Annotated in this window: 52 protein-coding genes (2 of these 52 only partly in view); 26 read left to right on the top strand and 26 right to left on the bottom strand. The window is 69.5% G+C overall.

Going from position 1 to position 56,086, the window contains the following annotated elements; translation table 11 throughout:
- The 7 genes from ACFWY5_RS04955 to ACFWY5_RS04985 all read right to left on the bottom strand — a co-directional run.
- Window positions 1-675 carry the start of a CDP-glycerol glycerophosphotransferase family protein gene (locus tag ACFWY5_RS04955; RefSeq protein WP_379630562.1) on the bottom strand. The gene continues 1,995 nt to the left of window position 1, outside the view, so 675 of the gene's 2,670 nt are visible here — the first part of the coding sequence; its start codon is at window positions 673-675; the stop codon falls past the left edge of the window.
- 102 nt (window positions 676-777) lie between these two features.
- The gene (locus ACFWY5_RS04960; protein WP_379625124.1) at window positions 778-1,485 is read right to left on the bottom strand and encodes an SRPBCC family protein; all 708 of its coding nucleotides are present in this window, start codon (window positions 1,483-1,485) and stop codon (window positions 778-780) included.
- A 66-nt stretch (window positions 1,486-1,551) separates the two neighbouring features.
- Entirely contained in the window at window positions 1,552-2,406 is an 855-nt protein-coding gene (locus ACFWY5_RS04965; RefSeq protein WP_379625122.1) for an FAD binding domain-containing protein, read from the bottom strand.
- Window positions 2,403-4,718 carry a xanthine dehydrogenase family protein molybdopterin-binding subunit gene (locus ACFWY5_RS04970; protein WP_379625120.1) on the bottom strand — a complete coding sequence of 772 codons (2,316 nt, stop codon included), beginning with the start codon at window positions 4,716-4,718 and terminating at the stop codon, window positions 2,403-2,405. The genes ACFWY5_RS04965 and ACFWY5_RS04970 overlap by 4 nt, the downstream gene beginning before the upstream one ends.
- Window positions 4,715-5,191 (bottom strand): (2Fe-2S)-binding protein, encoded by a 477-nt coding sequence (locus tag ACFWY5_RS04975; protein ID WP_379625118.1) that lies wholly within the window; start codon window positions 5,189-5,191, stop codon window positions 4,715-4,717. The genes ACFWY5_RS04970 and ACFWY5_RS04975 overlap by 4 nt, the downstream gene beginning before the upstream one ends.
- A 69-nt stretch (window positions 5,192-5,260) precedes the next feature.
- A complete protein-coding gene (locus ACFWY5_RS04980; protein ID WP_379625116.1) occupies window positions 5,261-5,464 on the bottom strand; it encodes a hypothetical protein in 204 nt (67 codons plus the stop codon).
- Window positions 5,454-7,166, bottom strand: coding sequence for a PspC domain-containing protein (locus tag ACFWY5_RS04985; protein ID WP_379630563.1), 1,713 nt, complete (start codon window positions 7,164-7,166; stop codon window positions 5,454-5,456). Before ACFWY5_RS04985 ends, ACFWY5_RS04980 begins: the two co-directional genes overlap by 11 nt.
- Before the next feature lie 114 nt (window positions 7,167-7,280).
- Here ACFWY5_RS04985 and ACFWY5_RS04990 point away from each other — a divergent pair, with 114 nt between their 5' ends.
- The 3 genes from ACFWY5_RS04990 (at window position 7,281) to ACFWY5_RS05000 (ending at window position 10,807) form a co-directional block, all read left to right on the top strand.
- The gene (locus ACFWY5_RS04990; RefSeq protein WP_379625112.1) at window positions 7,281-8,495 is read left to right on the top strand and encodes a PspC domain-containing protein; all 1,215 of its coding nucleotides are present in this window, start codon (window positions 7,281-7,283) and stop codon (window positions 8,493-8,495) included.
- On the top strand, window positions 8,488-9,120 hold the full coding sequence (locus ACFWY5_RS04995; protein ID WP_379625110.1) for a response regulator: 633 nt from the start codon (window positions 8,488-8,490) through the stop codon (window positions 9,118-9,120). Before ACFWY5_RS04990 ends, ACFWY5_RS04995 begins: the two co-directional genes overlap by 8 nt.
- 316 nt (window positions 9,121-9,436) lie before the next feature.
- On the top strand, window positions 9,437-10,807 hold the full coding sequence (locus ACFWY5_RS05000; protein WP_379630564.1) for a glutamate--cysteine ligase: 1,371 nt from the start codon (window positions 9,437-9,439) through the stop codon (window positions 10,805-10,807).
- On the opposite strand, the gene ACFWY5_RS05005 is transcribed toward ACFWY5_RS05000, so the two are convergent.
- Window positions 10,804-11,754: a helix-turn-helix domain-containing protein gene (locus tag ACFWY5_RS05005; protein ID WP_379630565.1), complete on the bottom strand. Its 951-nt coding sequence runs from the start codon at window positions 11,752-11,754 to the stop codon at window positions 10,804-10,806. The genes ACFWY5_RS05000 and ACFWY5_RS05005 overlap by 4 nt on opposite strands.
- Window positions 11,755-11,888: 134 nt before the next feature.
- Here ACFWY5_RS05005 and ACFWY5_RS05010 point away from each other — a divergent pair, with 134 nt between their 5' ends.
- The 4 genes from ACFWY5_RS05010 to ACFWY5_RS05025 are packed head-to-tail and all read left to right on the top strand — an operon-like array spanning window position 11,889 to window position 15,950.
- Window positions 11,889-14,276, top strand: a complete 2,388-nt coding sequence (locus ACFWY5_RS05010) for a BTAD domain-containing putative transcriptional regulator (RefSeq protein WP_379625103.1) — start codon at window positions 11,889-11,891, stop codon at window positions 14,274-14,276.
- Window positions 14,277-14,281: 5 nt separating this feature from the next.
- On the top strand, window positions 14,282-14,920 hold the full coding sequence (locus tag ACFWY5_RS05015) for a neutral zinc metallopeptidase (RefSeq protein ID WP_379625101.1): 639 nt from the start codon (window positions 14,282-14,284) through the stop codon (window positions 14,918-14,920).
- A gap of 55 nt (window positions 14,921-14,975) precedes the next feature.
- Window positions 14,976-15,233, top strand: a complete 258-nt coding sequence (locus ACFWY5_RS05020) for a WhiB family transcriptional regulator (RefSeq protein WP_379625099.1) — start codon at window positions 14,976-14,978, stop codon at window positions 15,231-15,233.
- A gap of 9 nt (window positions 15,234-15,242) precedes the next feature.
- The gene (locus ACFWY5_RS05025) at window positions 15,243-15,950 is read left to right on the top strand and encodes a type II CAAX prenyl endopeptidase Rce1 family protein (protein WP_379625096.1); all 708 of its coding nucleotides are present in this window, start codon (window positions 15,243-15,245) and stop codon (window positions 15,948-15,950) included.
- A 375-nt stretch (window positions 15,951-16,325) separates the two neighbouring features.
- Here ACFWY5_RS05025 and ACFWY5_RS05030 read toward each other — a convergent pair whose 3' ends face one another.
- Window positions 16,326-17,045, bottom strand: coding sequence for a PIG-L deacetylase family protein (locus ACFWY5_RS05030; protein WP_379625093.1), 720 nt, complete (start codon window positions 17,043-17,045; stop codon window positions 16,326-16,328).
- A gap of 124 nt (window positions 17,046-17,169) precedes the next feature.
- Here ACFWY5_RS05030 and pcrA point away from each other — a divergent pair, with 124 nt between their 5' ends.
- Complete coding sequence (gene pcrA, locus ACFWY5_RS05035) at window positions 17,170-19,386, top strand: DNA helicase PcrA (protein WP_379630598.1); 2,217 nt, start codon at window positions 17,170-17,172, stop codon at window positions 19,384-19,386.
- A gap of 384 nt (window positions 19,387-19,770) precedes the next feature.
- Here the strand turns inward: pcrA and ACFWY5_RS05040 are convergent, their stop codons facing one another.
- Both ACFWY5_RS05040 and ACFWY5_RS05045 read right to left on the bottom strand, forming a co-directional pair.
- A complete protein-coding gene (locus ACFWY5_RS05040) occupies window positions 19,771-20,382 on the bottom strand; it encodes a hypothetical protein (protein WP_379610108.1) in 612 nt (203 codons plus the stop codon).
- Window positions 20,379-20,645 (bottom strand): hypothetical protein, encoded by a 267-nt coding sequence (locus ACFWY5_RS05045; RefSeq protein WP_379630566.1) that lies wholly within the window; start codon window positions 20,643-20,645, stop codon window positions 20,379-20,381. The genes ACFWY5_RS05040 and ACFWY5_RS05045 overlap by 4 nt, the downstream gene beginning before the upstream one ends.
- 101 nt (window positions 20,646-20,746) lie before the next feature.
- Between ACFWY5_RS05045 and ACFWY5_RS05050 the strand changes: the two genes are divergently transcribed.
- Window positions 20,747-21,979, top strand: coding sequence for a multiprotein-bridging factor 1 family protein (locus ACFWY5_RS05050; RefSeq protein ID WP_379610106.1), 1,233 nt, complete (start codon window positions 20,747-20,749; stop codon window positions 21,977-21,979).
- A 290-nt stretch (window positions 21,980-22,269) separates the two neighbouring features.
- Window positions 22,270-22,854 (top strand): HD family hydrolase, encoded by a 585-nt coding sequence (locus ACFWY5_RS05055; RefSeq protein ID WP_379610120.1) that lies wholly within the window; start codon window positions 22,270-22,272, stop codon window positions 22,852-22,854.
- Between the two features lie 264 nt (window positions 22,855-23,118).
- Here ACFWY5_RS05055 and ACFWY5_RS05060 read toward each other — a convergent pair whose 3' ends face one another.
- Entirely contained in the window at window positions 23,119-23,733 is a 615-nt protein-coding gene (locus ACFWY5_RS05060) for a dihydrofolate reductase family protein (protein WP_379630567.1), read from the bottom strand.
- Window positions 23,734-24,031: 298 nt separating this feature from the next.
- On the opposite strand from ACFWY5_RS05060, the gene ACFWY5_RS05065 reads away from it, so the two are divergent.
- Complete coding sequence (locus ACFWY5_RS05065) at window positions 24,032-24,472, top strand: VOC family protein (RefSeq protein WP_379630568.1); 441 nt, start codon at window positions 24,032-24,034, stop codon at window positions 24,470-24,472.
- A 28-nt stretch (window positions 24,473-24,500) separates the two neighbouring features.
- Here the strand turns inward: ACFWY5_RS05065 and ACFWY5_RS05070 are convergent, their stop codons facing one another.
- Complete coding sequence (locus ACFWY5_RS05070; protein WP_379630569.1) at window positions 24,501-25,049, bottom strand: MarR family winged helix-turn-helix transcriptional regulator; 549 nt, start codon at window positions 25,047-25,049, stop codon at window positions 24,501-24,503.
- A 49-nt stretch (window positions 25,050-25,098) separates the two neighbouring features.
- On the opposite strand from ACFWY5_RS05070, the gene ACFWY5_RS05075 reads away from it, so the two are divergent.
- The gene (locus ACFWY5_RS05075) at window positions 25,099-25,824 is read left to right on the top strand and encodes an SDR family oxidoreductase (protein WP_379630570.1); all 726 of its coding nucleotides are present in this window, start codon (window positions 25,099-25,101) and stop codon (window positions 25,822-25,824) included.
- A gap of 94 nt (window positions 25,825-25,918) precedes the next feature.
- On the opposite strand, the gene ACFWY5_RS05080 is transcribed toward ACFWY5_RS05075, so the two are convergent.
- The gene (locus ACFWY5_RS05080; RefSeq protein WP_379630571.1) at window positions 25,919-26,827 is read right to left on the bottom strand and encodes an oxidoreductase; all 909 of its coding nucleotides are present in this window, start codon (window positions 26,825-26,827) and stop codon (window positions 25,919-25,921) included.
- 57 nt (window positions 26,828-26,884) lie between these two features.
- On the opposite strand from ACFWY5_RS05080, the gene ACFWY5_RS05085 reads away from it, so the two are divergent.
- The 4 genes from ACFWY5_RS05085 to ACFWY5_RS05100 all read left to right on the top strand — a co-directional run bounded on the left by ACFWY5_RS05085 (window position 26,885) and on the right by ACFWY5_RS05100 (window position 32,991).
- Window positions 26,885-27,298: a MerR family transcriptional regulator gene (locus tag ACFWY5_RS05085; protein ID WP_379630572.1), complete on the top strand. Its 414-nt coding sequence runs from the start codon at window positions 26,885-26,887 to the stop codon at window positions 27,296-27,298.
- Between the two features lie 198 nt (window positions 27,299-27,496).
- Complete coding sequence (locus ACFWY5_RS05090) at window positions 27,497-30,526, top strand: SUMF1/EgtB/PvdO family nonheme iron enzyme (RefSeq protein ID WP_379630573.1); 3,030 nt, start codon at window positions 27,497-27,499, stop codon at window positions 30,524-30,526.
- Between the two features lie 10 nt (window positions 30,527-30,536).
- Entirely contained in the window at window positions 30,537-31,550 is a 1,014-nt protein-coding gene (locus ACFWY5_RS05095; RefSeq protein WP_379630574.1) for a hypothetical protein, read from the top strand.
- An 88-nt stretch (window positions 31,551-31,638) separates the two neighbouring features.
- On the top strand, window positions 31,639-32,991 hold the full coding sequence (locus ACFWY5_RS05100; RefSeq protein WP_379630575.1) for a radical SAM protein: 1,353 nt from the start codon (window positions 31,639-31,641) through the stop codon (window positions 32,989-32,991).
- A 6-nt stretch (window positions 32,992-32,997) separates the two neighbouring features.
- Here ACFWY5_RS05100 and ACFWY5_RS05105 read toward each other — a convergent pair whose 3' ends face one another.
- The 3 genes from ACFWY5_RS05105 to ACFWY5_RS05115 all read right to left on the bottom strand — a co-directional run bounded on the left by ACFWY5_RS05105 (window position 32,998) and on the right by ACFWY5_RS05115 (window position 35,281).
- A complete protein-coding gene (locus tag ACFWY5_RS05105; protein WP_379630576.1) occupies window positions 32,998-33,756 on the bottom strand; it encodes an SIR2 family protein in 759 nt (252 codons plus the stop codon).
- A gap of 16 nt (window positions 33,757-33,772) precedes the next feature.
- Complete coding sequence (locus ACFWY5_RS05110) at window positions 33,773-34,288, bottom strand: NUDIX domain-containing protein (RefSeq protein ID WP_379630577.1); 516 nt, start codon at window positions 34,286-34,288, stop codon at window positions 33,773-33,775.
- 87 nt (window positions 34,289-34,375) lie between these two features.
- Window positions 34,376-35,281 carry a L,D-transpeptidase gene (locus tag ACFWY5_RS05115; RefSeq protein WP_379610094.1) on the bottom strand — a complete coding sequence of 302 codons (906 nt, stop codon included), beginning with the start codon at window positions 35,279-35,281 and terminating at the stop codon, window positions 34,376-34,378.
- A gap of 141 nt (window positions 35,282-35,422) precedes the next feature.
- On the opposite strand from ACFWY5_RS05115, the gene galE reads away from it, so the two are divergent.
- Window positions 35,423-36,406: a UDP-glucose 4-epimerase GalE gene (gene galE / locus ACFWY5_RS05120; protein ID WP_379630578.1), complete on the top strand. Its 984-nt coding sequence runs from the start codon at window positions 35,423-35,425 to the stop codon at window positions 36,404-36,406.
- Between the two features lie 348 nt (window positions 36,407-36,754).
- On the opposite strand, the gene ACFWY5_RS05125 is transcribed toward galE, so the two are convergent.
- The gene (locus tag ACFWY5_RS05125) at window positions 36,755-37,621 is read right to left on the bottom strand and encodes a hypothetical protein (RefSeq protein ID WP_379610092.1); all 867 of its coding nucleotides are present in this window, start codon (window positions 37,619-37,621) and stop codon (window positions 36,755-36,757) included.
- A gap of 105 nt (window positions 37,622-37,726) precedes the next feature.
- Window positions 37,727-38,617: a hypothetical protein gene (locus tag ACFWY5_RS05130; RefSeq protein ID WP_379610091.1), complete on the bottom strand. Its 891-nt coding sequence runs from the start codon at window positions 38,615-38,617 to the stop codon at window positions 37,727-37,729.
- A 192-nt stretch (window positions 38,618-38,809) separates the two neighbouring features.
- Between ACFWY5_RS05130 and sucC the strand changes: the two genes are divergently transcribed.
- From sucC to ACFWY5_RS05145, 3 genes are all read left to right on the top strand, one after another.
- The gene (gene sucC, locus ACFWY5_RS05135; protein WP_379630579.1) at window positions 38,810-39,991 is read left to right on the top strand and encodes an ADP-forming succinate--CoA ligase subunit beta; all 1,182 of its coding nucleotides are present in this window, start codon (window positions 38,810-38,812) and stop codon (window positions 39,989-39,991) included.
- A complete protein-coding gene (sucD, locus tag ACFWY5_RS05140) occupies window positions 39,991-40,866 on the top strand; it encodes a succinate--CoA ligase subunit alpha (protein WP_379610089.1) in 876 nt (291 codons plus the stop codon). The genes sucC and sucD overlap by 1 nt, the downstream gene beginning before the upstream one ends.
- 216 nt (window positions 40,867-41,082) lie before the next feature.
- A complete protein-coding gene (locus tag ACFWY5_RS05145; RefSeq protein ID WP_379610088.1) occupies window positions 41,083-42,702 on the top strand; it encodes a DUF6350 family protein in 1,620 nt (539 codons plus the stop codon).
- 244 nt (window positions 42,703-42,946) lie between these two features.
- On the opposite strand, the gene ACFWY5_RS05150 is transcribed toward ACFWY5_RS05145, so the two are convergent.
- Window positions 42,947-43,366, bottom strand: a complete 420-nt coding sequence (locus tag ACFWY5_RS05150) for a hypothetical protein (RefSeq protein WP_379630580.1) — start codon at window positions 43,364-43,366, stop codon at window positions 42,947-42,949.
- 74 nt (window positions 43,367-43,440) lie between these two features.
- Between ACFWY5_RS05150 and purN the strand changes: the two genes are divergently transcribed.
- The 3 genes from purN (at window position 43,441) to ACFWY5_RS05165 (ending at window position 45,941) form a co-directional block, all read left to right on the top strand.
- Window positions 43,441-44,058, top strand: a complete 618-nt coding sequence (purN, locus tag ACFWY5_RS05155; RefSeq protein ID WP_379610086.1) for a phosphoribosylglycinamide formyltransferase — start codon at window positions 43,441-43,443, stop codon at window positions 44,056-44,058.
- 31 nt (window positions 44,059-44,089) lie between these two features.
- A complete protein-coding gene (gene purH / locus ACFWY5_RS05160) occupies window positions 44,090-45,652 on the top strand; it encodes a bifunctional phosphoribosylaminoimidazolecarboxamide formyltransferase/IMP cyclohydrolase (RefSeq protein ID WP_379630599.1) in 1,563 nt (520 codons plus the stop codon).
- Window positions 45,653-45,764: 112 nt separating this feature from the next.
- Window positions 45,765-45,941, top strand: coding sequence for a hypothetical protein (locus ACFWY5_RS05165; protein WP_379610084.1), 177 nt, complete (start codon window positions 45,765-45,767; stop codon window positions 45,939-45,941).
- Here the strand turns inward: ACFWY5_RS05165 and ACFWY5_RS05170 are convergent.
- Genes ACFWY5_RS05170 through ACFWY5_RS05180 form a run of 3 tightly spaced genes read right to left on the bottom strand, consistent with a single transcriptional unit; the run spans window position 45,901 to window position 51,745 of the window.
- Window positions 45,901-46,818: an ROK family protein gene (locus ACFWY5_RS05170; protein ID WP_379630581.1), complete on the bottom strand. Its 918-nt coding sequence runs from the start codon at window positions 46,816-46,818 to the stop codon at window positions 45,901-45,903. The two genes, ACFWY5_RS05165 and ACFWY5_RS05170, sit on opposite strands and share 41 nt — an antisense overlap.
- On the bottom strand, window positions 46,818-47,660 hold the full coding sequence (locus ACFWY5_RS05175) for a hypothetical protein (protein WP_379630582.1): 843 nt from the start codon (window positions 47,658-47,660) through the stop codon (window positions 46,818-46,820). The genes ACFWY5_RS05170 and ACFWY5_RS05175 overlap by 1 nt, the downstream gene beginning before the upstream one ends.
- Window positions 47,657-51,745, bottom strand: coding sequence for a glycoside hydrolase family 38 C-terminal domain-containing protein (locus tag ACFWY5_RS05180; protein WP_379630583.1), 4,089 nt, complete (start codon window positions 51,743-51,745; stop codon window positions 47,657-47,659). The genes ACFWY5_RS05175 and ACFWY5_RS05180 overlap by 4 nt, the downstream gene beginning before the upstream one ends.
- 214 nt (window positions 51,746-51,959) lie before the next feature.
- On the opposite strand from ACFWY5_RS05180, the gene ACFWY5_RS05185 reads away from it, so the two are divergent.
- Window positions 51,960-52,928 carry a LacI family DNA-binding transcriptional regulator gene (locus tag ACFWY5_RS05185; protein WP_379630584.1) on the top strand — a complete coding sequence of 323 codons (969 nt, stop codon included), beginning with the start codon at window positions 51,960-51,962 and terminating at the stop codon, window positions 52,926-52,928.
- Window positions 52,929-52,942: 14 nt separating this feature from the next.
- On the top strand, window positions 52,943-53,797 hold the full coding sequence (locus ACFWY5_RS05190) for a bifunctional methylenetetrahydrofolate dehydrogenase/methenyltetrahydrofolate cyclohydrolase (protein WP_379610079.1): 855 nt from the start codon (window positions 52,943-52,945) through the stop codon (window positions 53,795-53,797).
- On the opposite strand, the gene ACFWY5_RS05195 is transcribed toward ACFWY5_RS05190, so the two are convergent.
- From ACFWY5_RS05195 to ACFWY5_RS05205, 3 genes are read right to left on the bottom strand one after another with little or no spacing between them, the layout of a single operon-like run.
- Entirely contained in the window at window positions 53,771-54,556 is a 786-nt protein-coding gene (locus ACFWY5_RS05195) for an ABC transporter permease (protein WP_379610078.1), read from the bottom strand. The two genes, ACFWY5_RS05190 and ACFWY5_RS05195, sit on opposite strands and share 27 nt — an antisense overlap.
- The gene (locus tag ACFWY5_RS05200; RefSeq protein WP_379630585.1) at window positions 54,553-55,467 is read right to left on the bottom strand and encodes an ATP-binding cassette domain-containing protein; all 915 of its coding nucleotides are present in this window, start codon (window positions 55,465-55,467) and stop codon (window positions 54,553-54,555) included. Before ACFWY5_RS05200 ends, ACFWY5_RS05195 begins: the two co-directional genes overlap by 4 nt.
- The gene (locus ACFWY5_RS05205; RefSeq protein ID WP_379630586.1) at window positions 55,464-55,835 is read right to left on the bottom strand and encodes a helix-turn-helix transcriptional regulator; all 372 of its coding nucleotides are present in this window, start codon (window positions 55,833-55,835) and stop codon (window positions 55,464-55,466) included. Before ACFWY5_RS05205 ends, ACFWY5_RS05200 begins: the two co-directional genes overlap by 4 nt.
- A gap of 64 nt (window positions 55,836-55,899) precedes the next feature.
- On the opposite strand from ACFWY5_RS05205, the gene ACFWY5_RS05210 reads away from it, so the two are divergent.
- Window positions 55,900-56,086, top strand: partial view of a winged helix DNA-binding domain-containing protein gene (locus tag ACFWY5_RS05210; protein WP_379630587.1) — the beginning only. It continues 878 nt past the right edge of the window; only the first 187 of its 1,065 coding nucleotides appear in the window; it begins with the start codon at window positions 55,900-55,902; its stop codon lies off the right edge, out of view.

The raw sequence follows: 56,086 nt of genomic DNA on the forward strand, positions 1-56,086 counted from the left end.
GTCCATCTCCTTGATGCTCAGGGAGATGGAGGTGTGTTCCGCCGCGCGGTGCCAGTGGTAGATCACCCAGGGGACGACCGCGAAGCGCCGCGAGGTCGCGTAGAGCTCGGTGGCGAAGACGTGGTCCTCGTAGTGGATGTCCTCGGGGAAGCGCAGCGCGTTGCGGCGCAGGAACGTGACGTCGTAGAGCTTGTTGGTGCTGAAGGAGTCGAGGAACAGCTCGGGGTCCTCGGCGATGCCGTTCACGATCCGGCGGCGGGCGAACAGGCTCGGGTAGTAGCGCTCCAGCCGCCCGCTGGGCTCGTAGTAGCGGGAGATCTGGCCGGAGACGAAGTCGGTTCCGGTGCGTTCGATCTCGGTCAGCAGGCTTTTGCAGGCGTGCCTGGGCAGCTCGTCGTCGCTGTCCAGAAACATGATGTACGGGGCGGACGCGGCGTCGATGCCGTCGTTGCGCGGCGCTCCGCAGCCGCCGCTGTTGCGCTCGCGCCGCAGGTAGCGCATCCGGGGATCGGACCGTTCCAAAACGCCCATGGCCCGCGCCGTCCCGTCGGTGCTGGCGTCGTCGACGACGATCACCTCGATGTCGCGCAGGGTCTGCCTGAGTACGGAGCGCACGGCCCTGGGCAGCCGCTCGGCATCGTTGAAGGTGATGATGACAACGGTGCAGTCCGGCATGCCCATCTCCCCCGAGAAGTCGAACACTCGGGTTCAGGCATTCCCCCTCTTCGGGTGATGTGTCCGGACTTGATGGTGTTTTTACTGCTGATCTCGCCTTAACTACCGCAAAAAACGCCTGATCAGCCAGATGATCAGCGCCACCAGCGCGACCCCGCCCACGAGCGGCGCCACCCGCTTCAGCAGCGGCGCGCCCGCGACCTCCAGAAGGTCCAGCGCCTCCTCGTCGGCCGTGCGCGAGGTGCGCAGCGTCCCGCTCGGGTGCGCGTCCGCGACCGCCGCCGGGTCGGGGACCGCGCTCAGGTGCCGCTCCTCGTCATCGTGCGCCGCGCTCCCCGGTACGGCTGCCGCCTCCACCCCCGGCTCGGCCAGCAGTTCCGCCAGGTTGGCCGCGAACCGGTCGATCAGCTTCGCCCCGACCTCGGCCATCACGCCCTTGCCGAACTGCGCCGGCCGCCCCGTCACGTTGAACGTCGTCTCCACGCTCACCGCGCTCGACGTGCCGGCCGGGGTCAGCTTGGCCACGACCGTGGCGGAGGCGGTGCCCGAGCCCCTGGCCTCCTTGCCCGACGCCTTGAGCGTGAGCGTGTGGGCGTCCTTGTCGACGTCCTCGAAGCGGGCGGTGCCCCGGTAGGTCACGGTGATCGGGCCGACCTTCACCTTCATCCTGCCGGTGAACTCGTCGCCCTCCACGAGGTCGAGCGCCGCGCCGGGCAGGCAGGGCGCCACCCGTTCGACGTCGAGAAGCACCGCCCAAGCCTGCTCCACCGGGACCGGAACCGTGAACTCGTGCTCGAACCGCATCGCCATCGACGCCTCCTGTTTGCGACATTACGCCGGAAAGGGGGCACCCCGGAAGGGGCGCCCCCGACGGGCCTACGGAGTTCCCGCCGCCGTCCTGACCGCGCGGTGGGTCAGGACCCTGGCCAGGTGCCGGCGGTAGTCCGGCTGCGCGTGCAGGTCGGCCGGCGGCGCGGTGTCGGCCGACGCCTCCTCGCAGGCCTGCCGTACGGCCTCGCCGAGCTCCACGCCCTGCAGGGCGCTCTCCGCCGCGCGGGCACGCAGCGGGGTCGCGCCCATGTTGCTCAGGCCGATCCTGGCCTCCTGGATCGAGCCGTTGGAGCGCCGCACGGCCACGGCCACCCCGACGATCGCCCACGCCTGCACCGTGCGGCGGAACTTCTCGTAATGGAAGCCCCACTCGCCGCCCAGCTTGGGGATCTTGACGCCGACCAGGATCTCGCCGGCCTCCAGCGTCGTCTCCAGGTAGTCGGCGAAGAAGTCGGCGGCGGGGATCTCCCGCTCGCCCCGCGCCGACCTGGCCACCAGGACCCCGTCCAGCGCCAGCACCACCGCGGGCAGGTCGCCCGCCGGGTCGGCGTGGGCCAGGGAGCCGCCGAAGGTGCCGCGGTGCCGTACCGCGGGATCGGCGACCGTGGCGGCGGCCAGCGCCACCAGCGGGCAGCCCGCGCGGACCACGGGCGAGCGCAGGACCTCGTCGTGCGTCGCGAGCGCGCCGATGAAGACGTGGTCGCCGCGGTCGTGCACGCCCGTGAGGCCGGGCAGGCGGCCGATGTCCACCAGCGTGGTCGGGTAGGCCAGGCGCAGGCGCAGCAGCGGCAGCAGCGACTGCCCGCCGGCCAGCACCTTCGCCTCGTCGTCCGCGGCCAGCGCCTGGCAGGCCTCCTCCAGCGTCGCCGGGCGCAGGTAGTCGAACTGCGCGGGGATCATGACAGTGCCCTCCAGATTCGCTCGGGCGTACAGGGCATCTGGACGTCGTGGACACCCCGCGGGCGCAGCGCGTCCACGATGGCGTTGACGACGGCCGGCGTGGAGGCGATCGTGCCGGCCTCGCCGACGCCCTTCACGCCGAGCGGGTTGGACGTGGCCGGCGTCTCCGTGCGGTCGGTGACGAACGCCGGCAGGTCCGCCGCCGACGGCACCAGGTAGTCGGCCATCGTCGAGGTCAGCAGGTTGCCCTCGGCGTCGTAGACGGCCTCCTCGTACAGCGCCTGCGCCACGCCCTGCGCGATGCCGCCGTGCACCTGGCCCTCGACGATCAGCGGGTTGACCACCTTGCCGACGTCGTCCACGGCCACGTAGGAGCGGATCTTCGTCATGCCGGTCTCGGTGTCCACCTCGACCGCGCACAGGTGGGTGCCGTGCGGGAAGGAGAAGTTGTCCGGGTCCACGGTGGCGTCCGCGTCCAGCCTCGCCTCCACGCCGTCGGGCAGGTCGTGGGCGGCGAAGGTGGCCAGCGACAGCTCCTGGATGGTCTTGCCGCTCTCCGTGCCGCGCACCCTGAACGTGCCCTCGCTGAACTCGACGTCGTCGGGCGCGCACTCCAGCACGTGCGCCGCGATCTTCCTGGCCTTCTCCTTGACCTTCTCGCACGCCGCCAGCACGGCCATGCCGCCGACGACCAGCGAGCGCGAGCCGTAGGTGTCCATGCCCTTGTGGGAGATCGCGGTGTCGCCGTGAATGACCGAGACGTCCTCGAACGGCACGCCGAGCGCGTCGGCCACGATCTGGCTCCACGCGGTCTCATGGCCCTGCCCGTGCGGTGACGAGCCGGTGACCACCTCGACCTTGCCCGTGGGCAGCATGCGCACCGAGCCGTGCTCCCAGCCTCCGGCCCCGTACGACAGGCTGCCGAGCACCCGGCTGGGCGCCAGGCCGCACATCTCCGTGTACGTCGAGACCCCGATCCCCAGCTGCACCGGATCGCCCCGGTCACGCCGATCGCCCTGTTCGGCCCGCAGCTTGTCGTAGCCGAACAGCGCCAGCGCCTTGTCCGTGGCCGCCTCGTAGTTGCCCGAGTCGTAGGTCAGCCCGGCCACCGTGGTGTACGGGAACTCCTCGTGCCTGATCCAGTTGCGCCTGCGCACCTCGATCGGGTCCAGGTTGAGCTCGGCGGCCAGTTCGTCCATGACCCGCTCGATGGCGTACGTGGCCTCCGGCCGCCCCGCGCCCCGGTAGGCGTCGGTCGGCATCTTCGTGGTGAAGACGCCGGTGCAGTTGAAGTCGTAGGCGTCCATCTTGTAGATGCCGTTGAACATGAACGCGCCCAGGATCGGCACGCCCGGCGTCACCAGCATCAGGTAGGCGCCCATGTCGGCCAGCAGTTCCACCCGCAGCCCGCGGATGCGGCCGTCGGCCTCGGCGGCCAGCGTGACGTGCTGGATCTGGTCGCGGCCGTGGTGCGCGGTCAGGTTGCCCTCCGAACGCGACTCCGTCCACTTGACCGGCCTGCCGGTCTTCCTCGTCAGCAGCAGGCAGAGCACCTCTTCCGCGGTGACCTGGAGCTTCGAGCCGAACCCGCCGCCGACGTCGGGGGCGACCACACGCAGCCTGTGCTCGGGAATGCCGGTCGTCAGCGCCAGCATCAGCCGCAGGATGTGCGGGATCTGGGTCGCGCTCCACAGCGTGAAGTTCTCCCCGTCCGTGGAGGCCATGACCGCCCGCGGCTCCATCGCGGTCGGAATGAGCCGCTGCTGGATGTAGGTGCGGTCGATCAGGACGGGCGCGTCCCGCAGCGCCGCGTCCACGTCGCCCTGGGCCAGCCGCCAGGTGAACGCCTGGTTGCCCGCCTCGTGCACCTTCGGGCCGCCCTCGGCCAGCGCGTCGTTCATGTCGAGCACCGGCGGCAGCGGCTCGTAGTCGACCTCGATCGCGTCCAGGGCGTCGGCCGCCTTGTAGCGGTCGGTCGCCACCACGCAGGCGACCGCCTCGCCCACGTAGCGCACCTCCGTCAGGGCCATCGGCGGATGGTCGGGGATGACGATGTCCTCGCTGACCGGCCACGCGCACGGCAGGCTGCCCTGCTCCTGCGCGAAGTCCGCGCCGGCGTAGGCGGCGATCACGCCCGGCAGGCCGCGGGCCGCGGACACGTCGACCCTGGTGATCCGCGCGTGCGCCATCGGGCTGCGCAGGAACGCCACATAGGCCATACCGGGCAGCTGCATGTTGTCGGTCCACTGCGTACGGCCGGTGAGCAGGCGCGCGTCCTCCTTGCGCCGCCTGGCCGTGCCTACCTCGGTCATGGCGTCTTCACCGCCATGTCCTGCGCGCCCCGCCGTACCGCCTTGACGATGTTGCAGTAACCGGTGCACCGGCAGAGGTTGCCCTCCAGGCCGTGCCTGATGGACTCCTCCGACGGCTCCGGGTCGTCGCGCAGCATGTCGATGGCGGCCATGACCATGCCGGGCGTGCAGTAACCGCACTGCAGGGCGTGTTCCTCGTGGAAGGCGCGCTGCATGGGGTGCAGCGTGCCGTTGGCGGCCAGGCCCTCGATGGTGGTGATCGCGGACCCGTCGGCCTGGACCGCGAGCACGGAGCAGCTCTTGACGGACTTGCCGTCCAGCAGCACCGTGCAGGCGCCGCAGTTGCTGGTGTCGCAGCCGATCGGGGTCCCGGTCTTGCCTAGCCGGTCTCTCAGCAGATGGACGAGAAGGAGCCGCGGCTCGACTTCCTCCTCGTATGCGATTTCGTCGACGGTGACGGTGATACGGGGCATACGTCCTCCCTCTCAGGGGGGCAAGGCGGACACTCGCCAACGTACGCCCGTGTTTGTCCCGGTCAAGGGTCACTTACGGCGAGTGATCCTCGCGACGACTGCCACCAGCCCCGCAAAACCTAGCCCGACCACCATCAGCGCTACCAGCACCGCCGCGTCCGTGATCGAATCGGTCGCCAGCAGAATGCCCAGCACCACGAACAGCAGGCCGCTGAGCAACGCCATCCAGTCGGTCCTGTGCAACTGGCGCGGCTTGTCCACATCACGCCGCACGCCGGACCTCCACATCGCCCATGCCGCCGCGCAGGTTCAGCACGATCGTCGAGACCGCGCCCTTCGGCGGCGTCTCCGGGGCCAGCACCTTGTCGAACTCCACGTCCACGCCGCCGCGCAGCGACTGGTCGATCGTGATGTCGCCGACCTTCGCCGTCGCGTGCACCTCCACCCGCGCCGAGGGCGGCACGATCACCATCAGCTCGCCGACCGAGACCGAGGCGTTGAACTCCGCCGTCGCCCCCGGCTCCAGCTTCAGCTCGGACAGGTCGAGCCGGCCCTCGCCCACGCCCACGTCATAGTTTCTGCTGGCCTCCGCCATCGTCAGGGGCGTCCAGTCGTAGTCGCCGACCCGTTTGGGCAGGCCGCCGACGATCAGGCCGCTGGCGATGACCACCGCCACCAGCGTGCCCAGGGCCACCAGGCCCGCTCCACGTCCCCACCAGGCCGCGACCAGCAGTCCGGCGCCGATCGTGATGAGCACCGCCGCGCCGACGGTGGTCGGGTTCACGCCTTGGGCCGACCCTGTTTGGACAGCCACGAGGATCCCTCCAATGATGAGTGCCATGAGCACGGTGATCACGCCGATGAAGGAGCGTGGCCGCTTCTTCTTCGTCGGCGGCGGGACCGGCTTGCCGTACAGGGCGGGGTCGTAGGGGGAGTACCCGGGCCGTCTGGCCGGGTCCAGCGGCTGGTAGGGGCCGTGCGGGGCGAACGGCTCGTTGCGCGGGATGGGCGGCACGCCCTCCGCGGGCCGCGCGTTCGCCTGCTCGCCGCCGGCCATGCGGGCGGCGCGCTTCTCACGCATCATCGCCTCGACGCGCATCATGGCCTCCTCGCGGGTCCGCGGCCGGTCCTGCGCCGCGTGGACACGCGGGGGCCGGTGCTCGCGGGGCTCCTCGGGGAGCGGCTCGCCGTAGCGGACGGGCTCCTCGCGGGTGGGCGGCTCGTCGACGGGCTCGTGGTGGTGCGTGGTGGGCTCGTCCGGTGCGGCGGGCTCTTCGCGGGTGGGCGGCTCTTCCCCGGGCACCGGCTCTTGCCTGGTCACGGGCTGCTCGCGGGTCGGTGTGTTGTCCGCCGCTTCTGAGGGGGTTTCCGTGTTGTGCGGGGTGTAGGGCTTCTGCGGGGTGTAAGGCCTTTGCGGCGCGTACGGCGGAGCCGCCGCCTCGGCCGCGAACGCCACGTTCACCATCGACCGGCCCGGCTCCGGGCGGCCGTAGGACGGCGGCACCGGGGGAGTGGGCTGGGGCGAGGCGGTCTGCCTGCGGCTCAGCCGTTCCGGCATCGAACGCGCCAGCGCGAGCAGGTCCACCCCGTTGGCATGCGCGGTCAGCAGCGAGATGACCAGCACCAGACCGACCACCAGCGTGCCCGTGGCCAGCCACACCGTGGTCAGGTTGATGCCGAGCCCGAAGGCCAGCACCGCGGTCATCATCGCCAGCACGGCTTCGCCGTCGAAGTCACGCCGGGTCCAGTGCTCGATCATGCCGGGCATGCCGCGCGTGTCCTTCATCAGCATGAAGGCCGCGATGTAGAGGAAGAACCCGACACCGGAGCCGAACAGCAGGATCCCGAAACCGACCCGGAACACCACCGGATCGATCCCCGTGTGCCTGCCCAGCCCGGCGCACACCCCGGTCAGGATGCGCCCTTCACCGCTGCGGTGCAGGACTCGGGCCTCGTTCGATGGAGCTTCCGTCATGTACTCCATCGTGACGGCACCCGCGCGCGCTCGCATCCGGGACACCCCTGAGCCGACCCTGGGGGTTGTTCCCTGATGCCCGCACCCCCGCCGACATGTGACTATGTCGGTGTTATGGCTGACCAGAAGACTCTCGCAGAGCCCGGCACCGCCGAGGCGCCCTATCGCCGCATGCGCCGGCGTATGGAGGGCCGCCTCGTCGGCGGCGTCGCGCACGCGCTGGCCGACCAGCTGAAGCTGGACCCCGTGGTCATCCGGCTGGCGTTCGTGCTGCTGTCGGCCGTGGACGGCGTGGGCGCGGTGGCCTATGCCGTCCTGTGGATGGTGACCCCGCGGGAGGAATACGAGGGACCGCCTCCCTCGCGTGACTGGAGCCAGCTCGCGGCGTTCGTCGCGATCGGGGTGGCGCTGTTCGCCTTCGGCTGGATCAGCGGCGCCTCGCAGGGCGGCATCGGCATGATCCCGTTCGCGATCGGCGGGATCGGCGCGCTGATCCTCTGGCAGCAGGCCGACCCCGACCGCCGCAGGGAATGGGTCGCGGGCGGCACCAAGAGCATCCGCAAGAACCGGGCCCGCACGCTGATCGGCGTCGTGCTCGTGGTCGCGGGCGGCGTCGGCTTCCTCGTCGCCCAGGACGAGCTGCAGGACGCCACGCCGGGCCTGCTGTTCACCGTCGTGGTGGTCGTCGGGCTCGTGGTGATCGTCGCGCCGTGGCTGGCGGGCCTGTGGAAAGAGCTTCAGCTCGAACGGCGGGAGCGCATCCGCCAGGAGGAGCGGGCCGAGATGGCGGCGATGGTCCACGACTCGGTGCTCCACACGCTCACGCTCATCCAGCGCGTCGCCCACGATCCTCGCGAGGTCGCCAGGCTCGCCCGTTCGCAGGAACGCGAGCTGCGCAACTGGCTCTACCAGCCCAAACAGGACGCCGACGCGACGCTGGCCGCCGCCGTACGCAGGATCGCGGCCGAGGAGGAGGACGCACACGGCGTCCAGATCGAGGTGGTCTGCGTCGGCGACATCGACATCGACGCCGAGGGCAAGCTCACCGCCCTCCTGAAGGCCTCCAGGCAGGCGATGGTCAACGCCGCCAAATACTCTGAGAGCCAGTCCATTTCCGTGTACGCGGAAGTGGAGGGTGAAGAAGTCACCGTTTTCGTGAAGGATCGGGGTAAGGGCTTCGATCTGAACGAGGTGCCGCTCGACCGGATGGGCATCAGGGAGTCCATCATCGGCAGAATGGAACGGCACGGTGGCAGCGCGAGAGTACGCACCGAGCCGGGTGAGGGCACAGAGGTGATGTTGACGATGAAGGTGGCGAAGCGTGATTAAGGTCCTGATCGTCGACGACCACAGGCTGTTCCGCTCCGGGGTACGCGCGGAACTGGGCGACTCGATCCAGGTCATCGGCGAGGCCGAGGACGTCGACTCCGCGGTCAAGGCGATCGCCGACATGGAGCCCGACGTCGTGCTGCTCGACGTCCACATGCCGGGCGGCGGCGGCCAGGAGGTCCTGCGCCGCGTGCTCGGCTCGGGTGGGCAGGTGCGGTTCCTCGCCCTGTCCGTGTCCGACGCCGCCGAGGACGTCATCGGCGTCATCAGGGGCGGCGCCCGCGGCTACGTCACCAAGAACATCAGCGGCAAGGAGCTGACCGACGCCATCCGCCGCGTCTCCGAGGGCGACGCCGTCTTCTCGCCCCGGCTGGCCGGATTCGTCCTGGACGCCTTCGCCTCCTCCGAGGCGCCGCCCATCGACCCCGAGCTGGACTCGCTGACCCAGAGGGAGCGGGAGGTGCTCCGGCTGATCGCGCGTGGGTACGCGTACAAGGAGATCGCCAAGGAGCTGTTCATCTCGGTGAAGACCGTGGAGACGCACGTGTCCTCGGTGCTGCGCAAGCTGCAGCTGTCCAACCGCCACGAACTCTCCCGCTGGGCCACCGCCCGCCGCCTGGTCTGACCCCACAACGCCGGCGACAGGCGGTATCCCGCCCTGCGGAGGGGCCCGTGGCGCGCGGCTCCCGGGGGCTCGCGGCGCGAGAGCCACGGGCCGTAACCCGGTGGTGGAAGCCCGAAGGGGTGGCTGACGGCTGGGTCTCGGGGCAGCCAGGTGCGGGGCTGTGGCGTGGGGCTGCCGGGGGGTGGGCTGGTGTTTGGGGCTAGATCGTGCGACATTTCGAGGTATGGGCAGGGACGTGCCAGTCGTCGTGTTCAGCCGGGAAGACCGTAGGACATATCGGGAAAAAGTACGACGATGTCTGGACGTTTTCGCCCAGATGCTGCGTGAATCCCGCTTCGAGCTTGAACGCCCCCTCGCCGGGCTGGAGATCGAGCTCAACATCGTCGACGAACACGGCGAGGCCGCCATGCGCAACGCGCAGGTCCTGGCCGCCATCGCCCAGCCCGACTGGGCCACCGAACTGGGCCAGTTCAACATCGAGATCAACATCGAACCCCAGGGGCTGGACGGCGAGGGCGCCCTGGCCCTGGAGAACGACGTGCGCTCCCGCCTCAACCACGCCGAGTCCAGAGCTCGGTCGGAGGGCGGGCACCTGGTCCTGATCGGCATCCTTCCGACCCTGCGCGAGCAGGACATCGGCGAGGGCACGCTGTCGGCCAACCCGCGCTTCCGCCTGCTCAACGAGCAGATCTTCGCGGCCAGGGGCGAGGACCTGCACCTGCTCATCGAGGGCGTCGAACGTCTCGACACCCATGCCGACAGCGTGGCGCCCGAGGCCGCCTGCACCAGCGTCCAGCTCCACCTCCAGGTCAGCCCCGAGGCCTTCGCCGCCCACTGGAACGCCGCCCAGGCCATCGCCGGCGCACAGGTGGCCGTGGCGGCGAACTCGCCGTACCTCTTCGGGAGGGAGCTGCACCGCGAGACCAGGATCAGCCTCTTCGAGCAGGCCACGGACACGCGCCCGGCCGAGCTGAAGGAGCAGGGCGTGCGCCCGCGGGTGTGGTTCGGCGAGCGGTGGATCACCAGCGTGTTCGACCTGTTCGAGGAGAACGTCCGCTACTTCCCCGCCCTGCTGCCGCTGGTCGAGCACGAGGACCCGCGCGAACTGCTGGACCGCGGCCTCATTCCGCACCTGCCCGAGCTGACCCTGCACAACGGCACCATCTACCGCTGGAACCGCCCCGTCTACGCCGTGGTCGGCGGCACACCGCACCTGCGCGTCGAGAACAGGGTGCTGCCCGCGGGCCCCACGGTCCTCGACGTCGCCGCCAACGCCGCCTTCTACTACGGCATGATGGCCGTCCTGCCTTATGCGGAGCGGCCGATCTGGAGCCAGATGTCGTTCGCCGCGGCCGAGGACAACCTCAACACCGCCGCCCGGCACGGCATCGACGCCCGCCTCTACTGGCCGGGCGCGGGGGAGGTGCCGGCGGTCGAGCTGATCCTGCGCCGCCTGCTGCCGATGGCCCACGAGGGGCTCGAACGCTGGGGCGTGGACAAGGCGGTCGCCGAGCGGCTGCTGGGGGTCATCGAGGGGCGCTGCCTGACCGGGCGTACGGGCGCCACGTGGCAGGTGGAGAAGGTCAGGGCGATCGGCGGCGACCGGCACGAGGCGCTGCGCAGGATGACGCTGGAGTACATCGAGCGCATGCACACCAATGAACCCGTCCACACCTGGCCCGTCTAGGTGAGCAGGCTCTCACCCAGCTCGGTGATCGTGTGCATGACGGAGTTCTCCTCGCGGCTGCTGGTGATCAGGCCGGCCGCCCGCAGGACCGAGGCGTGCTGGCTGGCCGAGGAGGGGGAGATGTGCAGCAGCCGGGCGAGCTGGGTCGTGGAGCGCGCGCTTCTGGTGGCGCGCAGTACCGCCGCGCGCGTGGGGCCGAGCAGCCCGGAGACCGCGTCGTCCGCCCCGTCGCCCGAGGGCAGCAGCCACGCGCCCCGGTGCTCCACCGGGTAGACGAGCACCGGCGGCAGGCCGGGGTCGGCGAGGCTGACCGGCGTGCCCCAGCAGAACCACGACGGGATCAGCAGCAGCCCCCGCCCGCCCAGATGCAGGTCCCTGTCGACCGGGTACTCCACGTGCAGGACCGGCGGCTGCCAGCGCATGATCGGCCGCAGGCTGTGCAGGACCGCCTCGACGCCGCCGGAGTGGAAGGCGCGCAGCCGCCGCGCGTGGTCGGCGGCGACGTGGTTGCGCACCTGGGCCCAGTAGGGGGCGACGGTGATCCGGTGCAGGGAGCGCAGCGCGCCGGCGACCTCGTCCATCGCCTGCGCGTCGGCGCGCGCGAGGTCCCTGGCCCATCCGGTACGGCCCGGCAGCCTGGAAACCTCGTCCCTGACCCTGGTCCCCGGCGTGGACAGCAGGCTGTCGAGCCCGTCGTCGAGCGTGCCCCCGTTGCCGGGCGTGAGGAAGTCGGGGAAGTAGGGCCGGGGCGGCGCCAGCGAACGCAGCCCGCCCAGCGGTTCCGCGGACAGGCGCGGGGCCACCTGCGTGAGCCAGTCGGCGAAGAAGGTACGGCCACGCCGGCCGTACAGGCGATGGAGACTGAAGACCGTCTCCCAGAGCGGGTCGGCGGTGGACGCCAGGCGGGTACGAGCGAGGTCGTCCCCGGTGAAGTGAATGCGTAACATGCGACCGGCCTCTTCGGTGGATCGTGTCGCCATTATGACCAGAAATTGCGTCATATCGGTGTCATAAGCAGGGTCTTTCGGTTGTGGTCGAAAGAGGGTGACCGGGGCCGGGGCGATGGGTGAGGCTGAGCGCCATGTTCCGCGTTCTCGGCCCGCTCGAGATCACGATGGGTGAACGGCTGGCGCAGCCCCCCGGACCGCGCCAGCGAGAGCTCCTCGCTCTGCTGCTGCTGCGCGCCAACCAGGTGGTCTCGATCGGCACGATCGTCAGGCTGGCCTGGGGCGAGCGGCCGCCACCCACCGCACGGCGGCAGGCCCAGAACTGCGTGGGACGTCTGCGCAGGCTCATGACCGACGTCGGGCTGTCCCCGAAGACGATCGTGACGACCCCGGGAGGCTACCTCCTCAAGGTCGCCGACGATCAGCTGGACATGCTCGCGTTCCTGGCGCGGGCCGACGAAGGACGTGCCCTCGCGGGGGCAGGGCACGTCTGGAAGGCGAGCAGGCGCTACCGCTCGGCGCTGGCGTTGTGGCGCGGGCCGGCCTTCGACGGGGTCGAGCTCGGGCCGCTGACCGGAGAGGTCGAACGGCTCGACGAGCGCCGCCTCGCCGTACTCGAAGACTGCCTGGACCTGGAACTGCAGCTCGGCAAGCACGTGGCCGTCGCGGACGAGCTGGCCGTGCTCGTCGCGCGGCACCCGCTGCGCGAGCGCATGTGGGGGCAGATGGTGATCGCCCTCTACCGGTCCGGCCGCGAGCACGAGGCGCTGATCGCCCTGGAAGGCGCCCGCGCCCGCTTCGAGCCCGGCGAGCGGCTGCTGGAGATCGAGGCGGCGATCCTGCGCGGCGAGGCGGGTGTCCCGGAACGGCCCGGCAGGCTGCCCGCCGACCTGCCCGACTTCACCGGGCGCGAGGAGGAGACCGGCGCGCTGGTCGCGCTGCTGAGCCGCGAGGCCGGAGCCGTCGTGTCGGGGGAGGCGGGCATCGGCAAGACCGCGCTCGCCGTGCACGTCGCCCACCGCGTCAGCAGCCGCTACCCCGACGGCCAGCTGTTCGCGAGCCTGCGCGGCAGCGGGCCCGCCGAGGTGCTGGCCGGGTTCCTGCGGCGGCTGGGCGTACCCGGGCACGCGGTGCCCGACGGGGTCGAGGAACGCGCCGAGCTCTACCGCAACAAGCTCGCCGGGCGGCGCGCGCTGATCGTGCTCGACGACGTGGCCGACGCCGCGCAGGCCCGCCCGCTCCTGCCCGAGGCGCCGCGCTGCGCGGTGCTCATCACCAGCCGCTCCGGCCTCGACGAGCTGACCGGCGGCTCCCGGCTGCCGGGGTTGGGCGGGATGTCGGCGGGCTCCGTTCTGCCCGGACTCGGAGGTCTGGCGGATGAGGCGTTTCGCTCAGAACCGGGAGGAATGGCGGAGGGGGCCTTCCGCTCCGGTCTGGGCGACGCGACCGCCGGACCGCCCGGGTCCGGGCCCCTCCCGGCCCGGCCGATCTGGCCGGCCTGGGCGGGGATGTCCGGCTTCGGGGTACGCCAGAGCCGCCCGAGCGCGCCCCGCGCCGGCCTCTCGCTCGTCCAGCTCGCGCCGCTGGAGAGCGGCCCCGCGATGACGCTGCTCGCCAAGATCGCGGGTGCGGGGCGCGTGGCGGCCGAGGTCGCCGCCGCGCGAGATCTGGTACGGCACTGCGGCGGCTCACCCCTGGCCATCCGCGTGGCCGCGGCCCGCCTGGCCGCCGAGCCCCGGCTGCGGGTGAGCTGGCTGGCCGACCGCCTGTCCGGCCACGCGATCCACCGAAACCCCCTCGCCGAGCAGCCGCGTCCCTCGCACCCCCGCCCCCAGCAGCCGGATGGCGAGCACCTGGATCGCCAGCACCCGGATCGTGAGCGACAGGGTCGCGAGGCGACCTTGGCCCTGGGCTGGCCTGCCGATGAGGTGCTCGGCCTGGGGTATGCCGGGCTGCCCGAGGCCGCTCAGCGGTTGCTGCGCCTGACCGGCCTGGTCGAGGCCCCCGACTTCGCGCCCTGGGTCTGCTCGGCGCTCCTGGACGCCGACCTCGCCGAAGCCGAGGAACTGGCGGAACGCCTGGTGGAGGCGCAACTGCTGGAGCGCACCGGACCGGCGCGCTACCGGCTGCAGGACGTCGTCCGCGCGTTCGCCGCCCGGCGGACCGGCGGCGACGAGCGGGCCGAGGCGCTGGGAAGGCTGCTCGACGGCTGGCTCGTGCTGGCTGACCAGGCCAACGGGCTGCGGTTCGGCGGCGGCAGCGGCCCGCCGGAAGGCCGCTGGTCGCCGAAGGGCGTGGCCGTCGGCGACCCCGCCGACTGGTTCGAGAGCGAGCGTCCCGGCCTCGTCTCCGCCGTACGGCAGGCCGCGGCGGAGGGCCGCGCCGAGCACTGCTGTCGCCTGGCCGTCGCCCTCGCCCGCTTCCTGGAAGGCGCCGGACACCTCGACGATCTGGCCGAATGCCTGAGATTGGCACTGGCGGCGAATCCGCAGAGTGAACCCGGGCACACTTGGGCATTGTGAACCACGTGAAGCGTCCCCTCGCGCTCGCTGTGCTGCTGGCGCTGCTGACCGCCTGCGGCCTGGCCCGCGCCCCGTCCATGGACGCCACCGGCAAGGACACCTTCGAGGACGACGTGAACTCGGCCCGGGTGCTGAGCGAGGAGTACTGGAAGCAGCAGTTCGCCGCGCTGGGCCGGACGTACCGGCCGGTCACGGAGTTCGTGGCCTACGAGGGCGAGGGCGGGCCGAGGTGCGGCGGGCAGCCGTCCGTGCCGAACAACGCCTTCTACTGTCCCGCCGGCCACTTCATCGCCTACGACGCCCGGTGGATGCGCGGCCTGTGGGAGGAGATGGGTGACGGTTCCGTATATTTGATCATCCCGCATGAGTTCGGGCATGCCGTACAGGCGCAGCTCGAAACGTCGTTCCAGCTCAACGTGCAGCAGGAGCTCCAGGCGGACTGCTACGCCGGCGGCACCCTGGCGGCCCTGGTGAAGTCCGGCGCGCTCCGCGCCGAACCCGGTGACGAGGAAGAGCTCCTGCTCAACCTCGCCGCCGCCGGCGACCCCGAGGAAGACTGGTTCAACCCCCAGGCACACGGTACGGCCGAGCAGCGCCAAGCTTCCTTCGCCGTCGGGTACCGCGACGGAGTAGGCGGCTGCTGAGAAGTACGACCACGGGATGATGCGCGCCGGCGCCGACCCGGTCTAGCGTGGTGCCATGCCGTTGGGAGAGATCAGCTGGCTGCGCAGGGGAGCCTGCCGTACCAGCGATCCTGAGCTGTTCTTCCCGCTCGCGCCGGGCCCCGAGCAGGAGGCGCGGGCCAAGGCCGTCTGCGCCGGGTGCCAGGTGCTCGACCAGTGCCGCGACTACGCGCTGAGCGCCGGTGAGTCCGAGGGGATCTGGGGCGGGATGACGCCGGACGAGCGCCGTCGTGCCCGCTTTCCCGCGGGCTGGCACAGTCCGGCCGCCAGTTAGCCTGCAGTGGTGCTGCTACGTTCCCTCGCCGTGCTCACCGCGGCCAACATCCTCAACAACCGGATCGCCCCCCGCCTCGGCCCGCTGACCTCAGCCGCCGCGACCGCGGCGCTGGTCGCGATGGCCCGCAGGTCCGGGCTGACCTGGGAGGAGCTCGGCTTCCAGCACGGCCGCAGGGGCGCCGTGGCCGGTGGCGTCCTGTTCGCGGCGGTGGCCGCGGTCTACACCGCGGGCATCTCCCACCCGAAGACCCGCCCCCTGTTCCACGACGACCGCGCCCTGTCCCTGACCCGCGCCAGAGTTCTCGAAGAGGCGCTGGTGCAGGTCCCGTTCGGCACCGTGCTGCTGGAGGAGGTCGGCTTCCGCGGCGTCCTGTACGCCGCCCTGCGCCGCCGCCACGGCACCGCCGCCGCGACGGCCGGATCCTCCGCCGTGTTCGGCCTGTGGCACATCCTGCCGTCGATCGACATGGCCAAGGCCAACCCGGCCCTGGGCGCCCTGACCGCCGCCGAGTCCCCCAACCACCTCGACACGGCACGGGTGGTGGCGGGCAGCGTGGTGTCGACGGGGGTGGCGGGCGTGGCCTTCTGCGAACTCCGCCGCCACGCCGGCCTGGCCGCCCCGGTATTGCTCCACCTGGCAACAAACTCCCTGGGCTACCTGTTCGCCCGCCTATCGACCCGCCTCCCAACACCCCCGGAAGCACCCACCACCTGACAGCCCGCTCGCCCGCGATCCAGCCTCACACCAGGCGCCTCATCGGTGACGGGTCGGCGCGTGGGCACTTCCGTGTACCTCGGCTTCAGGGGCTGCCTGCGCACTCGCGCCCCTGCGCAAGCGCGTCGGCCCGCGCTCACCGGAGCCTTCGCCCGCGTTGCCCGGCCTCCGGGCATGCCTGGCTATCCGGGGCGGCACGCTGGTGTGGCCGGGTAGTTGTGGCTGGGGATGGGTGGGTTTCCCGGTCGGGTGGTTAAGGGGGCGCCGTTACGGCGCCCGGCCCTGTGCGGGGTCGGAAGCGTCTCCCTGGAGGCCCTCAGCCATGTGGGGTGGGTGGGGGTGGGGGTGGCTGCGCCGTAAAAGATAGTGGAGGTTTCAGGCAGTGGAGACGATTTGGAAGGGCTCGGCGGAGCGGCCGGCGGGGAGGCCGGCGGTGGCGCCGTTCTGGAGGAAGCGGTCGCGGACGAAAGCCTCGAACCCCTCGCGGTGCGACACCTGGCTCACATGCGACAGCAGCGCCGCCACCTTGCGGTCCACGGCATCGGTGATGTCGATCCAGTGGTTCGGGGTGGAGCCGCCGTTGAGCCACACCTCGCGCACCGTCCACTCCGTCAGGCCCTCGTCGCGCAGCAGTTCGGGGAAGGCGTACGGGTTGCGCGCGTCGGGGTAGACGGCGTCCAGCGTGGCCCCGCCGACGGCGCGGTGGTCCGGGTGGCTCGGCGCCACGAACTGGTAGTTACGGTCGGGATGGTGGGTGATGACCAGGTCCGGGCGTACCTGCCGGATCACCCGGGCGATGTCGCGCCGCAGTTCCAGGGACGGCACGACGGTGCCGTCGGAGTAGCCGAGGAAGCGCACGTCGGTCACGCCCACCGCCTTGGCGGCGGCGATCTGCTCTGAGCGGCGCAGTTCGGCCATGCCGGCGTTGTCCTGGGCGCGCTCGTTGCCGCCCGCGTCGCCGTCGGTGACGAGCAGGTAGGTGACCTCGACGCCCCGATCGACCATGAGCGCCACCGTTCCGGCCGCGCCGAAATCCGCGTCGTCCGGATGTGCGGTGACCACCAGAACCCGGTTGACCTCGTTATCCGCCAGCATGACGTCCCCTTCCGATCTCTCCTTGGGCACAACCAGAGGGCCCCAGTCGGCATTCCGAGTCACGATTGTCGGTGGGGCGTCCTAACCTAGGGGCGTGCCGACCCAAGTCTCTCTAGACCACCCACTGCTCGACGGCCTCAACCCGCAGCAGCGCGAGGCCGTGATCCATCACGGCAGCCCGCTGCTCATCGTCGCGGGCGCGGGATCGGGGAAGACGAGGGTGCTGACGCACCGCATCGCCTACCTGCTGGCCGAGCGCAAGGTCCACCCGGGCGAGATCCTCGCGATCACCTTCACCAACAAAGCCGCCCGAGAGATGAAGGAGCGCATCGACAAGCTCATCGGCCCCCGCTCCAAGGTCATGTGGGTGATGACCTTCCACAGCGCCTGCATGCGCATCCTGCGCAAGGAGGCCAAGCGGCTGGGCTTCCCGTCGAGCTTCTCGATCTACGACCAGGCCGACTCGCAGCGGCTGATGGCGATGGTCTGCCGGGAGATGGACCTCGACCCGAAGCGCTACCCGCCGCGCGGCTTCTCGGCCCAGGTGAGCAACTACAAGAACGAGCTCATCGACTACGAAACCGCGATCGACCGGGCGAACAACCACCTGGAGAAGACGCTCGCCCAGGCGTACAAGGCCTACCAGCTCAAGCTGACCGAGGCCGGCGCCATGGACTTCGACGACATCATCATGAACACGGTGACGCTCTTCCAGCTCTTCCCCGAGGTGGCCGAGCACTACCGGATGCGTTTCCGGCACGTCATGGTCGACGAGTACCAGGACACCAACCACGCCCAGTACATCCTGATCAGGGAGCTGGTCGGCCACCCCGAGCTGAAGACGGCCGACGGCGAGTTGGTCCGCACCGGGTCCGACATGTCGGAGCTGTGCGTGGTCGGTGACGCCGACCAGTCGATCTACGCCTTCCGCGGCGCGACGATCCGCAACATCCTGGAGTTCGAGCGCGACTATCCCGACGCGCGCACGATCCTGCTGGAGCAGAACTACCGCTCCACCCAGAACATCCTGGCCGCCGCCAACGCGGTCATCTCCCGCAACGAGGGCCGCAAGCCGAAGAACCTCTGGTCCGACCAGGGCGACGGTCCCAAGATCGTGGGGTACGTCGCCGACAACGAGCACGACGAGGCCATGTTCGTCGCCCAGGAGGTCGACCGGCTGTCCGACGAGGAAGACGTCAAGCCCGGCGACGTGGCCGTCTTCTACCGGACCAACGCCGCCTCCCGGGTGTTCGAGGAGATCTTCATCAGGACCGGCCTGCCGTACAAGGTGGTCGGGGGTGTGCGCTTCTACGAGCGCAAAGAGGTCAAGGACCTGCTCGCGTACCTGCGCGTGCTGGCCAACCCGGCCGACGTGGTGTCGTTGCGGCGCATTCTCAACGTTCCCAAGCGCGGCATCGGCGACCGCGCGGAGGCGATGGTCGAGGCGCTCTCCTCGCGGGAGAACATCACGTTCTGGGACGCGCTGCGCCGCGCCGAGGAGGCCTACGGCATGGCCACCCGCTCCCTGAACGCGGTACGCGAGTTCGTGGCCATGCTGGAAGAACTGATCGCCAAGGCCGAGGGCGTACCGCCGTCCGCGCTGGCCGAGGAGATCCTGGTCGCCACCGGCTACCGCGCGGAACTGGAGGCGTCGGAGGACCCGCAGGACGAGTCCCGGCTGGAAAACCTCAACGAGCTGATCTCGGTGGCCCAGGAGTTCGAGGAGGCCAACCCGGAGGGCACGCTGGTGGAGTTCCTGGAGCAGGTGTCGCTGGTGGCCGACGCCGACCAGATCCCCGAAGCCGACGGCGGCCAGGGCGTGGTCACGCTGATGACCCTGCACACCGCCAAGGGCCTGGAGTTCCCGGTGGTGTTCCTGACGGCGATGGAGGACGGAGTCTTCCCGCACATCCGGTCGCTCGGCGAGCCCAAGGAACTGGAGGAGGAGCGCCGCCTGGCCTACGTGGGCATCACGCGGGCGCAGCAACGCCTGTACATCACGCGCGCGGCCGTACGCAGCTCATGGGGCGCCCCGTCCTTCAACCCCGCCTCCCGCTTCGTCAACGAGGTGCCGGCGACGCTGCTCGACTGGCGTACCGACCCGGAGAAGTCGGCCAGGACCGCCGCGGTCCGCCGCGACCCGACCCCGGCTCCGGCCAAGAAGAGCTCCCGCGCGGTTCCGAACCTGACGCCTGGTGACCGGGTGACGCACGACGCGTTCGGCCTGGGCACGGTGGTGTCGGTGGACGGGGTGGCCGAGCGGACCAAGGTCAAGATCGACTTTGGGAGTGGGGGAGAGAAGACGCTGCTGCTGGCGTACGCACCCCTCGAAAAGCTCTGAGGGCATCGTCCTCCGCTTCGCTCCGGGCTGGTTTGTGTGGGGGAGCCGAGCTCCCCCACGCCCCCATGCCGGGGGTCTTCCGACCCCCGGTCCCCCGGGCGTTGGGCGGGGGACGGTGTTGGAAGGGCGTGGTCCTCGCCATGGGGGCGCTACGCGCCTGAGGGGCTCGGGCTGGTTTGTGTGGGGGAGCCGAGCTCCCCCACGCCCCCATGCCGGGGATCTCCCGACCCCCGGACCCCCAGCGTGGGCCGGGGAGCGTGGTCCTCGCCATGGGGGCGCTACGCGCCTGAGGGGCCCGGCGCGGGGTACTTGTGGGTGGTTCTGTGGCCGGAAACGATCACTTGGCCGGTGATGAGTGGCTCGACGGGGTGTGGGGATGGCCGCTCACACCGTGGACGGCTGAAGGTCCTCCAGTGTCACGAGCAGCTGCTTGGCGAGGGTGTACTCCAGCCTGTGGAAGGCGTCCAGCGGGATGTGCAGGTCCCATTCCACCTCCACGAGGCCCTGCGGGGAGGGCTGCACCGCGTCGCCCACCACGCCGTACGGCTCGGCGGACCGCGCGGTGTAAACGCAGGCCGCGCGGCGCAACCGCGGGCAGGTGGCCAGCGCTCCGGGGATACAAGCGCGGCAGGTGGGCGGCGCATTGGAGAACGGCTTGCCAGTCGAACCGGTCACGGGCGGATCGGCCAGAAGCCACGAGACACGGCCGGTGGACGTGTCGCGGGCCGGGCCGCCGCACACCTGGCAGAGCAGGCGCAGCATACAGCGACGCTGCCGCAGCGTGTTGACCATCTTCCATTCGGGGCGGCCTCCACGGTGCAGGCCCGGCCGATGCCAGAGCACGCCGAACAGCCAATCCTGCCCGGCGGCGCCGGCGAACCCGAGCCTCCAGCCGTCCGTGGCGCACGCGTCGGGGATGAGCGTGAACGGCCGCTCGGCGAACTCTCCGTCGTAGGCGGTGATGTACGGCACGCGCAGCCGCGACATCACGCTCACATCTGCTCCCGGGAAAGCAGTTGGCCCACCCGCGCCCAATCCTGCGGTGAAACCACGCCGTAGCCATGGACGAACAGCTTCACCAGGGCCTCGACATCGGGTCCGCCCAGTGCCTCCACCACGGAGTAGCGGACATCACGGTAGTGGAGCTGTGAGCACGTGAGCCGACGCCCCCGGCCAACCTGTTCGGCGAGCGAGTACTCCAGCGCTCGACGGCACGTCGCGATGCTGAGCTCTGTGGCACTGCCTGCGGGTTCATCCACGAGACCCATCTCATCCGCCCGTGATACGACTGCGAAGAGGACACTGGAGGCGGACCCCGGACATCCGCCGTGTCCGCCCCCGCCCTCCGGAGGTATCCGCGATGAGCAAAGTTCCCGCCTGGTCGCGTCGGCTTCGCACCGAGCGGACCAGGCGTGGATGGTCTCAGCGAGACCTCGCGGGCCAGTTGGCGGCCGTCGCGGGCAGGCCGTTCCCCGAAGCGGAAAGCGTGGTGCGCCGCATCCGCGACCACGAGCGGGGCAGGCATCGGCCCGACGACGAGTACGCGGAGCTGTACTGCCGTGTGTACGGGCTGAGCGAGCATGCGCTCTTCGGCGACCCGGCCGACGACACCGACCCTGGCGACGAGATCGACGCGATAGAGCTCGCCCGCCGGGCAGCAGCGAGCGACGTCGGCAAGGAGACCCTTGAGCGGCTGGAACTCGCGGTGGACGACTTGGCCTCCGCCTACCCTCGCACGCCGCCGGCCCAGCTTCTCGGACGGGTGAGGCGGCACCTGGAGTATGTCGACCGCCTCCTCGACGGCAAGAAGACTCTCACTGAGCACCGTCGGCTTCTTGTGGCCGCCGGCTGGCTGTCTCTGCTCGGCGCGACCTGCCACATCGACCTGCGCCAATACCCGGCCGCCGCCGCACGGCTGCGAACTGCCGCCCAGCTGGCCGGGCACGCCGAGCACCAGGAGATCAGGGCGTGGTGTCTGGAGACAGAGGCATGGCAGGCCCTCACCGAGGGCGAGTACCACCACGCCATGGTTCTCTCCCAAGGGGCTCAGGATGTCGCGCCACGCAACAGCTCCGCCTTCATCCAGGCCACCGGGCAAGAAGGTCGCGCCTGGGCGCGCATGGGAAGAGGCGCAGAGACCCGGGCTGCGCTCACCCGTACCCAGGCGCTGGTCTCGGCCATGCCGATGCCGGATCGGCCAGAGCACCACTTCCGCTACGACCCGGCCAAGAGCGAGGCGTACACGGCCACGACCTTGGCATGGCTCGGCGACCCGGCCGCCGTACCGTGCGCGCGTCAGGTGCTCGACCGTCTGGAGTCCCGGGAGGACGGCGGACCTCGCCCGCGCCGCGCCGCCTCGGCACGCCTCGACCTTGCCCTTGCGCTGCTCGCCACCGGCGAGCCGGGAGAGGCCGGGCATGTTGCGCTCCAGGCGATGATGACCCGGCTGCTCGTTCCCTCGAACTACTGGCGGGCCAAGGAGGTCATCGTGGGCGTCGAACAGCGCGGCGTCCCCGAGGCCGACGAGCTTCGCGAGGTCTATCACGAACTGTACGGTCAGCCGGCGCAGCGTCAGATCGGCCCCACTTCTTAGGGCGCACACGCACGGCTGATCGTCGATCTTGGGAAGTCACGCAGCGGCTCGACGTGGCCTTCGGTGGAGGCCACGATGGGAGGGTTCGTTGCAGAACCCCCCGGGGGGTTGGTCTGTTGAGGGAGCCGAGCTCCCCACACCCCCTTGCCGATGGTCTCCCGACCCCCCGGACCCCCAGCGTGGGCCGGGCACGGTGTTGGAGGGGCAGAGACTCTCGACGCGAGGCCGTACGAGCTGAGAACGGTCTCTCGCGGCGGGAACTGGAGGCGGTCGTCTACGCTCTGCGCATGATGTCGGAGGACTTGACCAGGTTGACCGGCTTGCTGCATGAGATCGGCCTGCTCAAGCGCTACAAGCGCACGGGATGGCTCATCGCGGGGGTGCGCGATCCGGAGAGCATCGCCGACCACTCCTTCCGCACGGCGATCATCGCCGGCGTGATCGCGGCCATGGAGGGGGCCAATCCTGAGCGGGCGGCGTTCCTCAGCCTGTTCCACGACACGCAGGAGACCCGTGTCACCGACATCCCGTACATCGGCAAGCGCTACCTCAAGGCGACGCCCAACGAGCAGGTGACGGCTGACCAGGTGCGCGGCCTGCCCGAGCCGGTGGCGGAGATGCTCGGCGGAGCGGTCGGCGAGTACGAGGAGAAGGCCAGCCTCGAAGCCGTCTGCGCCCGTGACGCCGACAAGCTGGAATGCCTCATCCAGGCCACGGAGTACCGGGAGCAGGGGCACCAGAACGTTCAGCCCTGGATCGACAGTTCCCTGGCAGCGCTCAGGACTCCGACCGCGAAGCGCCTGGCCGACGAGGCTCTACGGACGGGAACCCTGGACTGGGTGAGCCGCATCCTCAACGGCGACCAAGCTGAGTGACATCTGGTCCGGACACGGCCATCGAGTCGTTGAGCGTCGCTGGTGTCGGATCCAGTGCCGGAGCTTGGATGAGCTGGAGGAGCGGAGGCGTCGAGCCGCCTCCGAGGCTGGCTGGGTGAGATCGCAGGCCTCCAATGCCTGCGGGACAAGCGGTCGGACGCGTTGCGGCGGACCCGTGTTGCCCACCAAGTCAACCTCGGCATGCCGGCCATAGCCGCGGCTCGTTGGCGCCTGCCGTACGGCATGACAGTGTGTCTTTGCGTGTTACCTGAGGTTCTGCGGCGTGCGGCGATAGATCAGGTGAGTCACGCCGATCCCCTCGATGATCTCCGCCGGTTCGAAGCCGATCGGAGCTGTGTCGCCAAGCCCGGTCAGCATGGGTGTACCGGCGCCGAGAACCACCGGCACGATGTCCATCCGCAACTCGTCGAGCAGGCCGGCCCTCAGCGCGTCGGCCACGGTCCCGCCGGGGCCGACGCCGACGTCGCGATGCCCTGCCACCTCACGGGCCCGCGCGATCGCGTTCTCCACGCCGTCACTGACGAACGTGAACGGCGTCGTGGTGGCCTCCCAGCCGGCCGGCGGTGGACGGTGGGTGACGACGAACACCGGCACGCCGCTCGGGTGCCGCCCATTCCAGCCCGCGGTGAGGTCGAACAGGTTGCGGCCGACGACACAGGCCCCGACCCGCTCTTGGAGTTCGCGCAGGTATCGGGCGGTCGCCTCGGAGGTGCGGTAGGTCAGCCGGTCCGGATCGGCCGTGGGGGTGGCGACGGTGCCGGCCGTACACCATGCGAACAGCCGGTCGAATCCTGTCTGGCCAGGCCCGGAGATGTACCCGTCCAGCGAGACCGACGCCTGTGTGAAGACCTTTCCCATGGTGCCCCCAGAGCGTTCGCGATCTTGACAAATCCGGACTCTAGCACATATAAAACCATTAGGTTATTGAACCGGGGGGTTATCGATATGGTGGCAAGCGACTTGACGTTCGCGCCCTGGTCGACCCCAGCCGGCGGGCCACCCTGGCCCGGCTCGCGACCGGCGATGCCGCGCGGCTGGCCGCGCCATTCGCGATGAGCCGGCCAGTCCGTCTCCCAACACCTGCGGGCCTGGTCAGTCGCAACGCCGGCGAAGAATACGACTGTCTTGCCACCTTCATCCACGAAAGGCGCCATCCGTGACCGACACGTCCACCCCCGCCAACGAGATCCCCAAGGATTCCGGCAACCCACCCGTGCCGCCCGGCACGCTGTTGCTGGAGCTTGTGCCGGTGCCGGTCACCGATATCGAACGGGCCAAAGCCTTCTACCAGGACCGGCTCGGGTTCCGCCTCGACGTCGACGTCAACCCGAAGCCCGGTATCCGCATCGTCCAACTCACCCCACCCGGTTCGGCATGCTCGATCACCCTCGCCGAGGGTCTCCCCACCCTCGACATGCCGCCGGGAACACTGCGCGGCCTGCACCTGGTGGTCGCCGACATCGAGGCGTCCCGCGCCGAACTCGTCGAACGCGGCGTCGAGATCAGCGAGGTCGAGGACCTCGGCGGAGTGTTCTACGCGTACTTCGCCGACCCCGACGGCAATACCTGGTGCCTACAGCACATGCCCTGGCGCTAACCCCGAAAAAGGCCGGCCGCCGAATCGTTCAAGATCGGTGGTCGCCGACCTGACCAGGGCGTTCGTCGGCGTTGAGGCGTTCGATGAGGCCGTCCAGCAGGTCGCGGAGCAGGACGGTCAGGTGTTCGCGCTGGTGCTCGTCGAGGTGGGCGAGGAGCGCGTCCTCATGGGTCAGCAGCGCGTCGACGGTGTCCTCGACGAGCCGGTGCCCGGCATCGGACAGGGTGACCGTCTGCGTGCGCCCGCGCGGGCCGCGCGTGGTGCGCACCAGGTCCGCCTGCTCGGCGCGGGTGACGCGCTGGCTGATGGCGCCCGCCGTGACCAGGCAGGAGGTGCTCAGTTCTGCCGGGCTCATGGTGTACGGCGGGCCGCTTCGCCGCAGCGTGGACAGCAGGTCGAGGGTGGCGCCGTCGATGCCGAGCCGGGCCAGCGTGCGGCGGCGCTCATCGCCGAGCAGTTTGGCGGCCCGCCAGACGCGGGTGATGATCCCGATCGACTCCACGGGGGTGCCGGGACGCTCCCGGCGCCAGGCCAGTTGGATCTCGTCGACGGCGTCGGGGTTGCTGTGCTGGGTCACGTTGCCTATCGTACAAGGAGAAATTTAGGCCTAAACAAGGAGTCCGGACATGACGCGTACAGCCGTGGTGACGGGTGGCGGCACGGGGATCGGGAAGGCGACGGCGGCGGCGCTGGCAGCCGATGGACTGGACGTAGTGATCACCGGCCGCCGCCGGGACGTCCTGGACAAGGCGGTGGCCGAGCTGGGGGACAGGGTGCGGGCCGTGCCGTTCGACGCGACGGTGCCCGCGGAGATCGAGGCCGCGTTGCCCGGACTGCCGCAGCGGGTGGAGGTACTGGTCAACAACGCGGGCGGCAACACCGACTTCGGGCGTCCCGAGCACCCGGGCCTGGACGGGCTGCGGGCGGCGTGGCTGGCCAACCTGGAGGCCAATCTGGTGGGCGCGGTCCTGCTGACGACGGCGCTCACGCCACGGCTGGCGGACGGAGGCCGCGTCGTCACCCTCGGATCGATCGCCGCGGCCAAGGGCGCCGCGGGTTACGGCGCGGCCAAGGCCGGGGTGCTCGCCTGGAACGCCGAACTGGCCTTCCAGCTCGGCGGTCGCGGCATCACCGCCAACGTCGTGGCGCCTGGGCTGGTCGAGGAGACCGAGTTCTTCGGCGACGGGCTGGCCGAGCAGCGCCGTACCGCGCTGGTGGCCCAGACCGCCACCGGCCGCGCCGGGCAGGTCGAGGACGTCGCCGCCACGATCGCCTTTCTCGCATCCTCCGGCGCCGGCCACATCACCGGCCAGGTCGTGCACGTCAACGGCGGCGCGTACCTCGGCAGCTGACAACCCGGGCGGACACGAGGAGAAGGGCCTGATCACCTCCGCCTCCCTGCGAGATCCGCGGCCCGTCCGGCGGAGGCGGGAGGTGCGCTTTGGGTCAGGTGAACGCGTCCACCCCGGTCAGTTTCGCGGACAGCTCCCACAGCCGCGCGGCGCCGACCGGGTCGACGGCCCACGGTTTGACGCCGCCGACGAGCATGTCGTCCGTGGTCGCGGGCGCGGCGACCGCGCAGTCCTGGCAGTAGGCGCCGCCAAGCCCGTCGAGCGCGGGCGAGGTGGCCGCCCACGTCGCGGTCGCCGCGCCCTGCGCGGGCGTCTTGAACCCCTGCGCGGGCCGCCCGTCGGCCGTGATCCACCCCTGCGCCACCTGCTCCTCGCGGGGGATCCGCCGCTGGAGCGGCGTGAGGATACTCCCCGGATGTACGGCATGCGCCTGGATCCCCAGCCGATCCAGGTGCACGGCGAACAGGGCGTTGGCCGTCTTCGACTGCGCGTACGCCAGCCAGTGGTCATACCCGCGGTGAAAGTGCGGATCATCCCACCGCATGCCAGACAGAAAATGCCCGGCCGAACTCACCGACACCACCCGAGTCCGCCCCGGCACCAGCGCCGACCGCAGCTGGTTGACCAGCGCGAAGTGCCCGAGATGGTTGATCGCGAAGTGCGCCTCCCACCCGTCCCCGACCCGGGTCTCCGGCCAGGCCATGATGCCCGCGTTGGCGATCACGATGTCGAGCGTCGCGACCGGCGGAGAGAAGTCCCGAACACTGGCCAGATCAGCCAGATCGAGCGCCAGAACGTCCACCCGCTCGGTCCCGAGCAGCGCCCGCCGTGCCACCTCCATACGCCGGGCAGGCACGATCACCCGCGCCCCCGCCCCGCTCAGCGCCCGCGTGATCTCCAGCCCGAGCCCCGAGTACCCGCCGGTCACCAGCGCGTTGGAACCCCGCAGGTCCACCCCGGCAAGCACCTCGTCGGCCGTACTCCATGCCCCGTATGTCGTCATGCGGAGGAGACTAAAATCTAGAGCGCACTCTAGGTCAAGCTAAGGAGAGGCTCGGGCATGCCCCTGTCAATCGGCGAGGTGTCACAGGCCACCGGCCTGAGCGTGCACGCCCTGCGCTTCTTCGAACGCGAGGGACTCCTGCTACGCGACATCCCGCGCACGCTCGGCGGCCAGCGCGCGTACGAGCGAGCCGACGTCGACTGGCTCCTGCTGTGCAACCGGCTGCGCGATTCCGGCATGCCGATCGCGACTGTCAAGCGCTTCGCCGACCTCGTCCGCGAGGGCCCCGGCAACGAGCCCGACCGCCTGGCGCTCCTACGCGAGCACGAACGCCAGGTCGAAGCCAGGATCGACGACCTGCGCGCCTGCCTGGCGGTGATCCACGACAAGGTCGTCGTCTACGAGCACCACGTAAAAACCGGCACCGCCACCGGCCTCTGGTCCCCACCTACTGTCTCACGCCCGCTTTGACGTGCCGGGAAGCAGCCATTTCGCCCTCAGCGCGATATGCACAGACTCTCAGTCGTTAATTGAGGAGGCTACGAGAGAGTCAAAGTTGAGGCTCTTCCATAAAGTGGATTCAATCCATGCGCCGAAGTCATCACGAACTCGGGGACAAGGTCCCAGTGTTATCGTCGTTGTGCGGAACTACCGAGCCGGTGATGTCAGATGCGACGACTCCCCGCAGAGCTCCTGGAAGCGGTGGCGGCAGGCGATGTTGTGCCCGTCGTCGGAGATTCGCTGAATCTCGGCAGACCGGCGGGCCCGGCCACGCCAGAGCAACTGGTGGCGGTGCTACGTGACCGAATGGGAGCCGAGTCCCTCGGTCGGCCGACCTACCGTGATCTTCCTCTGCTCGCTGCCCAGTACGAGGCGATGCGCGGCCCCCACGCGCTCGGCAGGCTGATCCAGGAGGAACTCGGCCAGTCCAGACCTCCCGTCAAGGACGCGCTTCTGCTGGCGGCCAAGACGTGCACAGAGGCGTTGATCACGACAAGTGTGTCCCACAGTGCGGAGGCCGCACTGATCCTTGCGGGTCACCGGCGCCACACGGTCATCGCCGATCCGATCAACGCCGCGTACGCGTCCAGCAGCCATCGGCCGTGGCTCATCAAGCTGGCCGGATGCGTTTCAAGACCTGAATCCGTCGTGATAAGCCAGGATCAGCTCATGTGGTTCTCCACGGCGATGGATCAGGTGGGTATCCTCGTCCGGGGGATTCTGCTCACCAAAACTCTGGTTTTTATCGGATACGCTCTTGATGATCCGTATCTCGAAATGTTGCACACTTTGCTGCAGACGTCGCCGACGCATTCCAGAAGAAGATACATTGTAACCGACCAGAAAATCCCGGCGATGGCGGCAATATGGGGGCGGCGCGGCTATGAGCTCATCTCGGGGGAATTGACCGAGAGCCTTACCGAGCTTGCGTCGCGGGTGAATCCGCGGGGACGATCGCTCCACCTTGCTCCGTCGGATCGTCAGCTTTTCGCTCTGCGACCGTTCAGGTTCCTCGACTACTTCACCGAAGCTGACTTGGAGGTCTTCTTCGGCCGCGACCACGATTCCGCCCTGCTGGCATCTATGGTGGTGAGCAGTCCATTCACCCTCATCGTGGGCCCGTCGGGAGTCGGTAAGACCTCCCTGGTGAATGCTGGGCTGGTACCGAAGCTGCACGCCGAGGGCTTCAATACGTACGCGGTGAGAGCTCTTCAGCACCCTGTGACGGAGATCCTGGCGGCGATCGGGCCTGAGGGGGCCCATGTCGCATCGGATGATCTGCACGACGCGCTCCGGCAGACGCTGCCCGGTAAACCAACCGTCGTCATCATCGACCAGTTCGAAGAGTTCTTCATGCGGGTCGGACCTGAGTCGCGCGAACAGTTCGCAAGGCAGCTCAGCGAGTGCCTTGCCAGCGAATCTCTGGATCTGCGAGTGGTCGTGGTCATACGCGAGGACTTCCTGCACTGCCTGCTGGAACTTGAGCCGCCGATAGACCATGTGTTCAAGAATCGCTATGCGGTTCGTCCGTTCACGCGTTCGCAGGCGATGCAGTTCTTCGCCTCGACCGCGCAGCGCTTCGCCATCGACATCGCACCTGCACTGGTCAGCCGCCTGCTGGATGACCTCGACAACGGTGGCATAGATCCGGCGCAACTGCAGATCGTCTGCCATGTGCTCCACGTGAACAGCTCGTCCGTTCTTGGGCTCGACGCCTACGAGCGACTCGGTGGCACCTCCGGCATCCTCGCGGCGTATCTCGATTCCACCCTTGAACAACTGCGTCCCGACCTACGTGAGGTGGCAAAGGTCATCCTCGCTTGCATGGTCTCGGCGGACCGGACAAAGGCGATGATGACCACCACGGAGATCGAGCGTGACACGCTCATGACCCGTGTCACGGTTTCCTCGGCGACGCTTCAGCAAGTCATCGACGAGCTTGTCAAATGGCGGGTCATACGTCCCGTTCCCGGACGTGATCGAGTCCTGGAGCTTGCCCACGATCTGCTCGCCCAGAAGATCTGGGCATGGATCGAGCCTGCTGAGGTGGAGCGGAAGTACGCCCGGCAGATTCTCCATCAGTCCGTGATGGACTTCGACCGGCTGAGGGCACTGCCGGGGCCGATCCAATGGGCCACGATCGAGAGATATCGGGAGGAGATCTCGTTCTCTCCCGAGCAGGCACGGGTGGCGCTCAGAACGGCCCTCCACCGGGACGAGAATGTGGCCTGGTGGATGGAGACGGCCGCACTCGCCGGACTCGACATCGGCCGTGAGCTTGTTCTGCTCATCGAGTCTGCTGATCCCGAAGCCCAGCTTGCCGCGCTGGACTGGCTGATGGCCGCCGATCATGCCAGCAAGGCCGACATACTGGACAGGTGTCTGGAGAGTGCCTACCCAGCCATCCGCCGTACGGCACAGCGTCTGACCCGGGGACACTACGAGGCTGCTGCGACCTTGACGGATGACGATTTTGTGGTGATTGCCAGCGGAGAATTCCTTTTCGGCACTGAGGATCCTCGATTTGAGCACTCGCAACCGGCATACCGCGTCCATGTGTCTTCTTATGCGCTTCAGCGGTTCCCTGTGACCAATCTGGAGTACGCTGATTTCGTCCGAGCAGGCCTGGCCAGGTCGCCTGAGCATTGGGGCAGCGAGAATCCTCCGCTTCGCCTCATGGAGCATCCGGTGACCCAGATCAGCTGGCACGAAGCAAACGCCTTTTGCGCTTGGTATGGCGAAAGAATACAACGCCCTGTCCGGCTTCCCACCGCGGCCGAATGGGAAAAGGCGGCCGGCTGGGATCCTGTTGCACAGCAGAAGCATCCGTGGGCATGGGGTGACCAATATGATTCCCGCAAAGCGAACACGCGGACGGGTGGCCCGGGTAAGACGACCGCCATTGGGCAATACTCTCCAGCAGGCGGCGACAGCCCCTACGGTGTGGTCGATATGTGCGGAAATACCTTTGACTGGGTATCGGATTGGTGGGCTTCTACGCACGACACCACCTGCTACCAAGATCCGGTGGGACCGCGCAGGGGTCAGCATAAATGTGCACGGGGTGGTTCTTGGGCGGGATCGGCGGAAGGAGCCAGCGCGGTGAGCAACAAGTACTCCCTTGCTCCGGACACGCGCAATGAATATGTCGGCTTCCGGATGGCATATTCACTGGCTCGCCAGTCGGAACGGGACTGAGGAATCCATCATGACGGAGAGAAAAGCGGCCTTCCCTGTCGTCATCGACGAGGCCCGGATGCGGCTACTGGCCGACACCATGGGGCAACTGAAGCTGGCCGAAGACTTCTCGGCGCAACTGACGCCGATGACCGGAGCCGATGACGAGACTGCCTTGCGTGCATATCTGTGGGCAGCTGCCATTTGCCACTCTACTAAAGGTGGCCTGTCTGGATACTTCTCCGGAAGATACTTCAAGGGCTGGGATTTCCTTCTGCGTGCATTCGTCGGACAGGCGGCGCTGGCCCCTGGTTCGCTCGATCCGGCAGTCATGGCACGGTGCTCCGCGCGGGATCTCGATGTGCTGCTCTCTGCCCACAGCACACGAACCGAAATGTCCCTGGCAGACCTACCCAGGCGCGCGGAGATTCTCCGCGAGACGGCCGCGGAGCTCTCCAGCCAGTTCGATGGCAGTGTGTTGAGGTTGCTCCGCCAGGCGGACAATGCCGTGGGCGGGACCGAGGGTGCCTACGCGCTCCTCGAAAGGCTGCCAGCGTTCCGTGACGTGCTGCAAAAGAAGAGCAGCGCGTTTCTTATGACAGTGCACTTTTCGGGGCTATGGCACATCGAGGATGATGAGAACATCCTGCCCATGATCGATTATCATCGGATGCGGGTGCTCATGCGCACTGGCTGCATCGTGGTGCAGGATGCGGAGACAAATCGACGGCTCAGAAACAGGGAACGTGTGGAGCCGATCGTAGAAGCTGTCATTCGCAAGGCTTCAATGCGGGTCTGCGCTATGCTGCCCAAAATTGCGGACATGCCAATGTTCGACTTCGATGTGCTGTTGTGGGCTCATGCGCGGAGCTGCTGCAGAAATGCTCCCGTGTGCACCAGCGGGAAGATGGAGAACGATTCCTTTACGTCCTACCTATCAATACCTACGATGGACCGCTGTGTCTTCGAAGCCTGGTGTCCCGGCGCCGTGGACGCGCGTGTCCGCGATTTCTGGGAGCCGATTGTGGCGACGGAGGACTATTGAGAAGGCTGAGACGGTGTTAACTGCTTCGCCTTGACGAGAAGCTGCTAGTGGGCGATCATTAGGTCCCCTGGCTCGGGATGGGTATCCCATGTGGCACGAGGCGCAGCTGCGTGAAATCTCGCAAGAGCTGGAACCGGCCAAGCATAGTTTTACCTACACCTATCCACCGCCGTATAGGGCGCTACGTGACGGTGAATGCGGTGGTGTAACTGGAAAGTCTCTGCAGGTTTGGCGTGACTTCAGCATGTACCTGCACGTTCCGTTCTGCAGGATGAATTGCAACTTCTGTAGCCTTCATCGGCAGTTGAGCCGGGACGCGGAGGAAGTCGAGGTCTATCTTGCGGCCTTACGTCACGAGGTTCGAATACTGGATGAGCAGATCCCCAACGCACGGCTGACTTCTCTCTACCTGGGCGGCGGCACACCGAGCATGCTTGAGCTAGGGCAGGTCAGTGGTCTTTTGGACCAGATAGCCGCGAGCTCCGCGGTGGAAGTGACGATGGAGTGCGCTCCGGACGGCGCGCGTGACGCGTCGCAATGGCGGTCCTACTTGCGCACCCTCACGTCACGGGTGCACCTGCCCGTTTCCCGGGTGAGCATCGGGGTGCAGAGCTGGCAGAACCGCACGCTGCGCAGAATGGGAAGGACCGGGATCCACACGACCGAGGATCTCCTGAGGGCGGCAGACACTTTCGTCCCCAGCTACAACGTGGACTTCGTGCTCGGCTATCCACAGGCACCCACCACGATGGTGGAGGAGGCGCACGGCATCCTGCGCGCAGTGGATGTCCTTCGCCGCCGCGGTTTGACGCTGCCGAGTGTGAGCGTCTACCAACTCTGGGATGTCGACCGGATTCCGGCAACGCGCCGCCGCGCGGACGAGCTACCCGGGCGCACGCTGGTCGCTGAGGCGCTGTGGCATGTACAGAGCGGTCTCTATGACAGGGGGTACGGCTCCAGCGCCGGCACGACCTTCGTCCGAGGCCCGGAGCACAGGCACAAATGGGCGGCGCATCGTTACAGGGATTTTCGGCACCTGGGTCTCGGCTCCGGAAGTTATTCATTCTTGCCGTCGGGTTTCGCGCAACGTGCCCGCAACGTGGCCGGATACCAGCGGGTTTTGGCTGACGACCGAATCTCCTGGATGGAGGTCGATCACGCTCTGAACACCGTGTTTCACCTGACCAATGACGACGTCGAGATTCGGCGCATCATCGGTGGGCTCCGCTCTGGAAGTCCGGTCGCGCTACCTGACCCCATTCCCTCACTCAGTTCGCGCATCGACGAAATACTGGGGAAGGTTAGGCGGCTGTGCGAGGTTGAGGTCCTGGAACGGCAGGCCGGAACCGTTGCGCTGGCGGAAGCCGCTTTCATGCTGACCAACGCCGTTTCGGCCTTCCTCCACCCGGCGGACTGCCCGCGGAAGCCGTCCCGAGTGTGAAGCGGATCAGACGGCCGCGGCTAGGTCGCGAGAGAAGCTGAGTGCGTCCTGGTCGATGACATCGACATGTTCCTCCCGCCACACCTGGATCGTGGCCGCGGCGACGCCACGTTGAACCGCGTAGGCCCGGCGCCGCAAGGGTCCAAAACGCCGCGTGCATGTGTAGAAGATCCGCTTGAAATCAGGGTCATTCAGTGCGTAGCCGATAAACAGCAGCGTTTTGGTGGCGAAGTACCCGTCGACCAAGGATGCAAGCCCGGGACGAACGGCAAACAGATCGTAGTAGTCCTTGTCGGTCACCACGATGGTGTCGGGGCGTGCCAGGGTGCCGTGCAGTTTGATCACGGGCACCTCGGCACTCTGAAGGAAGGGCAGCTCGGAGTCAGTGACCAGCGTCCGATGACGTATGCGATGAACGTGGAGTGCGCGCTCGATCAGATGGTCCCAATTCGTGGAGACATACGCGGTGAAGGGAAGCCCGCACAGAGCGAGGTGGGCTGCGGTCGGCGGTAACCGATCGTCGTTCACCCGGCCGAGAAGGAACGTCAGCAAGGCGTGCCGGCCACGCATGGCCGAGTAGGTCGTCGAGACCTCGACCAGGTCGTCCTTATTGCCGTCGAAGCCGTCGATGCGATCGGAGAGGCCGTGGGCAAGCTGGACACCAGTGGGCAATCCGGCTTGGGCTGAAAGCCCTGCGCCGCAGAAGACGATTGTCTCTCCGTGCCGGACGGAGTCGATCAGCTCGGAGGGAATTGGAGCCGACATGGCCGCATTGTAGTCATTAATAGTCGCGATCCGGCAGATAGGGTCTGGCTATTTGTAGATCCTCGAAGAAGCCGTCAGTGAACGTGAGTTCGCCGCTACTGCACTTGAGCGCTAGGCTTTCTGGGCGATCATAGCCAACCCAGGCCACTTCTTGCGCGTCCACGGAATCTTGACGTGGCTGCTCATCTGTGCTTCCGAGCAGCAGATAGCGGTAACGCCCATAGGAGTTGAGTCCGTGGCTCAGCAGTGTGAGTTCGCGCAGGGACACGCCTGTCTCCTCGCGAACCTCCCGCCTCGCCGCATCGAGAGGCGTCTCGCCTGAGATGATGGCCCCGCAGACGTGGTCGATGTCGCCGGGATTCACGTCCTTGCACAGCGACCGCTGGTGCACCAGGATCTCACCGCGAGCATTGTGGATGACGACGATTACTATCTGAAGATAGAAATCGTGATATCGGCCGATGTCGTATCGCGGAATCGCGGGAATGGCAATTCTGCCGCCGCTGTCCACCAGGTCGACGGTCTCGGTCATTGAAGGAGAATACTGATAGCCGATATTAATCGTCAATCGCAAGTAGGTTTATTCGGAAACGTTCCCTTTGGGGTGATCGCTGAATGCCTACCGGGGCAGGGCGCTGCCCTTCTTCCACTCGGTCCAGTTGAGCTGCCAGTAGCTCCAGCCGTTGTTCCAGTCGAGCTTGCGCTTCGTGCCGGTGATCTTGATGACGTCGCCGCGCTGGGCGATGCCGTAGAACCACTTGGCGCCGGCGGGGGTGGCGCGTACGCAGCCGTGGCTCTGGTTGCTGCGGCCGAGGAAGTGGTAGTAGCCGGCGCTCTGGTGGACGTACTCGCCGCTGTCGGAGATCCGGACCGCCCAGGGGATCTCCTCCTTGTAGTAGCGGGGGTCCTTGGGGTCGGTGACGCCCAGCCACGAGGAGGTCATGGTCTCGATGGGCTTCTTGTTCATGGCCAGGTGGATGCCGCTGGTGGTCAGGTAGACGTCGACGCCGTTCTTGACCAGGCCACCCTTGCCCGCGCTGATCGGGATCTTCTTGGCGAGCTTGCCGTCGCGGGTGACGCGCATGACGTGCTTGCGGGTGTCGACGACGGAGATGTTCGCGGGGCCCACGGCGAAGCGCTGGGTGACGTCCTTGACGGACTCGTTGCCGGCCAGCTTGCTGAGCTGGGCGGTGAAGGTGACCTTCTGGTGCGGCTTCCAGTAGAACTTGGTGCGGTAGATGACCTTGCGCGCCGACACCCAGCGCCAGGCGCCGTCCACCGGCCGCTCCGACTGGACCTGCAGCAGCGCCTCGACCGCCGCCTTGTCCTGTACGTCGCGGTCGAACGTCACGATGATCGGGAAGCCGACGCCGACCTTCTCCTTGTCCTGCCCCATTGGGGTGATGTCGGCGATATCCAGCTTTTTCGCAGCAGCGGCGGTGACGGCCGCGGCGGGCTTCGCGTGCGCGACAGAGGGTACGGCCAGCAGGCCGCATGCCAGCGCCACGGCGACGAGCAATCTCACGTGGGTACTCCGGGGACAAAGAGGGTGGTGCGTTCCAGAAGTAAGACAAGTGACGGGCGGGGTTGGTGCGTCCGATCCGTGTAACGATCTTGCAACGGCTTCTGGCGCGGCGCTTGGGCCGCGATGGGTAGGGTGCGGGCTGTGCGAGTACTCATCAGCGGTGGAGCGGGTTACATCGGCAGCACGATCGCCTCGGCGTGCCAGGACGCGGGGATCGCCCCGGTCATCCTGGACAACCTGGTGACCGGTCGCAGGGAGTTCGCCGAGGAGCGGGACTTCTACAAAGGCGACATCGCGGACGGCACGCTGATCGACCGGATCTTCGCCGACCATCCGGACATCGAGGCGGTCATCCACTGCGCCGCGCTGATCGTGGTGCCCGACTCGGTGGCCGACCCGGTCGGCTACTACCGCGCCAACGTCGCCAAGAGCCTCGACTTCGTGGACCACCTGATCAGGAACGGCTGCCGCCGCCTGATCTTCAGCTCGTCCGCCTCGATCTACCGGGCGGGCGACGACTTCACCGTGGACGAGGAGTCCGGCCTCGACCCGCAGAGCCCCTACGCCCGCACCAAGGCGCACTGCGAGGCGATGTTCGCCGACATCGCGGCCACCCAGCCGATCGACGTGCTGTCGCTGCGCTACTTCAACCCGATCGGCGCCGACCCCAAGATGCGCACCGGCCTTCAACTGCGCCGCCCGAGCCACGCGCTGGGCAAGATGATCGAGGCGTACGAGCTGGGGGAGCCCTTCCAGATCACCGGCACCGGCTGGCCGACCCGCGACGGCTCCGGCATCCGCGACTACATCCACGTCTGGGACCTGGCCACCGCGCACGTGGCCGCGCTCAAGCGGTTCGACACGGTCATCTCGCAGGCCCAGGTGATCAACCTGGGCACGGGCGAGGGCACGACGGTGCGGGAGCTGGCGGACGCGTTCAACGCGGTCGTGGACCGGCCCGTCGAGGTGGTCGAGACCGCCGCCAGGCCCGGGGACGTGGCCGGCGCCTACACCCGCAGCACGCTGGCCGGTGAACTCCTGGGCTGGACGGCCGAGCACACGGTCGCCGAGGGGATCCGGCACTCGCTGGAATGGGCGCGGATCCGGGACACCCGCCTGGCGTGAACGCCGTCGGCCGGTCAAGGGAGCGGCGTCACGGCGGGGACCACGTGAGACTGCCGGGCGGCGCTTGAGGCCGGGCATGGGGTACGGCGGGGCGCGGTGGGCGCGGCCCTGCCGTAACAGCGGAAAACCGCCGTGACGGCGGGAAAGCGACCGTGGCGGCGGGAAAGCGACCGTGGCGGCGGGAAAGCGACCGTGACGGCGGGAAAGCGACCGTGACGGCGGGAAAGCGACCGTGACGGCGGGAAAGCTGCGGCGGGCGCGCTGGATGCGGCCCGCCGTGAGTGCGAAAACTGCCGCAACCGCGGAAGCTCCTGCAACTACGAGAAGCAGCCGCGAATGCGGAAAGGGCTACTTGGCGACGACGTCGCCGTTGGGGAGCGTCAGGCCGTCGGGGATCTCGCTGGTGCCGTCCTTGAACTCGGTGCTGACCTCGTCGGCGGGCGGTGCGGTGACCGTGACCTTGGAGCCCCAGCCGGTGTACCGGGTGTCGACGCTCAGCGTCTCCTTGCCTTCGGCGGTCATGCCGATCGCGGCCGGCGAGTACGTGGTGACCAGGCGCTTCGGCAGGCCCTTGCCGTCAAGCTGCAGCTTCCAGCTGATGACGACCTTCTGCTGCTTCTTGGTCGGCTTCTCGAAGAGCGAGGCCCGGTACCAGGCGGAGACCTTGTTCAGCTGGCCGACCGTGATGGCGCCCGCGTAGCCACCCTTGATCGCCTTGCCGCTCTTGACCAGGGTCTTCAGCGTGTTCGGCTCGGTGATGTTGATGATCTGGCCGTAGAGGCCGGTGAGCCCGCCGGTCGGGCCCTTGGGGAACTTGATCCACGTCTTGTCTTCGGGCAGCAGGGTGCCGAACATGCCGCCGGAGATGTACGACGTGGTGCCGATGCGGATGGTCCGCTCGGGCGAGAACAGGCCCTTGAGCAGGTCAGGTGCGTCATCGGGCAGGTCGGACTGCTTGAAGTTGAACTTGCCGGTGATGTCCGAGGCGGCGAGGCCGGCCTTGGAGAAGGCGAAGGTGCCGGTGCGGCGCATGAAGATTTCGCGCTGGCCCCGGTTGGAGAGGATGGTGCGGTCGACGAACTTCACACCGGTTCCCGCGACGAACTGCTTCTTGAGCGCCACGACGGGATCCTTGGGCGCTGCCGCCTGAGCGGGGGCGGCGGTGAGGGCTGCGGCGGCCACGGTGAGGGCGACGCCGGCGAAGATGCGCTTCATGGGGCCGAAGCTTGGCAATCGTAGATCACGGCATGGTCTCCCTAAACCCATCTGTTATGGGAGTTTCCATGCAGAAACCATGCAGAGCTCCGGCCCCATGAGCCGCTACTGCACCGTGCCGTCGTCGCTCGGCGGCACCGCGACGTAGTTCTTGTCGATCGGCGTCGGCGGCCTCAAGGTCTCCTTGACCAGGTCATCGATGCTGATGATCGACTCGGCCGTCGGGGTCTTGACGGAGACGTCGGCGCCCCAGTCGGAGTAGCGGGTCTCGGTCGTGCCCCTGATGGTGACCTTTTTGAACAGCGGCATCGTCCAGTCGATCGCCAGGCGCTGGGGGAGCTGCCCCTCGCCGAGCGTCAGCCGCCACGAGATGGGCGACTTGCCGATCTTGCCGGTCGGCTTCGGGCCGAACTGGACGCGGAAGGACGGCGAGACCTTGTACAGCTCGGCGAAGGTGAGCGTGCCGCGGTAACGCGGGCCCGTGTGCTTGCCGGTGGCCAGAAGGTGCTTGAGCGTGGCCGGCTCGAAGACGTTGATCAGCTGGTCGCCCATGGCCGCGAACGACGGGTCGCCGTCACCGCGTACCCAGAACTTGTCGTCGGGCAGAAGCTGGGAGAAGAGCCCGCCGTGAACGTAGTAGTGCCTGCCCGTGCTGACCATGTACGTGCGCTCGGTGAGCAGTTCGACCGCGTCGGCCATCTCAGGGTTGTCCTTCACCTGGGCCGCGAGCTGCTTCTTGAGCCTCGCCGACAGCACCGGGGTGCGGCTGGTCTCGGCTCCCGTGACGCCCTTCGGCCCGAACGCCACGACGCCCTCGCGCACGGCGCCGATGTACTCCTTCTTGCCGGACCAGGTACGCGAGACCTCCTTCACCCTGACGCCCTGACCGGCGACGAACTGCTTCTTGAGCGCGTCCACCGGTTTGACCTGGGCGAAGGCCGGAGGAGCCACGATCATCGCGGCAGCCGCCGCGGCAACGGCGATCAATCGCCTCATTTATGCCCCCTTATTGACATATGCCAGGGCATCATCGCGAGGTGAGATCACCGTCACATCACGGGATTCGCGTGACCCGATGACCTGGGCAGGTCAAGCTTGGGGCTAGGCTTCGTTGGCGGAAAACGCCCGGCACGCACGGGGTGGCCCGGGCCGTCGAACACTCAGTCGGAATAGCAAGGACGGACCCTCGTGGACCTGTTCGAACATCAGGCGAAGGAGCTCTTCGCGGACTACGGCATCCCGGTGCCGCGCGGCATCGTCGCCCACACCGTGGAGGAAGCACGCGCGGCGGCTGAACAGCTGACCGGCCGTGTCGTGGTCAAGGCCCAGGTGAAGACCGGTGGGCGCGGCAAGGCCGGCGGGGTCAAGGTGGCCGACGACGCCACCGACGCCGTGGACAAGGCCACCGCCATCCTGGGCATGGACATCAAGGGCCACACGGTCCACAAGGTGCTTGTGGAGGAGGCCAGCGCGATCGCGGAGGAGTACTACTTCTCCTTCCTGCTCGACCGTGCCAACCGGACGTTCCTCGCCATCTGCTCGGCCGCGGGCGGCATGGACATCGAAGAGGTCGCCCACAGCACCCCCGAGAAGGTCGCCAAGGTGCCCGTCTCGGCCATCAAGGGCATCGACCGCGCCACGGCGCGCGAGATCGCCGTCGCCGGCGGCCTGCCGGAGAAGTCGCTGGACGGCGCCGCCGAGCTCATCGAGAAGCTCTGGTGCTGCTTCGTCGACGAGGACGCCACGCTGGTCGAGGTCAACCCGATGATCCTGTCGGCCGACGGCCAGGTCAAGGCGCTCGACGGCAAGGTCACGCTCGACGACAACGCCGAGTTCCGCCAGAAGGATCACGAGAAGTTCGCCGACAAGGCGGCCGAGGACCCTCTTGAGGCCAAGGCCAAGGAGAAGGACCTCAACTACGTCAAGCTCGACGGCAACGTCGGCATCATCGGCAACGGCGCCGGCCTGGTCATGTCCACGCTCGACGTGGTCGCCTACGCCGGTGAGGCCTTCGCCGGCAAGCCGTCGCCCGCCAACTTCCTCGACATCGGCGGCGGCGCCTCCGCCGAGGTCATGGCCTCCGGCCTGGAGATCATCCTCTCCGACCCGGCCGTGAAGTCGATCTTCGTGAACGTCTTCGGCGGCATCACCGCCTGCGACGCCGTGGCCAACGGCATCGTCGCGGCGTTCAAGCTCCTGGAGGAGCGCGGCGAGGCCGTGACCCACCCGCTGGTGGTCCGACTCGACGGCAACAACGCCGCCCTCGGACGGCAGATCCTGCACGACGCCAAGCTCACGGGCGTCGAACTGGTCGACACCATGGACGACGCGGCCAAGCGCGCCGCCCAGCTCGCTGCGGTAGGTGCGTAATGGCAATCTGGCTGACCGAGAACAGCAAGATCATCGTCCAGGGCATGACCGGCGGTGAGGGCACCAAGCACGCCAAGCGCATGCTCGCCGCCGGCGCCCGCGTCGTGGGCGGCGTCAACGCCCGCAAGGCCGGCACCACCCACCTCGACCTGCCCGTCTTCGGCACGGTCAAGGAGGCCATGGAGGCCACCCGCGCCGACGTGTCGGTCGTCTTCGTGCCCCCGGCGTTCACCAAGGACGCGGTCAAGGAGGCCATCGACGCCGAGATCCCGCTCTGCGTGGTCATCACCGAGGGCGTCCCGGTTCACGACTCCACCGAGTTCTGGGCCTACGCCGTCGAAAAGGGCAACAAGACCCGCATCATCGGTCCGAACTGCCCCGGCATCGCCTCGCCCGGCGCCTCCAACGCCGGCATCATCCCCGCCGACATCACGCCCCAGGGTCGCATCGGCCTGGTCTCGAAGTCCGGCACGCTCACCTACCAGCTCATGTACGAGCTGCGCGACTTCGGCTTCTCCACCGCGGTCGGCATCGGCGGCGACCCGGTCATCGGCACCACGCACATCGACGCGCTCCAGGCGTTCCAGGACGATCCGGGTACCGACGCGGTCGTGATGATCGGTGAGATCGGCGGCGACGCCGAGGAGCGGGCCGCGGCCTACATCGAGCAGCACGTCACCAAGCCCGTGGTCGCCTACGTGGCCGGCTTCACCGCGCCGGAGGGCAAGACCATGGGCCACGCCGGCGCCATCGTCTCCGGTTCCGCCGGAACGGCGCAGGCCAAGAAGGAAGCCCTGGAGAAGGTCGGCGTCCGGGTCGGCAAGACGCCGTCCGAGACCGCCCGGCTGATGCGGGAGATCATGCAGGCCCGCTGAGCTCCATCGCCTTCGCCGAACCCCCGTGCCGCCGTTCCCGGCGCGCGGGGGTTCGCTTTTTTTTGGGGGGTAAGGCTGACGCCGATCCTGCCGTGCGATACGCGGGTCGAACTTGGGGAAGACCTCGCTGGTCGGAAGGCGTAAAGGGGACTAATAGCAGCCCGGACGGCGCGGCGATGGGGGTGTAGGCGTCAAAGTTGAGGAAAATAGGTTCCCGTGACGGCGCTACTCGACCAGCTACGGACGGCTCCCCGCGCCGTCCTCGGCAAGATCCCCGGGGTCACTGGCGACGACGACGAGTCCAGGCGGCCGCTGCCGGTGTCGGGCATGCTGGCCGCCGCCTGTACGTTGGGCGTCGGGCTGGCGGTCCTCACCACCCTCACCCTGATCGGCTGGATGGCGGCGCCCCGCGGGGCGCTGGGGCCGGGTTTGCCGGGGGTGTTCCGTACCGCGGCGCAGCTCTGGCTGGCGGCGCACCATGCCGGGTTCGCGATTCCCGGTGGGCGGGTCGGGTTGCTGCCGCTGGGCTTGCTCGTTCTGCCCGCCTTTCTGCTGTACAAAGCCGGGCGGTGGATGGCCAGGGACGCCGATCTGCGGTTGCGGCTGCCCGCCCGGCTGCCCAAGAACTCGCCCAAGGAGAAGGCCAACGCCCGTCGCCGCGCCCAGCTGATCCTGGTGGCGCAGGCGGGGGTCTCGCTGGCGGCGCCGTACGCGCTGCTGGCGGGGTTGATCGCGCTGGTCGCGCGCAACGACATCACCCAGCCCTACATCGGTGAGGCGCTGCTGAGCCATTTCCTGCTGGCGTTCGTCGTGGGGGCGCTGGCCACCGCGCGGACGATCGGGCCGTGGCGGTCGATGTTGCGGCTGCTGCCCGAGCGGGTGCGCGCGGTCACCGTGGGTACGGCCGTCGCCACCGCGATCATGCTGGCCGGCGGGCTGGTGCTCGTGGTCGTGGCCGTCGCCCTGAACTTCGGCGATGTCAGGGCACTGTCCGGGCAACTGTCGACCGGGTTCGTGGGTGGGGCGCTGCTGCTGCTCGTTCAGGGGCTTTACCTGCCCAACGCCGTGGTGTGGGCGATGTCGTACATCGCCGGTCCGGGGTTCGCCTTCGGCACGGGTACGCTCGTCGCGCCCACCGGGGTACAACTCGGGATGGTGCCCAGTCTGCCGCTGCTCGGGGCGTTGCCCGACAGCGGGCCCGTGCCGGCGCCGATGATGGCGGTGATCGCGCTGCCGTTCGCGGCAGGGGCGGTGGCGGGGGTCATGGTGGCGCGGATCGCGCCGTCGCCGTCGTATGAGGTGGCTCCGCTGTGGGGGTTCTTCTCCGGGGTGAGCACCGGGCTGGTGGCCGGGTTGCTGGCGGCGTTGTCCGGCGGGCCGCTGCGGGGCGGACGGCTGGCCGCGGTCGGGCCGTCGCCCTGGGAGGTGGCGCTGTCGGTCTGCCTGGAGGTCGGGGTCGCGGCGGGCATCTCCGCCGGGGTGGCCAACTGGTTGCTGCTGAACAGGAAGGCACGCAAGCCGCTGGACAGGGCGGCCACGCCGGTGCGCAAGGCCGGTGCCGTACTCGCGAAGGCCGCCAGCAAGGTCGGCCTGGCGGAAGCCGACGCGCGCCCGCTGCCGGGCCACTGGATGGACGCCACCGAGGCGGACACGCAGCCGATCCCGGTGATCCGTGACGACTGGCAGGACGAGCACGCTTCGGCGGCCGGAGCCGACACCGCCCCCCACATCCGCCACGAACCCGCCCGCCCGCCGCGCCGCGACATCATCGACGAGTCGGACGACCGGGGCGGCCACGTCATCTACATCGACCCCTACGCCTGGGACCGCGACTAGCACCCCCTGCACAACTACCCGCCCTCCGGGGGAGCCGGGTGCACCGCCAGAGCATGTGGGTGCGCTCAGCTTGCCGGGGCTCCGCCGCCTGGGTGCCGTGCGTCCCGGGGGGCGCCGCGGAGCGGGTACCCGCGATGCGTGGCCTGGAGCACCCGCAAGGGCCTGGTTGCCTCTGGGGTGGTTCGGGTGCCGGGGGGAACTTCGCGGGTCTGCGGCGGCGCCGGGTGGGGGCGTGTCGTGGGGGTCAGGGTTGGACGGTGTTGAGGATGCGGAGGACCTCCGGTGGCAGCTTCTTCTCCGTCGCGTCCCGGAACTGGGTGTAGCACTCGCCCTGCGACGCCACCGTCCCCGCCCCCTTCATGCACTCCTGGTAGGCCGAGTACTCGTCCATCAGGTACAGCTGCAACGCGGTCGCGATGGCCGACAGCACCAGGGCCACGGTGGAGACGGCGATGCCGCCGGTCGCGGTCCCGGTGGGCTTCTTGGAGGCGCGTAGCAACGGCAGCGCCCGTATCCCGGTCATCATGGCGAAGACGGCCATCACCAGCCCGGCGAGGGGCAGCATGAACGTCATGGCCAGCGCTGCGATGGACAACCAGATCGCGCGGCGTCCCGCGGATTCCGCGGGCTGCTGGCCTGCCGGCGCCTGAACAGGTGTCGACACCTGACCTCCTCTGCGTCGCCGGGCGAGTGAGCAGATACGCTGTCAGCCCATCCCGGCTTCCAATTGGAGTGCGCGTGTCTAAGGCTGGGCGGCTCGTCGTCCTCGTTTCCGGCTCTGGAACCAACCTACAGGCCTTGCTGGACGCTTCCGCCGACCCGGCGTACGGAGCGCGGGTGGTGGCGGTGGGCGCGGACCGGGAGGGCATCGAAGGTCTTGCCAGGGCCGAACGCGCACAGGTCCCGACGTTCGTGGAGAAGCTGCGCGATCACCCCGGCCGGGCCGTATGGGATGAGGCGTTCGCGGCGCGCATCGCGGAGCACGAACCCGACCTGGTGGTCTCGGCCGGCTTCATGAAGATCCTCGGCGCCCCCACGCTGGAGGCGTACCCCGTGCTCAACACCCACCCCGCGCTGCTGCCGTCGTTCCCCGGCGCGCACGGGGTGCGTGACGCGCTCGCCCACGGCGTCAAGGTCACCGGGTGCACGGTGATGCTGGCCGACGCGGGCGTCGACACCGGCCCGATCATCGCGCAGGAGACCGTGAAGGTCCTCGACGGCGACGACGAGGCGACGCTGCACGAGCGCATCAAGACCGTCGAGCGGGAACTGCTCGTCGACATCGTGGGCCGCATGGCCCGAGAAGGCTGGGCCGTCCACGGGCGGACAGTGATCATTGGAGGGGCGCGTGACTGAGCGCAGCGAGGGAACAGATCAGCAGAGCACACTGTCGTTCAAGGCCGACGAAGGAGGCCTTGGGCGACGCATCGCAATCAGGCGGGCGCTGATCGCGGTATACGACAAGTCGGGGCTTGAGGAGCTCGCGCGGGCTCTCGACGCCGCCGGCGTCGAGATCGTCTCCACCGGGGGTACGGCTGCCGCCATCGCCGCGGCCGGCATCCCGGTCACCAAGGTGGAGCAGCTGACCGGCTTCCCCGAGTGCCTCGACGGCCGGGTCAAGACCCTGCACCCGCGCGTCCACGCGGGCCTGCTGGCCGACCTCACCAAGCCGCATCACGTGGCCCAGCTCGACGAGCTGGAGATCGATCCGTTCCAGCTGGTCGTGGTCAACCTGTACCCGTTCCGGCAGACGGTGGCCTCCGGCGCCTCTCCGGAGGAGTGCGTGGAGCAGATCGACATCGGTGGCCCCGCGATGATCCGCGGCGCCGCGAAGAACCACGCCACCTGCGCGGTCGTCGTCGATCCGGCCGGCTATCCGGGGATCCACGCGGCCCTGGAGGAGGGCGGTTTCACGCTGGAGCAGCGCAGGAACCTGGCCGGCGCCGCCTACGCGCACACCGCCGCGTACGACGTGGCCGTGGCGACCTGGTTCGCCGACGTGTACGCCGGTGACGGCGGGTTCCTGGGCGCGGCGTGGGAGCGCAAGGCGGTGCTGCGCTACGGCGAGAACCCGCACCAGGAGGCCAGGCTCTACACCGAGGGCGAAGGCGGCCTGGCCGACGCCCGGCAGCTCCACGGCAAGGAGATGTCCTACAACAACTACCTGGACGCCGACGCCGCCTGGCGCGCCGCCTGGGACTTCACCGAGCCCTGCGTGGCGATCATCAAGCACCAGAACCCGTGCGGCATCGCCACCGGCGCCGACGTGGCCGAGGCGCATCGCAAGGCGCACGCCTGCGACCCGGTCTCCGCCTACGGCGGTGTGATCGCGGTCAACGGCGAGGTCACGGCGGAGCTGGCCGGGCAGATCGCCGAGGTGTTCACCGAGGTCGTGGTGGCCCCGGCGTTCGCCGAGGACGCGTTGGCCGTACTGACGAAGAAGAAGAACCTGCGCCTGCTGGTCTGCCCGCAGGGCCCGGCGAACCCGACGGAGTTCCGCCGCATCGACGGCGGGCTGCTGGTGCAGCAGGTCGACCGGATCGACGCGCCCGCTGACGCGGCGGCGCGGTGGGAGCTCAAGGCGGGTGCGGCGGCCTCGCCCGAGGTGCTGGCGGACCTGGAGTTCGCGTGGCGGGCGAGCCGCTCGGTCAAGTCGAACGCGATCCTGCTGGCCAGCGACCGCGCCACGGTCGGCGTGGGCATGGGCCAGGTCAACCGGGTCGACTCGTGCCGGCTCGCGGTGACGCGGGCGGGCGAGCGGGCCGCCGGTTCCGTGGCGGCCTCCGACGCGTTCTTCCCGTTCGCCGACGGGCTTGAGGTGCTCATCGAGGCCGGTGTGAAGGCGGTCGTGGAGCCCGGCGGGTCGGTCCGTGACGAGGAGGTCGTCGCCGCCGCCGAGAAGGCCGGCATCACCCTCTACTTCACCGGGACCCGGCACTTCTTCCACTGATCACGCTGAATCCACACCTGGGCTCCCGGGTGTGGATTTTGTGGTCAAAGAGCGGCAAAAATCCGGTTACCCTGATGGCTTCCGTGCCGGTTCCTTCTCCCGGAGTGCCTCGATGCTCGATGTGATCCTGCGCGCCTACGTGGCGACGATGGACTTCGCGACCAGCCCGTTCGTCCTGGTGGGTCTCGCCTTCCTCGGCGCGTACCTGGGCGTGAAGGCCGTGGAGCGCATCCCGTTCACGCGCCGCATCATCGAGCGCCGCGAGGCTCAGGCGGCGGAGCGAGACTAGTCCAGGCGAGCCTGGCGGCGCCGGCGAGGCCGGCTCGGACGCCCAGTGTGGTGGGGCGGACCTCGACCGCCTTCACGAACGCCAGTCCCGCCACCTCCGCGATGGCGCGGTCCAGCGGCTCGAACAGGACCTTGCCCGCCCCGGCCACGCCGCCGCCGATGACCACGGTGCTCACCTCGACCGCGGCGGCCATGGAGACGATCATCGCGGCCAGCGCGCGGGCGCCGCGCTCGAAGGCGGCGACGGCCGTCGCGTCGCCGTTCTCGGCGTCGGCGGCCAGGTCTTTGGCGTCGGCGCCGGTCCAGCCGTGTTCGCGGGCCCAGCGGACGAGGTTGGGGCCGCTGGCGTAGCGTTCGACGCAGCCCCGGCCGCCGCACTCGCATTCCTCGCCGTACGGGTCCACGGTCATGTGCCCGACATGTCCGGCGTTGCCGGTGGGGCCGAGCAGCGGGACGCCGTCGATCACCAGTCCGCCGCCGATGCCGGTGGACACCACCATTCCGAGCAGCGACGCGCTGCCCCGGCCCGCGCCCAGCCAGTGCTCGCCGACCGCGAAGCACTGCGCGTCCCCGGCCAGCACCGTGGGCAGCCCGGTGAGCTCGCCCACCCGGTCGCGCAGCGGGAAGCCGCGCCAGCTCGGCATGTTCACCGGGCTGACCGTGCCCGCGACCGCGTCGAGCGGTCCGGCGCTGCCGATGCCGACCGCCAGCGGCCGCGGGCCGCCCTCCGTGACCTTGCGGACGAGACCGGCGAGCGCGCCCATCACGTCGTCGCGCGGGGTGGGGACGGTGCCGTCGCGCAGCACCGCCCCCCGGTCGTCGACCAGCGCGGCGGCCAGCTTGGTGCCGCCGATGTCGATCGCGAGAACGCTGCCCATCAGTGCTTGTGGTGGTTGTCGGGCTGGCGCGGGTCGCCCGGGTGTTCAAGACCCGGCACGAGCTCCACCCGCTCGGCCCGCAGCCCGTCCAGCCACCGCGCGAACGCGCGCCGCCGTGCGGCCTCCTCCAGCCCTCCATCCGGTACGCCCGCCCGGCCGGAGGCGGGAAGGGCGAGGGCCACATGCCAGCCCAGGGCGTCCTCGACCGGCCCGGCCAGGGTTCCGTACGGCTGCCCGGCCAGGGCCTCGGCCACGGCGCCCGGCAGGGTGTCGAGCGCGACCTCTCCCAGGGATTCCAGCTCCTCCGCGGACCAGGCGGCGGGCCGTTCGGCGTAGAGGCGGTGGCGTACCTCGGCGACCTCCTCGGCGGGCGTGGCGGACCGAGCCCGCCAGGCCGCCGGAACCTCCGCCTGGACGTGCTCGAACAGCGCCTTCACCCACGGGCTGCCGTTGTAGGCGGAGGCGTTGATGGAGCCCAGCTCGACCGCGGCCAGCCGGTCCAGGGCGGGACCCTCGACCGGGGGCAACCCGAGCCGCAGCGCCTCGTCCTCGCACAACACCTCGGTCAGGATCACCTGGGTCAGCCAGCGGGCCAGTTGCCGGTCCTCGGAGCTGCCCGGCACCGGCAGCGCGGCGCTGAGCGGCCCGTCACGCAGTTCGGCGACGCGCCGGTCGAGGGGTTCGCGGGGGATCGGCCGCCCGTTGACCCAGCCGATCACCGCGCCCACGCCGGGCGCGGACGGCGCTCCGGTCGCGGGCGGGCGGGTACGGACGGGCGCCTGCTCGACGCCGTGCCCGTGCCCATGCCCGTGCTCATGTCCATGCCCATGTCCGTGGCTCATCGGGTCACCTCCAGCCGCACGACCGGCGCGTACTGGCACCGGCCGAACCACATCACCTTCGCGAGAGCCCAAGCATGGCCGGGCGCCGCGTCCTGTGGCACCTCCACGGGGAAGTCCACCTCGACGCTCTGCCCGGCGGGCACGGTGAAGCCGCGGATGACCTGGGGCAGCATCTCCCACGTTCCCCAGGGCGCGGCCAGTTGGGCCTCGCCGCGGATCTCGCCGGAGGTGGTGTTGGCCAGCCGTACCGTGACGGTGTCGCGCGCGCCGGGACGGAGGGAGAGCGACTCCGCGGCCATCGTGACCGTCAGGCCGGTGGCGCGGCCCTCGGTGGCCTTGGTGCCCTGGGCGGCGGCCCAGTCGTCCTCGGGCGGCGGGCCGGCGACCGGGAGTTCGGGGGCCTCGCCGAGCGCCACGGTGGCGACGTCCTCGATGAGCTGGCCGTGGGCGAGGGTGCGGGCGGAGACGTAGTGGAGGCCCTGGCCGGGGGCGGGGGTGACGGTGGCGGTGAAGCGCACGTGGCCGTCGGCCTCCAGGCGGAAGGGACGGCGCCCGGGGGTCACGGCCCAGCCGTCGGGGACCTGAACGTCCACGACGCCCTCGTGGGCGTGGCGGCCCGCGACGACCACCTCGACCTCGAACGGGCCGGTGGGCGTGACCAGGCCGGGGGTGATCGCGACCGACAGCGGCAGGTAGCCGAGCGGGGCGGGACCCTTGTTGTGCAGCCAGTAGCGGCTGTAGACGGGCTGGGCGATCTCCGCGACCGCGCCGGACTCCGCGTCGCCCAGCGGGACGGGCGCGATGAACGTCGCCACCTCCGAGCCGGACAGCTCCAGCGAGGCGCCGGGTGCGCGGGAGGATTCCAGCAGATCGGAGCGGACGAGCCCGTCCAGGGGGAGCACCGGTGAGTCCAGGGCGGCCGTGGAGCCCAGCCCGGTCGACTCCACCAGCCGGATCGTGACGCCGTCCGGCCGGTCGAGCGTGCCGTGGGCGTGCGGGTTCCCGGTGGCCTTGACGGTGCCGAACAGCACGTCGCGGGCGGGCGAGACGCTCAGCAGCGAGTGCGTCGCCGGCAGCGTGCCCTCCTGGGCCTCCACCACCCGGGGCAGCATCGGCGTGACGAACTCCTGCCCGGCCGCCGGCAGGTTCAGCGCCCGCCAGTCGCCCTGCCCGGCCACCAGCGAGTAGTGGAACTCGTGCGTCCAGTGCTGCAACTGGAACCCCGACCCGTCGGGCGTCGTACGGCGGGGCGGATCCAGCCAGATCCCCGAAGGCCACCCGGTGCACGAGCGCATCAGCGACAGATGCAGCGCCCCGGCCGGATCCACCGCGAACCCGGGCAGCCCGTAGGTGAGCAACGCCACCGTCCGGTCCTCCAGCTCCTCGGCGCCCGCCGGGCAGACGGCCGAGATCCGCGCGTCGGCCAGGTCGGCCACCAGCTCGCTCACCGGCCCGGCCACGACCAGGGCGGGCAGGGAGCGTACGTCGCGCAGGTCGGCGCTGGGCTGCCACACCTCGGCCAGCGGCTTCTCGGCCGGTACCCAGACCAGCGGGGCGCCGGACTTCAGCGCGTCCAGGTAGGCGGGGTCGCTGCGGGACAGCAGCTCGTCGGCCAGCGGGTTGTCCTGCGGGCCGCCGATGATGACGCGGAAGTCGGGCAGGTTCGAGTCGACGTCCAGCCAGCCGTACCTGCTGCCGGCGGCGGTGGAGGTGGTGGCGGTCACGCCGGCGCGGGCGAGCGCCACGACGAGCTCGCGCGCCTTCGGCGCGTCCTGCGGGGACGCGACGACCACCTCGGCGACGCCGAGCGCTCGCGAGCCCGCCTCGCCGAGGTCGACACGGGCGGTCGCGGACAGGCCGAACCAGGTGTTGGCCGGGTTGTCGAGCGTCCAGGGGTGCTCGGCGGCGTCCACGTCGGGCAGCGCGAAGCCGCGGCCGACGACGGCGCCGGCGACGTCGGAGACCGGCAGCGCGCCGGGGACGCCGGCGGGGAAGGACACGCGCAGGAGCCGGTCGGCGCCGGTGTAGTCGAGCACGCGGGTGCCGAAGTCGATCCGGTCGGATCCGGTCAGCAGGGTGATCGTCTGCTCGTAGCCGAGCTCGCCGACCCGGCCGGTGACGATCAGCCGCCGGCCCAGCGGGCTGGTCTCGGCGCGGACGGTCGCGGCGGTCGTGCCGGATCCGGTGGACTGCCCGTTGGGCATGAGGTGCCAGGGGCCCTCGCCCATGTCCGGGTGGGCGGGGTACTCCTCGTAGAGGCGCAGCTCGTTGCCGAGCCCGGTGAGGATCTCCCGGCCGGACGCCTTGTCGTGGACGGAGGTGAGCGTGCCGCCCTGGGCGGGGTCGGCCTGGATCCGCCAGCGCTCGTTCTCGATCGTGGTACTGCTGTCGCCCACCCACGCCCCGCTGTTGCCTGGAACGACCGGGTAGGTGCGCCAGCCCATCGACGGCACCTCCCCGGCCAGGAAGGTGGTGGTGCCGTCCTCGGTGACCGAGGGCACGCCCTCGACGGTGAGGCCGGGCGCGAGGCGTACCGACACCAGGCCGTCGCGCGCGAACGACAGCGTGTTCGTCACCACGACGCCGCGCCCGTCGGCGGAGATCTGGCAGGTCAGGGCGTCGAGGGCCTGGTCGCGGGCCTCGGCGGCCAGGTCGTACGCCTCCCGCCAGCCGGTGAGCAGGTCGATGTAGACCTGGTCGGACTCCGAGCCGGTGATCGCGTCGTGGTGGGCTCCGTAGGCGAGCTGCCGCCAGACCTTGTCCAGCGCGGTGTGCGGGTAACCGCCGTGGCCGAGCAGGGCGGCGAACACCGACAGCCGCTCGGCGTCCAGCGCGGCCACCTCCGCGGCGCGCTGTGCCTGCTTGGTGTCGATGTAGGAGACGTCCTTGCCGGTGTAGATGGGGTTCATGTCCCGGGTCTGCGGGCTGAAGGACGTGACCTCGGCGCGGACGGCGTCCAGGAAGTCGCGCGGCGTGCCGCAGACGAACTTCGGCCACACGTAGTGCTCGGCCCAGGTGCGGTGGATGTCGGTGACCCATTTGTTGGGCGGCGTGTAGTCGGTGCCGACGGGCAGCAGGATGTTCTTCGAGGCGGCGACCGGCTTCAGCGCGCGGTAGAGCTCGAAGACGGCCTGCGTGGCCTCCTCCAGCGAGGGCGAGGAGTCCATCCACCAGCCCGCGGAGTAGTGGGCGGGCATGTAGTGCGTCAGCACGCCCAGCCCCGACGGCGAGATCCACTCGAACTCGCTGGGGAACTGCATCAAGGTGGCGTCGTTCTTGGCCTCCTTGAAGTTCTTGCTGATCGGGCCCCACTGGTGGAACGGGCCGCGGGCCCACGCGCTGCCGGTCAGCCCGGCGGCGGCCAGGTAGCCGGGGAACTGCGGGTCGTGCCCGAACGCGTCGAGCTGCCAGGCGGTGCGCGGGTCGCCGCCGAGGATGTCGCGCTGGTAGCCGACGCCGTAGACGATGTTGCGGATCGTGGTCTCGGCGCCGGTCAGGTTGGTGTTCGGCTCGTTGTAGGTGCCGCCGAGCAGCTCGACCCGCCCGGCGGCCATGAGCGCGCGCAGGTCCTTCCTGCGCTCGGGGTGCGTGTCGAAGAACGGCTTGAGATAGTCCACCTCGGCCAGCACGAACTTGTAGTCAGGGTCGCGCAGCGCCAGCTCGATGTGCGCCTCCACCAGCGCGAACGCGTTGCGCTCCCAGAGCGGCCTGGTCGTGGAGTCACCGGACAGGAACTCCCACGGGCTGGTGTAGGCGGCCTGCGTGTTCCACCAGACCGGGTCGTAGTGGAAGTGCGAGACCAGGAACATCGTCCACCCCGGCTCCTCGGCGGTGAACTCGGCCTCCAGCACCTCCCCGCCCAGCGTGACAACGATGGACACGACCGCCCCGGGAGCCACCGAGACGTCGAGCGGCACCTCCACGACCACCTCGCCGTCGCCGGCACTCACCCATGCCGGCCGCGCCTGGGCGACCCCCTCGCCGCGCACCTCCAGCGCCTGCTCCTGCTCGCCCTGAGCGGCTCTGACCTTCAAGATCTGGTACGGCGCGGCCTCCGATCCCACGAACAGATCGGTAGATTCCACGGACAACAGTCGAGCGGGCAAGGCGGACTCCTCGCGAGGGGGCGACGCTGACGCCGTCACGATAAGCGCTCGCCGAACCGATGGCAACGTTGTCATCCGATCTTGAATGACAACGATGTCATTCTGGCTGGCCAGGCACATCCCCTACCCTTACCCGAAACCGCTGTCCGATCCGAGGTCCCCGTTGTCAGCACCGCTCCACCGCCGTCCGACCATGAAGGACGTGGCCCAGGCCGCGGGCGTCGCCCTGAAGACCGTCTCGCGCGTCGTCAACGGCGAGTCCACGGTCGCCCCCGACACGCTCGACCGGGTCAGGCAGGCCATCCACGAGCTCGGCTACCGCCGCAACGAAGGCGCCCGCCAACTGCGCCAAGGCCGCTCCCAGGCGATCGCCATGGTCGTGCGCGACATCGCCGACCCGTTCTTCGCCGCCATCGGCCGCGCCGTCGAGACCCGCGCGGAGACCGGCGAACTCGTCGTCATGATCGGCTCCAGCCACGACGAACCCGCCCGCGAGCGCGAGGTCGCCCTCGGCTTCTGCGCCCGCCGGCCCAACGCGCTCATCATCGCGCCCATCGCCAAACGGCAGGACTACCTCCTGCCCGAGATGGCCGACGGGCTGCCGGTCTGCGCCGTGGACCGGCCGGCCCAGGGGATCGCCTGCGACGCCGTACTGTCGGACAACACCGGCGGCATCCGCGCGGCCGTCGGCCACCTCGCCGCCTACGGCCACCGGCGCATCGGCTACCTCGGCGACGACCCCGCCGTCTTCACCTCCCGCGAGCGGGTGGCCGGCTTCCGCGCCGCCATGGCCGCACGCGGCCTGCAGGTCAACGAGGACGAGGTACGGCTCGGCGCCCCCACCCCCTCCTCGGTCGGCGCCGCCCTCCGGACCCTGCTCGACCCGTCCGACCCCGTGACCGCGCTGATCACCGCCAACAACCGCCTGACCGTCGAGGCCCTGCGGCAACTGGACCACGTCCAGGACCGGCCCGCCCTGGTGGCCTTCGACGACCTCGAACTCGGCGAACTGCTCCGCCCGGGGCTGACCGTCGTCGCCCAGGACCCGGAGGCCATCGGCAACGCCGTCATGGACCTGCTGGCCTCGCCGCACCCGGAACCCCGCGAGGTCCGCATCCCCGTGACGCTCATCCCGAGAGGCTCGGCGGAGTTCCCGCCGTGACAGGATGGCGAGCCATGACGGCAGTGAAACTCGACGGCAAGGCCACCGCCGCGAAGATCAAGGCGGACCTGGCGACCAAGGTGGCCGCCCTGAAGGACAAGGGCATCACCCCCGGACTCGGCACCGTCCTGGTGGGCGAGGACCCCGGCAGCCAGATCTACGTCGCGGGCAAGCACCGCGACTCCGAGGAGATCGGCATCACCTCGATCCGCGTGGACCTGCCGGCGACCGCCACGCAGGCCGAGGTGGAATCGGCCATCGACGAGCTCAACGCCGCGCCCGAGTGCACCGGCTACATCGTCCAGCTCCCGCTGCCGAAGCACCTGGACACCATGGCGCTGCTGGAGCGCATGGACCCCGCCAAGGACGCCGACGGCCTGCACCCCGTGAACCTGGGCCGCCTGGTCCACATGGTCGACGCGCCGCTGCCCTGCACCCCGCACGGCATCGTGCTGCTCCTGCAGGAGTACGGCATCCCGCTGAAGGGCGCCGACGTCTGCGTGGTGGGCCGCGGCATCACCGTGGGCCGCTCGCTCGGCCTGCTCCTGACCCGCAGGAGCGAGAACGCCACCGTCACCCTGTGCCACACCGGCACCCAGGACCTGGCCGGGCACGTCAGAAGGGCCGACATCGTGGTGGCGGCGGCGGGCGTCCCCGGGCTGATCACCGCCGACATGGTGAAGCCTGGCGCGGCCGTCCTCGACGTGGGCGTCTCCCGGGTGGATGGCAAGATCGCCGGAGACGTGGCACCCGACGTCGCCGAGGTGGCCGGCCACCTCACCCCCAACCCCGGGGGCGTGGGCCCCATGACGCGCGCTCTCCTGCTGTCCAACGTGGTGGAATCAGCCGGACGTACGGCGCAGCCGTAGCACGGCCAGGGTCATGAAGACCGCGGTCAGGGCGAGGATCCAGACCGCGGTGACCAGGGCGGCCTCGCCCGCCTCCCGGCCGGAGAACCAGGCGCGGAGCGTGTCGATCATCGCGGTGACCGGGCTGTGGTCGGCGAAGGCGCGTACCGGGCCCGGCATCGTGGCGGTGGGGACGAACGCCGAGCTGACGAAGGTGAACGGCAGCACCCAGACCAGTCCCATGCCCTGGGCCGCCTCCCCGCTCCTGGCCATCAGCCCGATCCACGCCGCCACCCAGGAGAAGGCGAAGCCGAACGCCAGCAGCAGCCCGAAGCCCGCCGCGATCCGGCCGGGCGAGCCGTGGAAGCGGAAGCCGACCAGCAGCCCGCAGCCGAGCATGACGGCCAGCGTGATGACGCCGCGCAGCACCTCGGAGGCGATGCGGCCGAGCAGCACCGACGAGCGGGTCATGGGCAGCGAGCGGAAGCGGTCCATGACGCCGTTTCGCATGTCCTCGGCCAGGCCGACGGCCACCGCGCCGATCGAGCTGAACAGGATCATCTGCACGAAGACGGCCGGGATGAGCGCCTGCACGTAGTCGCCGCCGGGCACCTCGATCGCGCCGCCGAAGACGTAGGCGAACAGCAGGATGAAGACGACGGGCTGGATCAGCGCGTACATGAGCAGCAGGCCGGGGGCGCGCACGATGCGCCTGGTGTTGCGGCCGGCCATCAGCCAGGCGTCGCGCAGCCACCATCGCGGTCCGGTCAGCCGGTTCACCGGTCTCCTCCGGTGAGGGCGAGGAAGGCGTCGTCGAGGGTGGGGCGGCGCAGGGCCAGGCCGGTGATGGGCACTCCGGCGGCGTCGAGGTCGCGCAGCAGGCCGGGCAGCACGCTCCCGGCCACGGGGACGGTGAGGGTCTCGCCCTCCAGGGTGGGGCGGGCGCCGTACCTGCTCATGACCTCGGTCGCGGCGGGGGCCTGGCGGGGGTCGGCGAGGACGACCTCGGCGCGCGCGCCCCCGGCGCGGGCCTTGAGCTGTTCTGGGGTGCCGGTGGCGATGGCCCTGCCCCGGTCGATGACGGTGACGGCGGAGGCCAGGCGGTCGGCCTCCTCCAGGTATTGGGTGGTGAGCAGGATCGTGGTGCCCTGCTCGGGCAGCCGCCGGATGGCCGACCAGAGGGTGCGGCGCGAGCGCGGGTCGAGGCCGGTGGTGGGCTCGTCGAGGAAGAGCGCGCGCGGCCGGGTCATCAGGCTGGCGGCCAGGTCGAGGCGGCGGCGCATGCCACCGGAGTACGTGCCGGCCCGGCGTCCGGCGGCCGCGCCCAGGTCGAAGGCGGCCAGGAGGTCGTCGGCCAGGCGGTGGGCCTCCTTGCGCGACAGGCGGTAGAGACGGCCGACGAGCACGAGGTTCTCGCGCCCGGTGAGCAGGTCGTCCACCGCCGTGAACTGCCCGGTCAGCCCGATGAGCGCACGCACCTGGTACGGCCGCGCCGTCACCGACCTGCCGCCCACCTCGGCCCGCCCGGAGTCCGGCCGCAGGAGCGTGGCCAGAATTCTGATCAGCGTCGACTTGCCCGCCCCGTTGGGCCCGAGCAGCGCGGTGATCGAGCCCTCCGGCACGTCCAGGTCGAGCCCGTCCAGGGCGAGGACGCCCCGGTAGGCCTTGCGGAGGTTCTCCACGAGGATCATGGGGCTCCGTCCCGGCACAGGGCGTCGATGAGCTTGGCCAGTGCCCGCTGCGCGCTGGCCGAGGCGCGCGGCCCGACGGCGGCCAGCGAGGCGACCAGCGCGGACGCCTCGCCGGGTGTGAAGATCAGCGGCGGCAGCACGGAGCGGGCGTCGATGGCGTAGCCCCCTCCGGGTCCGCGCCGGGAGACGACGGGCACCCCGGCCTCCAGGAGATCGGCGAGGTCACGCTCGATCGTGCGCGCGCTCACGCCCAGCCGGCCGGCCAGCGACCCGGCGGAGAGCGCCCGGGGCGCGGTGGCCCTGAGCTCCTCGATCAGCCGGTGCTGGCGTTCGACGCGGGGGACCAGCGCGTGGATGCTGATGAGCATGACTCCACGCTAAGGAGCGGTACCCGACAATCCCATGTCGGCCTTCGCTGCTACTAATGACGATATGACGCCGATTTCCCTACGCCAGCTCAACCGGACCCTGCTCGAACGCCACTTCCTGGCCGAGCGCACCGACCGGCCCGTGATCGACGTCATCCGGCACGTGGTGGTGTTGCAGGGCCAGGAGCCCAACTGGCCGTACGTCGGGCTGTGGTCGCGGGTGGAGGGTTTCCGCCGCGCCGACCTGGAGT

The organism is Nonomuraea sp. NPDC059007, assembly GCF_042740555.1.
In the GTDB taxonomy this organism is placed as follows: Bacteria; Actinomycetota; Actinomycetes; order Streptosporangiales; family Streptosporangiaceae; genus Nonomuraea.

Coding starts and splice junctions, on each gene's coding strand:
- ACFWY5_RS04960 (WP_379625124.1), bottom strand. CDS start 1,485: ATGGCGATGCGGTTCGAGCACGAGTTCACGGTTCCGGTCCCGGTGGAG.
- ACFWY5_RS04965 (WP_379625122.1), bottom strand. CDS start 2,406: ATGATCCCCGCGCAGTTCGACTACCTGCGCCCGGCGACGCTGGAGGAG.
- ACFWY5_RS05100 (WP_379630575.1), top strand. CDS start 31,639: ATGTGGCACGAGGCGCAGCTGCGTGAAATCTCGCAAGAGCTGGAACCG.
- ACFWY5_RS05095 (WP_379630574.1), top strand. CDS start 30,537: ATGACGGAGAGAAAAGCGGCCTTCCCTGTCGTCATCGACGAGGCCCGG.
- ACFWY5_RS05075 (WP_379630570.1), top strand. CDS start 25,099: ATGACGCGTACAGCCGTGGTGACGGGTGGCGGCACGGGGATCGGGAAG.
- ACFWY5_RS04970 (WP_379625120.1), bottom strand. CDS start 4,718: ATGACCGAGGTAGGCACGGCCAGGCGGCGCAAGGAGGACGCGCGCCTG.
- ACFWY5_RS05010 (WP_379625103.1), top strand. CDS start 11,889: ATGTTCCGCGTTCTCGGCCCGCTCGAGATCACGATGGGTGAACGGCTG.
- ACFWY5_RS05055 (WP_379610120.1), top strand. CDS start 22,270: ATGTCGGAGGACTTGACCAGGTTGACCGGCTTGCTGCATGAGATCGGC.
- ACFWY5_RS05090 (WP_379630573.1), top strand. CDS start 27,497: ATGCGACGACTCCCCGCAGAGCTCCTGGAAGCGGTGGCGGCAGGCGAT.
- ACFWY5_RS05130 (WP_379610091.1), bottom strand. CDS start 38,617: ATGAGGCGATTGATCGCCGTTGCCGCGGCGGCTGCCGCGATGATCGTG.
- ACFWY5_RS05205 (WP_379630586.1), bottom strand. CDS start 55,835: ATGCTCATCAGCATCCACGCGCTGGTCCCCCGCGTCGAACGCCAGCAC.
- ACFWY5_RS05060 (WP_379630567.1), bottom strand. CDS start 23,733: ATGGGAAAGGTCTTCACACAGGCGTCGGTCTCGCTGGACGGGTACATC.
- ACFWY5_RS04990 (WP_379625112.1), top strand. CDS start 7,281: ATGGCTGACCAGAAGACTCTCGCAGAGCCCGGCACCGCCGAGGCGCCC.
- ACFWY5_RS05170 (WP_379630581.1), bottom strand. CDS start 46,818: ATGGGCAGCGTTCTCGCGATCGACATCGGCGGCACCAAGCTGGCCGCC.
- ACFWY5_RS05020 (WP_379625099.1), top strand. CDS start 14,976: ATGCCGTTGGGAGAGATCAGCTGGCTGCGCAGGGGAGCCTGCCGTACC.
- ACFWY5_RS05005 (WP_379630565.1), bottom strand. CDS start 11,754: ATGTTACGCATTCACTTCACCGGGGACGACCTCGCTCGTACCCGCCTG.
- ACFWY5_RS05000 (WP_379630564.1), top strand. CDS start 9,437: ATGCTGCGTGAATCCCGCTTCGAGCTTGAACGCCCCCTCGCCGGGCTG.
- ACFWY5_RS05050 (WP_379610106.1), top strand. CDS start 20,747: ATGAGCAAAGTTCCCGCCTGGTCGCGTCGGCTTCGCACCGAGCGGACC.
- ACFWY5_RS05085 (WP_379630572.1), top strand. CDS start 26,885: ATGCCCCTGTCAATCGGCGAGGTGTCACAGGCCACCGGCCTGAGCGTG.
- ACFWY5_RS05200 (WP_379630585.1), bottom strand. CDS start 55,467: ATGATCCTCGTGGAGAACCTCCGCAAGGCCTACCGGGGCGTCCTCGCC.
- ACFWY5_RS05125 (WP_379610092.1), bottom strand. CDS start 37,621: ATGAAGCGCATCTTCGCCGGCGTCGCCCTCACCGTGGCCGCCGCAGCC.
- ACFWY5_RS05185 (WP_379630584.1), top strand. CDS start 51,960: ATGAAGGACGTGGCCCAGGCCGCGGGCGTCGCCCTGAAGACCGTCTCG.
- ACFWY5_RS05105 (WP_379630576.1), bottom strand. CDS start 33,756: ATGTCGGCTCCAATTCCCTCCGAGCTGATCGACTCCGTCCGGCACGGA.
- ACFWY5_RS05190 (WP_379610079.1), top strand. CDS start 52,943: ATGACGGCAGTGAAACTCGACGGCAAGGCCACCGCCGCGAAGATCAAG.
- ACFWY5_RS05165 (WP_379610084.1), top strand. CDS start 45,765: ATGCTCGATGTGATCCTGCGCGCCTACGTGGCGACGATGGACTTCGCG.
- ACFWY5_RS04975 (WP_379625118.1), bottom strand. CDS start 5,191: ATGCCCCGTATCACCGTCACCGTCGACGAAATCGCATACGAGGAGGAA.
- ACFWY5_RS05175 (WP_379630582.1), bottom strand. CDS start 47,660: ATGAGCCACGGACATGGGCATGGACATGAGCACGGGCATGGGCACGGG.
- ACFWY5_RS04985 (WP_379630563.1), bottom strand. CDS start 7,166: ATGACGGAAGCTCCATCGAACGAGGCCCGAGTCCTGCACCGCAGCGGT.
- sucD (WP_379610089.1), top strand. CDS start 39,991: ATGGCAATCTGGCTGACCGAGAACAGCAAGATCATCGTCCAGGGCATG.
- ACFWY5_RS05030 (WP_379625093.1), bottom strand. CDS start 17,045: ATGCTGGCGGATAACGAGGTCAACCGGGTTCTGGTGGTCACCGCACAT.
- ACFWY5_RS05080 (WP_379630571.1), bottom strand. CDS start 26,827: ATGACGACATACGGGGCATGGAGTACGGCCGACGAGGTGCTTGCCGGG.
- ACFWY5_RS05110 (WP_379630577.1), bottom strand. CDS start 34,288: ATGACCGAGACCGTCGACCTGGTGGACAGCGGCGGCAGAATTGCCATT.